The organism is Bacillus sp. FSL R5-0512 (genome assembly GCF_038593295.1).
GTDB classification, from domain to species: Bacteria; Bacillota; Bacilli; order Bacillales; family Bacillaceae; genus Bacillus; species Bacillus safensis.
This window is the reverse complement of sequence record NZ_CP151982.1, coordinates 803,700-860,502: the sequence shown is the minus strand read 5'-3', so window position 1 is coordinate 860,502 and position 56,803 is coordinate 803,700. Positions and strand designations below refer to the sequence as shown.

Genomic DNA, 56,803 nt, shown 5'->3' with positions numbered 1-56,803 from the left:
TTCTCGGGGCTTTAACACCCTAAGAAGCACCCCTTCTCCCGAAGTTACGGGGTCATTTTGCCGAGTTCCTTAACGAGAGTTCTCTCGATCACCTTAGGATTCTCTCCTCGCCTACCTGTGTCGGTTTGCGGTACGGGCACCTCTCACCTCGCTAGAGGCTTTTCTTGGCAGTGTGGAATCAGGAACTTCGCTACTAAATTTCGCTCGCCATCACAGCTCAGCCTTTACGGGAAACGGATTTGCCTATTTCCCAGCCTAACTGCTTGGACGCGGATATCCAATACCGCGCTTACCCTATCCTCCTGCGTCCCCCCATTGCTCAAATGGTGAGGAGGTGGTACAGGAATATCAACCTGTTGTCCATCGCCTACGCCTTTCGGCCTCGGCTTAGGTCCCGACTAACCCTGAGCGGACGAGCCTTCCTCAGGAAACCTTAGGCATTCGGTGGACGGGATTCTCACCCGTCTTTCGCTACTCATACCGGCATTCTCACTTCTAAGCGCTCCACCAGTCCTTCCGGTCTGGCTTCACAGCCCTTAGAACGCTCTCCTACCACTGTTCGTAAGAACAGTCCGCAGCTTCGGTGATACGTTTAGCCCCGGTACATTTTCGGCGCAGAGTCACTCGACCAGTGAGCTATTACGCACTCTTTAAATGGTGGCTGCTTCTAAGCCAACATCCTGGTTGTCTAAGCAACTCCACATCCTTTTCCACTTAACGTATACTTTGGGACCTTAGCTGGCGGTCTGGGCTGTTTCCCTTTCGACTACGGATCTTATCACTCGCAGTCTGACTCCCAAGGATAAGTCATCGGCATTCGGAGTTTGACTGAATTCGGTAACCCGGTAGGGGCCCCTAGTCCAATCAGTGCTCTACCTCCGAGACTCTTACCTTGAGGCTAGCCCTAAAGCTATTTCGGAGAGAACCAGCTATCTCCAGGTTCGATTGGCATTTCACCCCTACCCACACCTCATCCCCGCACTTTTCAACGTGCGTGGGTTCGGGCCTCCATTCAGTGTTACCTGAACTTCACCCTGGACATGGGTAGATCACCTGGTTTCGGGTCTACGACCACGTACTCATGCGCCCTATTCAGACTCGCTTTCGCTGCGGCTCCGCATCTTCTGCTTAACCTTGCACGGGATCGTAACTCGCCGGTTCATTCTACAAAAGGCACGCCATCACCCGTTAACGGGCTCTGACTACTTGTAGGCACACGGTTTCAGGATCTATTTCACTCCCCTTCCGGGGTGCTTTTCACCTTTCCCTCACGGTACTGGTTCACTATCGGTCACTAGGGAGTATTTAGCCTTGGGAGATGGTCCTCCCGGATTCCGACGGAATTTCACGTGTTCCGCCGTACTCAGGATCCACTCTGGAGAGAACAATATTTCAGTTACAGGGCTGTTACCTTCTTTGGCGGGCCTTTCCAGACCTCTTCGCTTATATCATTCCTTTGTAACTCCGTATAGAGTGTCCTACAACCCCAAGAGGCAAGCCTCTTGGTTTGGGCTGTTCCCGTTTCGCTCGCCGCTACTCAGGGAATCGCATTTGCTTTCTCTTCCTCCGGGTACTTAGATGTTTCAGTTCCCCGGGTATGCCTTCTCATACTCTATGTATTCAAGTATGGATACTACTCCATTACGAGCAGTGGGTTTCCCCATTCGGAAATCTCCGGATCAAAGCTTGCTTACAGCTCCCCGAAGCATATCGGTGTTCGTCCCGTCCTTCATCGGCTCCTAGTGCCAAGGCATCCACCGTGCGCCCTTTCTAACTTAACCATTTCTTACTTTAGAAAGAATCACTATGTGTGATGAACTTTGCATTGCATTCAATGTGAATGTATTACTTATTGTTATCTAGTTTTCAAAGAACAATCCTGTCTCGCTAGAGACATGTTTTGAAGGAATGATCCTTCAAAACTAAACAAGACGAAAACGTACGCTGCTCCATATATCCTTAGAAAGGAGGTGATCCAGCCGCACCTTCCGATACGGCTACCTTGTTACGACTTCACCCCAATCATCTGCCCCACCTTCGGCGGCTGGCTCCATAAAGGTTACCTCACCGACTTCGGGTGTTGCAAACTCTCGTGGTGTGACGGGCGGTGTGTACAAGGCCCGGGAACGTATTCACCGCGGCATGCTGATCCGCGATTACTAGCGATTCCAGCTTCACGCAGTCGAGTTGCAGACTGCGATCCGAACTGAGAACAGATTTATGGGATTGGCTAAACCTTGCGGTCTTGCAGCCCTTTGTTCTGTCCATTGTAGCACGTGTGTAGCCCAGGTCATAAGGGGCATGATGATTTGACGTCATCCCCACCTTCCTCCGGTTTGTCACCGGCAGTCACCTTAGAGTGCCCAACTGAATGCTGGCAACTAAGATCAAGGGTTGCGCTCGTTGCGGGACTTAACCCAACATCTCACGACACGAGCTGACGACAACCATGCACCACCTGTCACTCTGTCCCCGAAGGGAAAGCCCTATCTCTAGGGTTGTCAGAGGATGTCAAGACCTGGTAAGGTTCTTCGCGTTGCTTCGAATTAAACCACATGCTCCACCGCTTGTGCGGGCCCCCGTCAATTCCTTTGAGTTTCAGTCTTGCGACCGTACTCCCCAGGCGGAGTGCTTAATGCGTTAGCTGCAGCACTAAGGGGCGGAAACCCCCTAACACTTAGCACTCATCGTTTACGGCGTGGACTACCAGGGTATCTAATCCTGTTCGCTCCCCACGCTTTCGCTCCTCAGCGTCAGTTACAGACCAGAGAGTCGCCTTCGCCACTGGTGTTCCTCCACATCTCTACGCATTTCACCGCTACACGTGGAATTCCACTCTCCTCTTCTGCACTCAAGTTTCCCAGTTTCCAATGACCCTCCCCGGTTGAGCCGGGGGCTTTCACATCAGACTTAAGAAACCGCCTGCGAGCCCTTTACGCCCAATAATTCCGGACAACGCTTGCCACCTACGTATTACCGCGGCTGCTGGCACGTAGTTAGCCGTGGCTTTCTGGTTAGGTACCGTCAAGGTGCGAGCAGTTACTCTCGCACTTGTTCTTCCCTAACAACAGAGCTTTACGATCCGAAAACCTTCATCACTCACGCGGCGTTGCTCCGTCAGACTTTCGTCCATTGCGGAAGATTCCCTACTGCTGCCTCCCGTAGGAGTCTGGGCCGTGTCTCAGTCCCAGTGTGGCCGATCACCCTCTCAGGTCGGCTACGCATCGTCGCCTTGGTGAGCCATTACCCCACCAACTAGCTAATGCGCCGCGGGTCCATCTGTAAGTGACAGCCGAAACCGTCTTTCATCCTTGAACCATGCGGTTCAAGGAACTATCCGGTATTAGCTCCGGTTTCCCGGAGTTATCCCAGTCTTACAGGCAGGTTACCCACGTGTTACTCACCCGTCCGCCGCTAACATCCGGGAGCAAGCTCCCTTCTGTCCGCTCGACTTGCATGTATTAGGCACGCCGCCAGCGTTCGTCCTGAGCCAGGATCAAACTCTCCGAGGTATGCAGGATGCATATCACACATGCGTTGCTACACGATGTAGCGAACTTAGCATGTGATCATTTCCTGCCTCGCCAGTTTGACTGACTACCTATGAAGTATCATAGGATTTTTTTATAAAAACTCGAATTAACAGGTACGTTTTGTCTTGTTTAGTTTTCAAAGATCATCTTCGTTATCGCTCAGAGGCGACTTTCTTAATATAACATTTGAGCACCGTGTGCGTCAAGCGTTTTTTAGAATTTCTTTTTGTCAGCTTTTCTTTCAAAGCAACTCAGTTGCTCGTTAGCGACGTTTAATAATATACCATCATAATATTCATGCGTCAATATCTTTTTTCACAAAATATCCTCGATGATAGATTTTTTGTCCCTTTGTCTCAATCGGCTCCACTTGAACAATTCCTTTTTCCACAAAGAAATCAATCATGACGCTAAGGTCAGGCGTGAAATACTTTAGATCAGGGTGTGCAAGAAGCTCACCAAAAAGCCATATATCCTTCTGTTCCATGACATGACGCAAATGAGCGGCACCAATTTCTGCTTTTGAATGGATCAAAAAATCATTTGCTAAAAATAAAAGTTCCAAACGTTTATGCAGACTTTCATGGCTTTCAATCAGTTCTGAGTAAAGTTTGTATACTTCAGGTTCCATATGACGCACTTGGTTCCAAACGGTCACTTCTGGGTGGAAGCCTTTATCAATTACTTCAATACGTGCTAGGTGATGCAGGGCATGCACAATGGAATTATATGCATCAAGGAATTGATTTGACTCAAAAAATGCTTTTCCTTCTATATATCTGCGAATGAGCTTGCCATATTCTAAACCGATTTTGAGCTTGCGGTTTGAAAACGGGAATGTACTTAGTTCATCAATTAAGTTGAAGATATATTCATTTCGATCAAACAGGACTTTTCCATTCAAAATCCAATCGATGATTCGGCGGTTAGTGCCGAGGGTAATCCATTCCTTCAGTTGATCATCTGTGACAACATTTAAAGAAGCTGTTTGGTGATCGGATTCATAGTGCTTGATAAATAACGGCTCTTCCGCTTCTTTTACGATGACCAAAAGTGCTGCATCAAAGTTATCCGTCTCAGAAGATACTTTATGTCTTCTTTCTACTATAATCACAGCTAATGTGTCTGGATGGCTTGCTCTCTCTTGATAAATAGGACGGAGAAGATTTTCCATAGTGATTCCTCCAATACTCGGGTGTAAGGTTCTTCTCTAATGCTATGTATTTCTCCTCATAGAATCAAAATTCCTTCAATACATGAAAAAAGATCATTGAATCATTATAAGCAATTTATTCACAAAACTCTATAACTAATTCAAACGGAAAGGTAAAATGTGCTATATTGGAGATAAGGGGGACTAGGGATGGCGAAATACTCCAGTAAGATTAATAAAATCAGAACATTTGCACTTAGTTTGGTTTTTGTTGGCTTTCTGATCATGTATATCGGTGTATTCTTCAAGGAATCGATTTGGCTGTCGACTTTCTTTATGCTGCTTGGCGTCTTATCGATTGGATTAAGTACAGCCGTTTACTTTTGGATTGGTATGCTTTCTACGAAGGCAGTACGTGTCGTTTGTCCAGGCTGTGAGAAGGAAACAAAAGTGCTTGGGCGGGTGGACATGTGCATGCATTGCAGGGAGCCGCTTACACTTGATCCAGCATTAGAAGGTAAAGAGTTTGATGAATCCTACAATCGAAAAAAGTCATAAAAATAAGCTGACCATTTAAACGGTCAGCTTTTTCATTAATGATTTTCTTTTTTCGCACATTCTTGACAAGTACCATAGATCTCCAAGCGATGATGACTGACTTTAAAGCCCGTCACATGGGATGCAAGCTGTTCAACTTCATCAAGGCCAGGATAGTGAAAGTCCACAATTTTTCCGCAGTTTTCACAAATCGCATGGTAGTGGTCAGATGTCGCAAAATCAAATCGGCTTGAGGAATCACCATACGTTAATTCCTTTACTAATCCAGATTCCCGGAAGACTCGTAAATTGTTGTAAACCGTTGCGACACTCATATTTGGAAATTTTCCTTCAAGTGCTTTATATATATCGTCCGCGGTTGGGTGTGTCATAGAATTTACGAGAAACTCCAAGATGGCATGGCGCTGCGGGGTAATTCGAACACCGGTTTCTTTTAGAGCATCTAAAGCGTCTTTTAGTTCGTGAGCAGCCATTTCATCATGCACCTCTCTTCAAAAATATTCTTATATTATAATCTTTATAAATAGTGTACCCCCAGAGCCGAAACTTTGTCAATTACAATCCTCTTTTTTACCTATTCTTCTTTACAAAAAAGACCGGCATGACTGCCGATCTCATCCTGTGAGGATATTAAGCGTGAGCTTTCAATTCCTCAAGCGCTTCCTCTACGTGGTCTTTTACCTTTACTTTTCGCCATTCTTTCACAAGCGTGCCTTCTTTATTAATAAGAAACGTTGAACGCTCGATTCCCATATATTCTTTGCCAAAATTCTTTTTCAGCTTCCATACCCCAAAGGCTTCAGACAATTTCTGTTCATCGTCTACAAGAAGAAGAAACGGCAAATCATGTTTTTCTTTAAACTTTTGGTGCTTGTCCTGACTGTCTGGGCTTACGCCGATAATGACAGCATCTAATTCTGCAAAGCTTTGATGGCGGTCGCGGAAATCACATGCTTCTGTTGTACAGCCTGGTGTCATATCTTTTGGATAGAAATAAAGAACAATATGTTTTCCTTTAAAATCAGAAAGCTTTACTTTCTCCCCATTGTCACCGGTTAATTCAATGTCAGGTACTTGCTGCCCTACTTCGATTGTCATGACACAATCCCTCCAACCTATTTTTTAATTAGCCTATCCAATTTTGAGAGGATATTCAACTAAGGACGCTTGCATCGGCATGTTAAAATAATGATAGACGACGTGATACGTTGAGATAGGAGGCTATTTATGAAATTCACAGAATCAGAAAAATTACATCAAGAGGCGCTGGAGCACATTGTTGGGGGTGTCAACAGCCCGTCTCGTTCATATAAGGCAGTAGGCGGCGGTTCACCCGTTGCGATGGAAAGAGGAGAAGGCGCTTATTTTTGGGATGTTGACGGAAACCGCTATATCGATTATCTGGCAGCATACGGTCCAATTATTACAGGACATGCCCACCCGCATATTACAAAAGCCATCACGAAAGCGGCTGAAACAGGTGTCCTTTACGGAACACCAACGAAGCATGAAGTCACTTTTGCTAAAATGCTGAAGGAAGCCATGCCTGCTTTAGACAAAGTTCGTTTTGTCAATTCAGGTACAGAAGCGGTGATGACAACAATTCGAGTGGCTCGCGCATATACAGGCAGAACAAAAATCATTAAGTTTGCCGGATGCTATCACGGCCACTCTGATCTTGTGCTAGTGGCTGCAGGCTCTGGTCCTTCCACTTTAGGAACACCCGATTCCGCGGGCGTACCAAAGAGTATCGCCAATGAAGTCATTACCGTTCCATTTAATGATATTGACAGCTATAAAGAAGCATTAGATCGCTGGGGAGATGAAATAGCAGCTGTCCTTGTCGAGCCAATTGTCGGGAACTTTGGCATCGTAGAGCCTAAGGACGGTTTCCTGCAGCAGGTCAATGACCTCACACATGAAAAAGGCGCACTGGTGATTTATGATGAAGTCATTACCGCTTTCCGCTTTATGTATGGTGGTGCACAGGACTTGCTTCAAGTTAAACCTGACCTCACTGCATTAGGAAAAATCATTGGCGGTGGCCTTCCTATCGGCGCTTACGGCGGTAAAAAAGAAATTATGGAACAAGTTGCCCCGCTTGGACCAGCCTATCAAGCTGGCACAATGGCAGGAAACCCTGCATCCATTCTTTCAGGTATTGCCTGCTTGGAATTGTTAAAAGAAGACGGCGTTTACGAGCGTCTTGATCAGCTTGGCGCTATGTTAGAAGAAGGCATTTTAGCCCATGCCAAAAAGCATCAAGTAGATATTACAGTGAATCGCTTAAAAGGAGCGCTCACAATTTATTTCACAACAGAAACGATTGTGAACTACGAGCAGGCTGAAAATACGGATGGCGAAATGTTTGCCCGTTTCTTCAAATTAATGCTCGCGCAAGGCATTAACCTCGCTCCTTCTAAATATGAAGCTTGGTTCTTAACGATCGCACATACTGAAAAAGATATTTCTGAGACGTTGCAAGCAGTAGATCATGCATTTGCACAGCTGAAACAATCATAATGAAGTCCAAAACAGGCGTAAAAACATGCGTCTGTTTTTTTATTTACCAGCTCTTGTTTGTCAAAAGCGTGCGAATCTGTTACATTTCTTCTCAATACCTTCTTTTGATGTTTTCATGAACTTTCAAAAATCACTTGAATATTTCGGAAGACCGCTGTATATTACTTAGTTGTTTCATCAAAATATGAATGATAAATGACGAGTGATCATCTATTATCGAAAAGAAAGGAATGCAGGGACAAAACCAATGAAACTTGGAGCCCGTATTTTAAAAACTGGTATTGCCATTGTACTCGCGCTTTACCTGGCAACATGGCTTGGGTTGCCAACGCCCGTCTTCGCGGGAATTGCAGCTGTATTTGCTATCCAGCCATCTATTTATCGATCTTTTTTAACCATTGTTGATCAAGTGCAAGCCAATATTATTGGAGCAGCGCTTGCCATTACGTTCGGTCTGCTTTTTGGCACAGGACCAGTCATTATCGGTTTAACCGCCGTCATGGTCATCGCCATTAATTTAAAGCTGAAGATTGAACACACGATTCCGATTGCACTTGTAACCGTCATCGCGATTTTAGAAAGTGCAGGGGATCATTTCCTTTCCTTTGCCCTAATCCGAACAGCTACTGTGGTGTTAGGAGTTCTTTCTTCATTTTTAGTGAATTTAATCTTCCTGCCGCCAAAATATGAAACAAAACTTGTTCATCACATTATGGAAAATACGGAGGAGATTTTAAAATGGATCCGTCTGAGCTCCAGACAGTCTACTGATCATTCCACATTAAAGGATGACATCGATCAAATAAAAGAACGCATGATCAAATTAGATCATATTTACTTGCTATACAAAGAAGAACGAAGCTATTTAAAGAAAACCACGTATGTCAAATCAAGAAAGCTTGTTTTGTTCAGGCAGGCCATTATGACATCGAATCGCGCTCTGTATTTGCTGAAAAAGCTTCATAAATTAGAAAATGAAATTCATTTAATGCCAGAGCATTTCAGGGAAAGCTTAACGGATGAAATTGATTATTTACTGTATTGGCATGAGCGCACATTGATGAAATTCGTCGGAAAAATGAAGCCGCAGGATGATGAATTTCAAAATGAATGCTCTCTTCGCCTTGAGACGTTAACGAAATCATTTATTCAGCATCAGCAAAACCAAGAAAACGACTTACTCGATTACAACATGCTGAATGTCATGTCCAGCATCATCGAATACCGTGATGAATTAGAGCATTTAGATACATTGATTACAAGCTTCCAGACGTATCACCCAAAAGATAGTGAAATTGAGACAGAAGAAAAAGAAGCATAAACAGAAAAGACCGATTCCTAGAATCGGTCTTAAATTGTTGACAAAGAGCTAAAATGATCTTGATTTTAGCTCTTTGTCTTCTTTTCAGCGTAACCTGAAAACCTTTGCAGTCTAGGAAGAACGAGTACCGGAGCGGAGCGAATTGAGTATTCGTGAGCACCGGCACGCAGGACTGACACCGAATGCGAGGGTTTGCCTGCGCGCTGAGACCGATTCTGAGAATCGGTCTTATTTTATTTTCTTCATTTTCGGATCCAGCGTGTCTCTTAATCCATCCCCCATCAGATTAAAGCCTAGAACCGTCAGCATGATCGCTATTCCTGGGAAGAATAATGTCCAGGGGGCTTGAACGAGATAAGGTCTCGCATCGGCGAGCATTTTCCCCCATTCTGGACTTGGCGCCTGTGCACCTAATCCTAAAAAGCCTAAAGCCGCTGCCTCAATAATTGCCGTTCCGATCGCTAGCGTCGCCTGGACGATGACTGGCACCATACTATTTGGCAGAATGTGACGCAGTACGATGCGGCGGTGTGACATCCCAACCGCCTTTGCTGCCAGAACGTATTCTTCTTGTTTAATACTCAGCACTTTTGAACGAACGAGCCGTCCAAAGGTTGGGACATTAATAATCGCAATGGCAATAAGGGCATTTTGTAAGGAGGGGCCTAGGATGGAGACAATAGCAATCGCTAATAGAATGCTAGGAAAAGCGAGTAAAATATCAAACAGTCTGGAGATCACAGCATCTAGCACTCTTCCGCCATAGCCTGCTATCAATCCAAGCAGTGTGCCTAAAATGACAGACCCGAGAACCGAGAAGAAACCGACCCATAAGGAAATCCGTGCTCCATGCACAACTCTTGAAAATATATCTCTGCCGAAATCATCCGTACCAAACCAGTGCGTAGCTGAAGGGGCACTAAATCGCTCACCAAGTGATTGCTCATTGATTCCATAAGGAGCAATGAGCGGTGCAAAGATCGCTAGGATCAGAAATAAAAAGACAATCACACTGCCAATGACCGCCAGCTTGTGCTGAAAGAACTGCTTCATTGATTCAAGAATCAATGATTGAGAGCGTTCATCTTTTGGCTGAGGTGGTTCAAGCTCTTTTTGTGCTTCCATATTGTCACTCTCCCTCCCTAATATTTAATCCTTGGATCAATGACCGCATACAAGATGTCCACAATGAAATTGATCAGGACAAATATAAGCGCAACGACAAGAATACCTGTTTGAATGACTGGGTAATCACGATAACTGATGGCGTCATATATATACCGGCCAATTCCCGGCCAAGCAAAAATGGTTTCTGTTAAAATCGCTCCACCAAGCAAGAGCCCCGTCTGAAGACCAATAATCGTCAAGATCGGAATGAGCGCATTTTTCAGGCCATGCTGATAAATGATGAAAAATGAACGTACTCCTTTTGCTTTTGCTGTTCGAATAAAGTCTGAATGAAGCACTTCCAGCATACTTGCCCTTGTAATTCTCGCAATAATTGCTGCAGGGATTGTGGCGAGTGCTGTACTTGGTAAGATCAAATGCTTGATGCTGTCAGTGAATTGATCAAACCGGCCCTGCAAAAGCGTGTCCAGTGTATGAATATACGTGATCGACTCGACTGGATTCCTTACATCTTCTCGGCCTGTTGTCGGCAAAATACCTAATTCGATCGAGAACAGCCACTGCCCCATTAAGCCTAACCAGAAAATCGGCATGGACACTCCGATGAGTGCAATAAACATCGCGGCATAATCAAAGAAAGAATGCTTAAACCAAGCACTAATGATTCCGGCATTCACTCCCACAACAATCGCCAGCACCATGGCAAAAAAGGTCAATTCTAACGTCGCAAATAAGTAGGGCTTCATTTCCTGGGCAATAGCCGCTCCTGTTCGAATGGAAGTTCCTAAATCCCCTTTTAAAAGGCCAAGCATATAATGACCGTATTGAACGTACCATGGCTGATCTAAACCGAGCTGGATCGTTAATTGTTCTACTGCCTCTTTCGTAGCCCGCTGTCCTAAGATGACCTGCGCTGGATTTCCAGGTATAAAACGAATAATTGAAAACACGACCAATGTCATTCCGATGAGTACTGGGATGAGCATTCCTGCCCGCTTCATACAATAAGCAAACAAACAGCTTTCACCGCCTTTTTCTTTGTTTGAATAAGGGAGATACAAGATCTCCCTTATTTGCTTATTCGAAATACACGTCAGTTAAAGCTTCTGAACCAGTTGGATGCGGCTGGTAGCCTTTTAAATCATTAGATGCGGCAAGCATTGGAATTGAATGCACCAATGGAATCCAAGGCGCTTCGTCATGAATGATTTCCTGCGCTTTTTTATACAGCTCATTTCGTTTCTTTTGATCTGTGTCTGTTTGCGCTTCAATGAGGATGTCATGCATTTTATCGTTTTCGAAGAATGTATAGTTGTTACCGCCAATGCTGTCTTTGTCCAGCAGCGTGTAAATGAAATTATCAGGATCGCCATTGTCCCCTGTCCAGCCTAATAAGAACACATCTGCTTCCCCTTTACTTGCTTTATCTAAATAGGTGGCCCAGTCATATGTCACAATTTCTGCTTTGACGCCGACCTTTTCAAAATTTGACTGAATGACTTCTGCTACCTTCATTCCATCTGGCATATATGGACGCGGTACAGGCATTGCCCAAAGCTTGATGCGAAAGCCGTCAGGGAAGCCCGCTTCTTTTAATAGTTCTTTCGCTTTTTCTGGATCATACGGATATGGCTCAATGTCGTCATTGTAGCCTTCTAAAGCAGGCGGCAATGGATTTTTTGCTGGCTCAGCAAGTCCGCCATAAAATGACTCAATAATCGATTCTTTATCGACCGCATAATTGAGTGCCTGACGAACGAGCTTGTTATCAAGCGGCTTTCTTGTGACAGTCAGTCCGATATAGCCTACGTTCATCGATGGTCTTTCAATGAGCTGGAGTGCTTTGTCGGTTTTAATGCCATCTAAATCTGACGGATTCACGCCATCCATTAAGTCGATCTCGCCTGTTTTAAGGGCATTTAAACGAGCAGAGTTTTCTGGAATGGAGCGGAAGATGATTTGATTCAGCTTTGGCTTATCCTTCTGCCAATAATCCTCGTTTTTTTCTAACACGATACGGTCGTTTTGCTTCCACTCTTTAAACTTGAATGGTCCTGTCCCCACTGGATTTTCTCTAAATGAATCGCCGCTTTTTTCAACAGCCGCTGGACTTGCGATGCCAAATGGTGACATAGCAATGTTTTTGAGGAATGTCGCCTGCGGGCGCTTTAGCTGAAATTCAATTTCATGCTCGCCTTTGACGATGATGTCTTTAATGACATGCCCTTTATCTTTTTTATAGCCGCCAAACATCCCATAGTAAGGAAACTTTTCTGCGTCTCCATTCATCCAGCGCTCAAAATTGAATTTCACTGCTTCTGCGTTAAAGTCTGTACCATCGTGGAATTTCACACCTTTTCTTAAGTAGAACGTGTATGATTTTCCGTCCTTTGCAACATCCCATTCTGTTGCGAGGCCAGGATGGATGGTCGTGTCTTTCTCACCGTAATTCAAGAGCTTTTCAAATATATTCTCTGTGACCTTAAAGGTTTCGCCTTCTGTTGTTGTGATTGGATCTAGTGAAGTGGAATCTCCCCCTCTGCCAAATACGAGGGTATCTTTTGTTGCCTTTTCTTCTGATGTCGGTGAAGACGAGCATCCCCCTAAAAAGAGCGCCAGTGCCAGCACAAAAATGAAACTACTGAATAACCATGTCTTCTTCATTGTGTTCCTCCTTTTGATATAAATAACACGCGGCTGCGTGCCCTGGTGCCTCCTCATACAAAGCAGGAACTGCTTTCAGGCATTTCTCCCATCTTTTTGGACACCTTTTGTAGAAAGGACAGCCGCCGCGTTCCGTCATTGTGGTCTCTTCTGCTGCCACATCTTGCGCCTCTAGTACGTGATCCATATGTGGAATGGATTTCAGAAGCAGCGACGTATAGGGATGAAGCGGACTGTGAAACACATCTTCGGCAGGCCCCATCTCCACAATGCGCCCAGCATACATGACGGCGATCCGGTCGCTCATATATCTGACAACCCCAAGGTCGTGAGAAATAAACAGATACGTCAGAGAAAGCGTCTTTTGCAATTCAAGCATCAAATTCAAAATTTGCGCTTGAACGGATACATCCAAAGCCGAAACTGGTTCATCGGCAATGACAAGACTTGGGTGCGTAATAAGTGCTCTAGCAATACCGATACGCTGCCTTTGCCCGCCGCTGAATTGATGCGCATAACGTTCTCCGTAGGAAGGATCAAATCCAACAATATGCAGCATCTCTTTTACCCGTTTCCGTCTTTCTGCTTTCGTCCCATGCTGATGGACAATCAGGGGTTCCTCTAAAATATCTTTGATTTTCATTCTTGGATTTAAAGAAGCATATGGATCTTGAAAGATCATTTGAATGTCTTTTCTTAAGGAACGCATGTCTCGTTCTTTTAGAAGGGTGATCTCCTGCCCTTTTAATTGAATAGAGCCTGACGTCGGTTCAGTCAATCTCATTAGGCTTTTGCCAAGTGTTGATTTCCCGCAGCCTGATTCACCAACAATGCCAAGCGTTTCTCCTTCCTTCACGTGAAAGGACACTTGATTTAAAGCCAAAGTCGATTGTTTATGTTTAGAAAAAAAAGCGGCTGTGTCATACCGTTTTGTCAGCTGATTCACTTGCAAAAGTGGGTGACTCAGTGTCTTCTCCTCCTTCCATTAGAAAACATGCCACGCGGTGATTCTGTTCAATGGATTGTAAGGCTGGATCTTTTTCAAGACATTGCGCCATTTGATATGGGCAGCGTGGTGCAAATTGACAGCCGGACCGGATGGCCCCTGGCTTAGGCACATGACCTGCAATAGAGATGAGCTTTTCTTTTTTCTCTTTAAACGATGGAACTGAGGCGAAAAGACCTTTCGTGTAGGGATGCAGAGGTTTTTGAAAAATACGGTCAACGGTTCCTTCTTCTACAATTCGACCGGCATACATAATCATGACTCGCTGGCATATTTGCCGCACGACGCCTAGATCATGGGTAATAAATAAAATAGCAGTGTCCATCTCTTCGTTCAGCTTTTTGAGCAGACGAAGGATTTGCGCTTGAATGGTCACATCAAGTGCAGTTGTCGGTTCATCAGCGATCATAAGCTTTGGGTGACAAAGCATTGCCATTGCAATCATCACACGCTGGCGCATGCCGCCTGATAATTCGTGTGGATATTTTTTAAGTAACGATTCTGCTTGCTTCAACCCAACTGTTTGAAGAAGATCAATCGCCTTCGCTTTTGCTTCTTTCTGACCGATTGCTTGATGTGTAAAAAGGGCTTCCGTCATTTGTTTGCCGATGGTCATTAATGGGTTCAGAGAGGTCATAGGCTCTTGGAAAATCATTGAAATGTCATTTCCTCTTATCTCTCGCCACTGCTTCTCTGAAAGTGACAGCAGATTTTGCCCTTCGAAGTGAACCTCGCCCGTTGTATCGGTTTGCTGATTCAGTCCCATTAATGACATGCTTGTGATACTTTTCCCGCAGCCTGATTCACCCACAATCCCTAACGTTTCCCCTTTTTGAATCGAGAAAGATATGTGATGGACGATGGGCACTTTTTGCTTTTTCTGCTGAAACGCAATGGACAGCTGTTTGACATCTAGCAGCACGTCTTGTTCTTTCACATATTCACCACCCCGTCATACTTTTTAAAATTGTATTGAGACAAGCTGGGAAATATGTCATGTTTTTGACAAGCATAAAAAAGCCTATCCGCTAGAATCGGATAGGCTTCTACTAATTTAAAGTTTGAATGGTAAATAAATGACGATAGTGGCTGTCTTGGTTCATTAATTCTTCGTGTGTTCCTTTTTCCACAATTTCGCCTTGTTCCATGACCACAATTTGGTCAGCATGTGTAATGGTTGATAATCTGTGTGCGACAATAAAGGTTGTGCGATCCTTCGCCAGCTTTTGCATCGCTTCTTGAATGTAATGCTCACTTTCTAAATCAAGTGCGGACGTCGCTTCGTCTAAAATCAAAAGCGGTGGATTTTTAAGAAATACCCTTGCAATGGAAATCCGCTGTTTTTGTCCGCCTGACAGCTTCACGCCCCGTTCTCCTACTTTCGTGTCATATCCTTCAGGAAGAGACATAATAAAATCATGCGCATTTGCCGCTTTTGCAGCCGACACGATATTTTCAAAAGGTGCTTCAGGGTCTCCAACCGCAATATTTTCTTTAATCGTGCCACTGAATAGGAATGTATCCTGCAGCACCATTCCGACTTGATTTCGGAGACTTCTTGCTTTGTACTCTTTTATATCTATGCCGTCAATTTCAAGTGACCCGTTTGTGACATCATAAAACCTTGGAATTAAGCTGACGAGTGTCGACTTCCCTCCACCGCTCATTCCTACAAGCGCAACCGTTTGTCCTTTTTCTACTTTCAAGGAGATATTGTGCAGAATCTCTTCCTGCGTGTGTTCATAACGAAACGACACATTTTTAAACTCTACCTCTCCTTTTAAATGATTGGCTTCTTTTGCATTCGGCCGGTCTGTGACCTCATATGGCTCATCAATAAACTCAAAGATCCGATCCATTGATGCAACGGACTGGGTTAACGTCGTGGATGAGTTAATGAGACGGCGAATCGGATTGTACATCCGGTCAATATAGCCGACAAAGGCGATCATGGTCCCAATCGACAGCGATCCGTTAATTACTGTGTAGCCAGCAAATGCAATGATTAACAGCGGTGCAATGTCAGTGATGGTATTGACGACGGCAAATGTTTTGGCGTTCCAATTCGTATGGTTGATTGCTTTGTTTAAGAAATTTTTGTTTTCATCATGAAAATTCTCTTGTTCATATTCTTCAATCGCAAAGCTGCGAATGACCGGCATTCCTTGTACCCGCTCATGCAGGTGCCCTTGCACTTCAGCCAGCGCCTGTGACCGCTCTTTTGTCAGCTTACGAAGCCGTCCGTAAAAATACTTTACTGCAAACGCGTATAGCGGAAAAATAATGACAGACACGATGGTGAGCTTCAGATCAAGTGTACACATAATGGCGATCACGATCAGTACAGTCATCATATCCAGCCAAATGTTCATGAGACCTGTGATGACAAATTCCTTTGTCTGCTCCACATCGTTGATCACTCTTGAAATAATTTCTCCTGTTCTCGTGTTGGCATAGTAACGAAGACTTAGCTTTTGAATATGTGAGAACAATTTTTCCCGAATATCAAATAATACCTTACTGCCTGTCCACTGAGCGTAGTATTGTCTATAGTATTCAACAGGCGGCCTCAACACTAAAAATAATACGAGCATGATTCCCATTATGATCAGTAGAGTTGATGTCTTTTCTTCAGCTGACCCCGAGCCTTGAATGACATCATCAATGACATACTTTAAAAGCAGAGGCAAGGTTAAGGGAATCGAAAACTTAATCATTCCGATGACCATTGTCAATGCAATCTGTTTTTTATACGGTGTTACAAAAGCCATGTAGCGTTTAATGACCCCCATGTAAATCTCCTTCCCAATCTATCAGTGCCTCTTATCCGTACGCAGTCAAAAACCTGTTAGCCTAAAAAGCCAAACAGGTTTTTGATGCTCTTGCTTATTTTGTATAATGTAAAAAACGTTCATACCACATATCCACAAATTCAGGCGCAAACGGACCTTTCCGCTGGTGAATCCAATGCAGTAATGTATTCAGATGCTCTCTTAAGATACTATCGATTTCTTTTGGATAATTCATCTGCCTCTTATGATCTGCATATTCGTCCTCATCCAAAATATTGTACGTCATGTCTGGAAAGACTTTGACGTCTAAATCGTAATCAATATACTTAATTGCCTCATCATCTGTCGCAAAAGGAGAGCTGATGTTGCAGTAATAATATACCCCATCATCTCTAAGCATCCCAATTACATTAAACCATTGTTTTGCATGGAAATAGCAAATAGCCGGTTCTCTCGTCATCCAAGTACGGCCGTCGGATTCAGTCACCATTGTACGGTCGTTTGCACCAATGATACACAATTCCGTTGCTTTCAGAATGGTGGTTTCATTCCAAATCCTGTGGATCAAGCCATTATGTTTATAGCTTTGAATTTGGATGGTTTCTCCTTCCTTGGGATAGCCCATATTTTCTCCCCTACTTTCTATAACAAACAAACCTAACAGTCCAAAGACCTAATTTCCCAACTAAACATGTCTCTATTATATTATACCGTTACATCATTAAAAAATGAAATGAAAAAGCCATTCAACCCAATTGAACGGCACACTGACTTACATCACGCTAGAACTCTTTTCCATCTGTTTATATGAGTTGATGACCTCTTCTGTCTGTTTTGTAAATAAGGTTTGCACTTTTGCAGTTCCTCACGTTTCTGTTTGATCTGATCACAAAGCCTATGCCACTCTTCTTTTTTTTCATCCTGCTGCAATTGTTTTTCTGTTTCTAAGCATAGATCGAGTTCTCCCTGCACATCGAGCAGCTGATCCATGAGCTGCATTTGTTCTTTTACAAGCTGATCGAAATCAGACATCTAACTCCTCCCTTTTCATCGAATCCACTTTTTGTCTGTATACCATTTCTTGAAAGAAAGAAGAAATCCTTTGACTGTTTATGTAGAGGTTTTACAGGTTTTGTCGGATGGTGATGAGAGGCAAAAAAGAAAAGCACTTCATTCGTATATGAAGTGCTTTCCTTTGTTTCAGTGATTAGCTGTTTTGTTGTTTGTTTTGCTCAGCTTTTTGGTTGTATTTTTTTACTTGCTGTACGTCAGTCTCACTAGCAAATTCAGTACCAAATTGACCGCCTTGTGCAGAAGCTTGGTTTTGTTTCTTCACTTGTTGCGCGTTTGTTTTGTTTTGTTGTTGATCCATCATTATCACCTCCACGCACATTAATTTGTGCAGAAGGTGCAGATCCTATTCATGATTTTTTTAAACAAGCAAAGAACGTCCGCCATCCACAATAATCGTCTGGCCTCTAATCATGTCTGCTTTGCCTGATACAAGGAATTCCACGCTGTCGACCATGTCTTTAATTTCCACCATTCGGCCGGCAGGTGTGTTTTTCTTCGCATCTTCTAAAAGCTCTTCACGGTTCGGGAAGTGCTTGAGTGCATCGGTATCGATCGCGCCGCCTGATACGGCGTTGACGACGATATTTTTTTGTGACAGCTCAACAGAAAGGTAACGTGTCAAAGCTTCTAGTGCTGCTTTTGACACGCCGACTACTGTGTAATTTTCAAGATAGCGAATAGAGCCAAGAGAGCTAATGCTGACGATATGTCCGCCGCCGTTTTTCTCCATTAGTTTCGCGGCTTCTTGTCCGCAGAATAACAAGGCTTTCGCATTGATATTCATTGTCCAGTCCCAATGATTTTCTTCAAGGTCCATAATAGGACGCTGAACACCTGATGCCGCATTGTTCACAAATACATCTAAACGGCCAAAGGTTTCGTCGATTTGCTGAAACATGTCTTTGATTTTCTCAGGCTGGCCTACATTGGCTTTGACAACCAATGTTTTAACACCCATCGCTTCAATTTCTTCCGCTGTTTCAAGTGCGGCTTTTTTGCTTCTCGCATAGTTAATGACAATGTCATATCCTTTTTCAGCGAGGCGGAGAGCTACTTCTTTCCCTACTCCTCTGCTGCTTCCTGTAATTAATGCACATTTACGTTGACTCATTATGGTTCATCTCCTGATTTGAATAGTTTTCGTTCATTCGCTTCACACTAATAGGAAAGTTCCTATTAGGAGGTTACATTCATGTATGTCGGACGCGATTTAAGCCAGCTTGGCATGATGTCCAAGGATCAATGGAAAGATACTGAGCTTGCTTACTTTCATCATGCTTTCCAACAAATTTTACCTTATTTGAATGAAGAAGGGCAATCTAAGTATCGAGAAATCATTTCTGAAATCGAAGACCGCGGGGGTCTGCACCGAAATGAAGCTGATTATACCCACGGTACAACGGTTAAATACGACTAGGCTGCTCAAGTGCCAGCTTCCAAATTTTTTGGTGTGAGACTGGCAAAGCATATGCCTCAAATTCTTCTGTTGTGACTTTTTTCAGCTTCGTGTCATCGGATACAGAGGTAACTCGTCCAAAGAAAACAGAAATATTCCAGATGAGGTGGGTAAATACATGCTGAATGGTGCCTTCTAAATCACCAAGCTCAGCTTGTACACCTGCCTCCTCTTTTAAGAAATCAATGAGCTGCTTTTTTTCCGTTTTTCTTCCCTTCATGGTTTCCATGTTAGGGAATTCCCATAAATTCGCAAGGAGGCCTGTACTTGGCCGCTTATGAATATATAGGTTGCCTGCGTCATCAAATAACACCGCTGCTGCCATTGATTTTGCAGTCGGCTTTTTCTTTTTGCTTTTCACTGGGAGCTCATGCTGAACGCCTTCCTCGAGTGCCGAACAATGCATGTTCACAGGGCAAATGAGACAGGCAGGGGATGTTGGGGTACAAATGAGCGCACCAAGCTCCATCAGCCCTTGATTAAATTCTGACGGCTTTTCCCGGGAAATGAGCTGATCGACCGCAAATTCGAAAATGTTTCTCGTTTTTGGTTTTGCAATATCATCCCATATGGACAAAATACGAGAAATGACCCTCATCACGTTGCCGTCTACCGCAGGATACGGCTTGTTATAGGCGATACTCAGCACTGCGCCGCTCGTATATGGGCCTACACCTTTGAGCTTTGAAAATTGCTCTTTCGTATCAGGGACAATGCCACCGTAGGATTCATATACTTCTTTCACAGCTGCCTGTAAATTACGTACTCTTGAGTAGTAGCCAAGACCTTCCCATGCTTTCATGACCTTTTCTTCATCAGCTAAAGCGAGATCCTTCAACGTCGGAAACTGCTCCATAAACCGGTTGAAGTACGGAATGACCGTATCTACTCTCGTTTGCTGAAGCATGACTTCTGATACCCAGACGCGGTATGGATCTTGATTTTCACGCCATGGCAATGTTCGTTGTTCTTTTTCATACCAATCAATTAAATCATGCTGAAAGCCCGCAATATCTTTGCGGTCCAGCTTTTCTTGAATGTCTTTCATATCTATACTCCTTCTCATTGGACCGAGGGCTAACGTTCTGAATAGAACCTTATTTGTTGTATACTGTTTGTAGATACGTTAACATGTTACATTAAATCGGGATAAAGCAAAAGTGATTTTGCACATAGTCTTGATTGGAGACGTATACTTTGTATGATTGTTCCTAAGCATGACAACTAGGAGGTAATCAATTGGACACTGGTACTCATGTAGTAATGGGCATTTCTCTTGGGGGACTTGCACTTTTAGATCCAGCCGTCAGCGCAGATCCACACATGGCACACGCCGTGATGATCGCGACCATCGCCGGCTCCCAAGCACCAGACATTGATACTGTGCTAAAACTAAAAAATAATGCGGTTTATATAAGAAATCACCGAGGATTTACACATTCCATTCCGGCTGTACTGTTCTGGTCATTGCTGATTCCGGCTGTGATTTTCCCATTTGTGCCGGGGGCGAATTTACTTCACCTTTGGTTATGGACACTATTAGCCGTTGTACTCCATGTGTTTGTCGATATATTTAATGCATACGGCACACAGGCCATTCGTCCATTTTCAAAGAAATGGGTAGCACTTGGGATCATTAATACGTTTGATCCGTTTATCTTTTTTACACACCTTGTCGCCATTGTCGTTTGGGCGATTGGCGGACATCCCGGCTATACGTTCATAACACTGTACGCGGTGATTTTCTGTTACTATATCGTCAGGGTCATCATGCAGCTTCAGATTAAACGTCAGCTGCGTGCACGATTCGATGAAATTGAAGAGATTATCATTTCGCCTACAATGAAGTTCAGACAATGGCGCATTGCCGTGAAATGTAAATCCTCTTTCCATGTTGGGCGCAGTATGAATGGAGAGGTTGTCATTTTAGACACCTTTAACCGGGTGCCGGTCCCTGATACTGAAATTATGAAAATTGCCAAACAAGATGAAAACATTTCAGCCTTTCTCTCCTTCTCCCCTGTCTACCGGTGGGAAGTGGATAAATACAAGGATCATTATGAGGTGCGGTTCATTGATTTGCGCTACCGCAGCAAAGGTCATTATCCTTTTGTCGCGATCTGCCATATCGACATGGACCACCAAATCAAAAATTCTTATACCGGCTGGATTTTCAGTGAAGAAAAACTACAAAAAAAATTAAGACTCGGCTCTGTGTGAGCCAGTCTTTTTTTGTGCTTCACTCTTACATCTTCGTCATATATTCCACAATAAACTCCCAAAAGCCAGGTCCTTCTTGGTAAATCAGCCAGTCTACTTTTTCGATGAGTTTGATATAGAGTTCTTGTTCGAGGTCTTCTCTTTCTTGATATGCCGTGTTTTGTAGTTTCTTTTTGATCATGGGTGTGAAGGTTTCAATGAGTTCTTCCATTTCTCCATTGGTCATTTTGTCTTCGTGCACGGACATCTCCCCCTGTTTCTTCTTTTAGTTTGTTGAGCGCTTTTTTGTGAATGTTTGAGATGTTTTGTCTTGTTTCGCCTAACTGATCGGCTATTTCCTTCATTGTTTGTCCTTCGACATAAATTTGGGTTAAGACCATTTTTTGTTTGTCTGTGAGCTGCTGGTAGGCCTTGTACAATGTTTGGTCTTGCAGATGCTCCCCTAGGTCTTGCTGGTTGAAGAGCACGGCTTCATACGTATCTGTTTGAACAGGGTCTTTCACTTCTTGTGTATCAGGATGATCGAGTATGAGCGGAAAACGCTGCTGTTTCTTTTTTACTCGTTTGTCAAAGTCGACTGAAAAGATGCGTATCATTGTGGAGATATACTTGATGATGCGGATTTTCTGATAGAACTGTTTGAACTCGGAATCTAGTTTTTTGGCATTTTCCTCGTTTGGCTCTTCCATGACTTGCCGGAGCAGCTGCTCGTTTTTCGGGTTGCTTAAAAACTGCTGAATGAGCGGGTGATCAATGATTTCCTTCCATTTTGCTTTCAATAACAGCCGATAATCCATGTGCATCCTCCCCTTTGTTCCCTCTACTAGCATTAAGTGGACAAAAGTTAAAAAAAGTAAACTTCGTGAAACGGGTCTAATGATTCATTTTCTCCTCCTCTGCTTTCCTTTTTCTTCTTTCATACCACTTATATAGAAGACGAGCATCCGCTGGGAGGTGAGACAAATGGAGACCTTTTTTTCAGAGGAATGGCTGAAGCAGCTCGGTCAGGCTGGCTTCCCTGCCATTTTGACAGTGTACTTGCTGACACGCTTTGAACGAAAGTTTGATGAGTTAAGCAAGCTCATCCAACGATTAGTTGCTGCTCAAAAAAATGATGAATCAGATTGACATCCGCTTGATTCGTTTCACCTTATGTAAACGAGGGCGAAATGAAAGGCCTTTTGTCACCTCACACAATACGATGTTGAAAGGGGATTTTATCATGAGTGAAAAGCAAAATGGAATACCACAGCCGATTCGAGGAGAAAAAGGAGCAACGGTCAAAATTCCACGTAATCTCGAGCGGGACAGACAAAATCCAGATATGCTCACGCCGCCAGAAACCGATCATGGAACGGTCTCCAACCTGAAATATTCTTTTTCTGATACACACAATCGTTTAGAAAAAGGCGGCTATGCCCGAGAGGTAACAGTCCGCGAACTGCCGATATCTAAAAGTCTTGCATCTGTCAATATGCGGCTAAAGCCTGGTGCGATTCGTGAACTACACTGGCATAAGGAAGCGGAATGGGCGTACATGATTTATGGGGAAGCCCGGATTACATCGGTTGATGCAGAGGGGCGCAATTTTACAGAGGATGTGACAGAGGGTGATTTGTGGTACTTCCCTTCTGGCCTGCCGCACTCTATCCAAGCACTTGAACCGGGAGCTGAATTCTTGCTTGTGTTTGATGATGGGTCTTTCTCAGAAAATAGTACGTTCCAAGTAACCGATTGGCTTGCCCACACGCCAGAGGAAGTCGTGCTTAAGAACTTCGGTATGACAAAAGAGCAGTTTGACAAGCTGCCAGAGAAAGAAAAGTATATTTTCCAAAAAGGAATTCCTGGTTCCCTTGAATGTGACAAGGTAAAAACAGAGCAAGGAGAAGTCCCGAATTCCTTTAAATATGAGCTGTTAAAACAGGAGCCGATTACGTCAAGCGGCGGACAAGTGTGGATTGCGGACTCTACCAATTTCAAAGCATCTAAAACGATTGCATCTGCTCTTGTGAAAGTTGATCCAGGCGCCATTCGTGAGCTGCACTGGCATCCAAATACGGATGAATGGCAATATTTCATTTCCGGAAAAGCACGAATGACGGTCTTTGCTTCTGATGGACATGCGAGAACCTTCAACTATCAGGCGGGAGACGTTGGCTATGTGCCATTTGCGATGGGGCATTATGTAGAAAATACAGGCGACGAACCGCTTTATTTCTTAGAAATCTTTAAGAGCGATCATTATGCAGACATTTCACTGAATCAGTGGCTTGCGGTCACACCGAAACAGCTTGTTCTTGATCATTTAGATCAAGGCGAAGATTTCTTAAAACTGCTTGATACTGAAAAACATCCTGTGATCGCTGCGCCTAAAAAAGAGGATTAACGTATGACTTCCTGCAAAAAGGCTGTCCTTTTTGCAGGTATCTTCATGTAAAGGAGTGTTTGTTCACCTATGCAGCAATCTGTTCACGCTTTATGGCAAGGGCTGAAATGGCTCATGGCGGCGTCGGCTGTCTGTTACATATTTTTGTTGTTTTGTGTGCTGTTCTTTCATTTGACGGGTGCTTTTTATCAATCGATTTTATCGATGCTTTTATTTATGGGCATCTATGTGGTACTTGGGATATCCTTTGAGCATGTGGAGCATGTGCTCATGAGAGTTGTGAGAAAGTGCCGTTCCAAAAAATGCTCTATCGTTTTCTATGCCATTTCAATTCATCTTTTGTTTATTTGGAGTGCTGTCTATTTATCAGATGAATTGGTTGGCGGCATTTTACTGTCTACTTCTGAGGAAATTCTCTTTGCCCTAAGCATTTGGTTGTTTCACTTTTTGTTTGATTATGCGACGTTTTCGTTTGAAAAAGAAGCTTAATAACTCTCTACTCTCTTTCTGGCGAGAGTGCTTCTTTGATTTGTTTCATATGATGGATATCATGCTCCATCAGCCCTTGAAAGTAACTGAATAACGTCAGCTTGGTTCGACCAATAAAAAAGAGTTCATTCCAGCGAGATGGTTCGATTTTCTTCATTTCTTGAAGTAATTCTGTTCTGACAGCAATAAATCGAACGATAGTCTCGCTTTTCTTTTCCTTTCTCGCTCTTTCAGCTGACTGCTGATTCATTTTGCGCACATCAGGAGCTTGAGGTAACGGCTGATCGTTCCAAAATTCCTTTAGTCGAGCCTTTAAAATAAATTCATCCCATGGAACGAAATGGGCGATAATTTCAGCCGTACTCCATTTTCCATCAGCGATCGCTCTGCGCCATTCTTTGTCTGTTAATTCCATAAGCGATTTTGCCCATTCAATGGAGTGTTCATAGTGTTGTATCACGGTGTCTTTGTTCATGTTTTGTTATCCTCCTGAGGTTTATTTTAACTTTATTTAAAAGAAGCTGATCAGAAATTGGAAGGGTTCATCCTTGCGATATTATTTAAAACATATTATGATATACTTTAATTACCAAATGAAAAGGGGGAATTGTCATACGCTGTCCTACATGAAAAAGCCTATTTTTTTGCACTAAAATAAACCGACCGGTCTGTTTATGTGGGAGGAGGAAAAATGATGAAATCTCAAAATGTGATCATTATTGGCAGTGGTGTAGCAGGATTGGCTACTTCTTTATTTTTAAAAAAGGCTGGAATGGAAAGTACGATTTATGAAAGCAGGTCAGATGAAGAATTAGAAACAGGCGCAGGTTTTTTACTGTCTCCAAATGGGGTAAAGATTTTGGATGAAATCGGGTGTAAAAATGAAGTGATAGCAAATGCAGCAGTGATAAAGAGGATCCAGCAAATAAACAGTGAAAATGAAGTGGAAGCAATCTTTAACAATCATAGCGAAAAATATCATCATGCCCCTTTGATCAACGTCATGAGAGCACAAATCATAACCGTCCTTTTAAAGGAAGTTCAACGACAAGGAATCGAAGTGAAATACAACAAAAAGTTAACCTCGATCAAACAGCAGCCTCATTCCGTTCAGGTTCTTTTTGAAGATGAAACTGTGATAACAGGTGATATTGTAATAGGAGCAGATGGGACTTTTTCGAAAACAAGAGAAGCGGTTGCATTTAATGCTAAATTAGACTATAGCGGTTTTTGGGGACTTCAAGGGGTATCCTATGTGAAGGATTTTGTCTTAGAGGAGGCAACGAGTTATTTTTACAATGATGAACACTTTCAATTCATTTTTGGAAAAGCGCATCCGACAAATCAATTGAATATTTTATGGCAGGCTTTCTCGCAACGTCCTGAAAAATTACCTGCAAAACATTTTGAGAAAGCCAGCAAAGAAACCATTCGACAGTTATTATATCAACAAATGGAAGGCTGGAATATTCCGAAGCACCTTTTTGACATGATCGATCATACAGAGATGTTTTTCCCAAGAAGTATTTATGAAATCAAGGACCTCTCTGTGTGGTCAAAAGGACGTGTTGTTCTTGTAGGTGATGCTGTACATACGGCTAATCCTTTTGTTGGTCAAGGAGCATCATATAGTCTAGAAGATGCGATGGTCATAGCAAAGATGCTGAGGGATCATGATTATCGAGATGCGTTCTATTATTATGAACAGGATCGAAGAACGAGGACAGAAGAGTTAAATGCGTTATTTCAGCATATGAATATTCAACACGATATTGATCGAAAGATGAACGAATACCATATTAAATGGGAAGAAGAAACATATGTATGAGATGAAAGATAAAAAAACACCACTTATGATGAAAAGTGGTGTTTCTTGTGTTTTCTCCGTGCATATAAGATCGCACCAATCAAACTGACGAGTGAAATCAACGCGAGAATTCTGATATAAGGCGGATAGTAGGTTAACACAATCTCGTTTTTGCCTTTTTCTATTGGAAAACCGATAAAGGCGTAATTGGCTTGTTCAATATCGGTCTGCTGTCCGTTCACCGTGAGCTCCCAGCCTTTTTCATATGGTACTGGCAGAACCATATAATCATCGCCGCGTTTGTTATCATATGAAATCGTAAAGCGGTTGTTTTCGAGCTTTACTTGCTGGCTGCCATGATCCTGTTTTTCTTTTTCATATGCCTTCTCTAGGACGCGGTAAGGCTCTTGATATAGCTTTAATTGACTCAGCTCATACGTCCCTTTTGGTACTCGAATCGAGAGAATCTTTTCCGCAGGGACTCGAATCGTCACTTCATTGACGCCTGTTTTGTAGATGGATGTATTGCTTTTTCGTGAGGTGACGTAGTGATCAACAGATAACTGAAATCCTTCGTTTCGGTCTGTCCGCTTCACATAAAAGCTCACATACACATCCCCAGCGCGGGCCATATCATCTGGCAGCGTGATATTCAGACCGCCTGTTTCTCCGTATACATCAAGCACGCCATGTTCGTATATGGCTTGTATCGTATGAATATTTGTATCCTTGACTCGATCTGGCGCGTGCTCAATTTCAGCGTTTCCTTTTTTGTCTAAAATCACACCTTGCAGCATCGCATGCTCCCTATCAAGTGCTGAGGCATCCTTTAAGGATTCTTCTGAATAAACGGTGCTTGTTGTTCTTGCAAATGGCAGCGGCCGTGTATTTTCATACACTTTATAATGTTCGCTTTCCAATATTGACTTAAAATAAGCTGGCGGTGAGTAAGGCATCGCGCTCGTTCTCATATAATACTTTCCATAGGTCAGGCTGTATAAATTCGCTCTGTCCCCCATTGTTGCATAACGGCTGACACTTTCCCGTCCCATATCGATTTGCAGGTCATTCCAGTAGAAATTGAGTAAATGCTGATTCAATATACTTGAATACGCACTCATGCCTTGAAAGCCTTCAAATAACGGGGTGTTGTTGCGCACGCCGTTCATCCAGTCAATCCGGGCAAGCGGATCTTTTGAAGAGCGGCTTTGAATCTGCTGAATGAGCTTCATTTGCTCATGTCCAGCATAAGCCTCACTATTCAGATACGTATCTGATACGCTCTTAATATTGCTTCTTTCAGATAAGTAGCCCTGCTGATACACGCCTGCTGTCAGTAAGCTGACAACGATGAGCACAGCTGAAAAGAGACGAAGGTGCTGGCGTTTTTCCGTATGAATCACAAGGAAAAACAAGCTGATCACAAGCAGTCCTATGCCTGTAAATACAACAACATCCATATTTCCCTTTGCTCGTTCTGATAAGATGACTGCGAGAAGAAACACGATCCAAGCGCCTAAGACCGCACGCTTTTTCCACTTCCACTCGATTTGCGAGAAATGCTTGATGGTGATAGCTGCGACCGCTCCAACTGTAAAGGCAAGAATGTACTCAAATCTGTATTGCGGTGCTGAAAAACCATTAAACACGCTCGCCATCTTTGGACTGTAGTGAAAAACAATAAGCAGAACGCTGATCGATGTAAACATGAAAAACCACCTGTTCCGATAAAGCGGAACGAGGAACATACAAATGAGAAAAATCACAGGTAATAAATACACCCTGCTTGTAAACAGCAGATGATCATGCAGATCAAACCAAGGTATGGATTGATCATATGGCGGCCTTATATTATTCAGAAAGCCATAGACAGACGGGACAAAAAAGGCGGCACTGATTCCAAAGGATAACAGCGTAGAGACCGCCAGCGTCCAGAACACCTTCCACCCGTTCTCCTCACTTCGAAGCTTGATGATATATCTGAAGACAAGATAGATCGCTAAAAAGATAAAATGAATATAAGCAAAGTAAAAATTGTTGATAAGCATCAGGCTGCACGCCGCAATAAACCAAGCCGGCTTACCTGTTTTGAAAATCCGTTCAACCCCAAGTACAAGCAGCGGGAGCCACATCATACTGTCGGTGAAAAACTCCCAAAATGTTTGATGCCGAAAATACACAATAGACAATCCGTAAATTGCGGCTCCTGTTAATGCGCTCAGCCTATGCTGAACCATTGAAAGAAGCACACGGTAAGCGATGAAAAGAATAAGCGTCAGCTTGATCACACTCAGCCAAATGACGGCATTTGCCCAGAAATGAATGTCCGTTGACTGGATGAAATGAAGCGCATTCATCAGCCAGACGACAGCGACTGTGACCATAAAGACAGTCGACGTTGTGAAATAATAACCTAATTGCGTATATGTACCGCCGCCTAGACCGAATTGATAGGAATAAAAGAAGTTCCCTTTGACGTATTCATCGTAAAGCAGCTTTTTAAATGGGAGCATTTGTGAGATTCCGTCTCCATCTCCTGTCATATACCGGCCTTGCGTATATTCATATAAGAAAAAGGAGTGTCCTAATAAAGCGAGAATGAGGCACATTCCTATCATTATCCATCTACGTTTCATCATCTAAATCCTTTCCACAAAAGATCCACTTTTCTTTGAAACAAAACAACCCAGCAAGCGATTCGTGCTTGCCGGTTATTTGACTCCACGTTATTTAAATAACTGTGTTAACACTCGGTCTTGTTCCTTTGAGCTTGTCTCTTGTTCCATCACATTTGATTCCTGGATTAAATAATGCGGCCTCTTTTTCGTTTCATAATAGATACGGCCAATATATTCTCCAATCACACCTAGACTCAAAAGCTGGACACCTCCGAGGAACAGCACAGCCGATATTAAAGTAAAATAACCCGGCACCATAATGCCCGTTCTGACGATTTGAATAAAGGTGGCCACGATGTAAATCAATGAGAGAAATAAGATCAGTATGCCAGTATAAAAACAAATTCGCAGCGGGCGGTTGTTAAAAGAAATGACGCCATCTATGCCATAGTTAAATAATTTCTTCAGTGACCATTTTGTATCACCATGCTGTCTTTCTACATTTTCATAATAGATGACCTTTTCTTCAAACCCAATCCAGCAAAAAAGCCCTTTCGAAAAACGATTTCCCTCTTTCAGCTGAAGCAATGCATCGATGGCTTGGCGTGAAATTAAACGGAAATCCCCGACGCCATCACGCAAGTCCACTTCTACTGCCTTGTTCATCACCTTATAGTACATGGATGACAGGTAAGAGCGCAGCTTGCTGTCACCTTTACGATTTCGTTTGGCAATGACTTGATGATAGCCTTCTTCATATCCCCTGACAAAGTCCTGAATTAAATACGTCGGGTGCTGCAGATCGGCGTCCATAATAATCGCAGCTGCTCCTTTTGCATATTCAAGACCTGCCAAAATAGCGGCTTCCTTTCCAAAGTTACGCGAAAAGGAAATATATTTAACCTTTGCACTTTTTCGAGAGAGCTCTCTCATGTATTGAAGCGTGTTGTCTTTGCTTCCATCATTCACAAAGATGATTTCAAAGTCATAATGAAAATCGCGAAACTCTTCCTCGAGTGCCTCAAAGATTCGTCTGATGTTTTCACCTTCATTGTAAGAAGGAATTATAACAGAGAGCAGTTCCCGTTCCATATCGCACCTTCTCTTCACTTTTTTCACATAGTCTGATATGTTCATTATTCCTTTTTTGTCAGAAAACGAAACCCTTTTTTATTATCCATAAATTACATGTCTCTTTAATCGTTTCATTATATCAGAGTTTTATTTCCATTGATTTTCAGCAGGATGAATTTAATGTAATTTTAAGTTTAATCATTGTAAAAAGCCTGTAATTTTGATCACAGACTGGGTATTGTTTCATAAAATTGTTTGTTCATTTATATATTTTCCCATTTATTGAAAAAGATGAATGGAAGTGAAAGGGCAGCCTTTTTAGTGAAGCAGCCCTCGATTGTTTTGTTGCAGATGCTCGTTTGCCTTTGATTGTTTATTTTGAAATAAATGCAGCTGCGCTCCGTAGCTCTCGATCCACTCTTGGACAATTCGTTCTGTTGTTTCCTGTCCTTTATACTTACGGCCAGCCTTTGCATAGGTCGTTTCAAAATCACTCCAAAGCAGCTCTACCCATGTACGTGCTTCGTCATATGTCAGCATATTGTTTTTTTCCATAAGTTGTTCTGTTAGTCGCTCAAAGTATTGTTCCATGCCTGTTCCTCCTTCATCTAGCAGAAAGTGCCTTTTTAAAAAAACTTCTTTTTTCATATACTACCCTTACGTCTTCAAAAGACGCAAATGATTTGTATTGTTTGGAGGGAATCGATATGCGTAATAAAGCAAAAGGCTTTCCAAATCAGGTAAATCACAAGTTTGAAGGCGAACCAGGCGCTACAGATGCTTATGCGTCTAAACGGCCGAATGGTGAAACAAATACACGTCCACAGGAACGTATGAGGGCATCAGGGAAACGCTAATTTTTCCAAAGGGAGTGCTTGAGATATGAGTTCAAATGGGAAATCGTATATGGCAGACTTTGTTCAATTAAGGACAACCGCTTACCCTCAACCATGGGCAAATGCAAAGCATTCTGCCTCTCAGGTCAACGGAGAAACGCAGCAAACGCAGCACGACATCGTACTTCAGAACAACGTCCGTAAACAGCGTTCGAAGTAAAGAAAAGGACTGATCACTTGGATCAGTCCTTCAGATTGTTGACAAAGGGCTAAAATGATTTTTATTTTAGCCCTTTGTCTTCTTTTCAGCGTGATAGAAAACCTTTGCAGCCCTAGAAAGGATGAGCACCGGAACGGAGCGAATTTGACATTCGTGAGTACCGGCGCGCAGACCTGACAACGAATGCGAGGGTTTGTCTACACGATGAAGGACTGATCACTTGGATCAGTCCTTTTGCGTCAGCATTGAAATCGGCAGGGCATCTTCCTGATTTGGAGCCGATACTCTGTATCCCCACGCAAAAACGCCATTTAGATATTCTACATAAAACTCTTCGTCTGTGTCTTTGATTTGATAAGTCGTTTTCGTTTGAATCAAGGCTGGATCTAATAAATAGGCTTTCGCCATATCGATTTTCCGTTCTAAAACTGCGTATTCATTCACAATGCCAAGCTGCTCAGCCTTTCGTGCTTTTTCAGAAAGGGCGGCAATCTCCTGCTTCAATTCATATTCTGTCATCTCACTATAGCGTTTTTCCATCTGTCATTCCCCTTTGTCTAAAACGTGATCAATTGTATCGAGATCAAAGCCTTTTCTGAATAAAAATTGCTTCACTTTCATCTTCTTTTCAAATGATCCGTCATATCCTACCTTGCGTTTTGCCTTCTCCAGCATATAAAGGAGGGCTTCTTCTTCCTTTTCCTCTTCTTGTCCATCATAGGCTTCTTGAAGGGCTTTATCAATGATCTCAAACGAAAATCCCTTTCGCTGCAGCTGCAGCTTGATGCGCTGCTCGATCTCTTTTGCAGAACGATTTTTTTCTTTTTTGACAAGCTTGAGAACCTGCTTTACGGCTTCCTCCAGCTGTAAGTCATCAGGGTATTGCGATAGCGCCTGTTCAATCGTGTCATCGTCTATCCCCTTGAGCTTCAATTCTTTTTTTAGGACGGACGGTCCTTTGCTGTTCGTTTTCCGGTGAGTGCTGACATAGGCTTCTGCAAATTCAAGATCATTTACATACTTATAATGCTTTAATTTGTGTATAATTTCACTAATAGCAGGTGCAGGGATTTCTTTTTTCGTTAAATAATCGGTGACTTCTTTTACTGATCTCATTCGGTAGGATAAATAATCAACGGCCTGCTGAAATCCTTTTTTCACCGAATCGCCGAATTGAATCTCAATGATATCTGCTTCGTCCAGCTCTTTTCCTTTTTTCAAATCGTGCTGGACGAGCACATCTAAATCAACGCTAAAGGCGTACTTTTCATCAAGAAAGATGTTGACCCGCTCTGTATTGTTTTTCTGAGCAGAAATTTTTGTAATATAGGGCATCCTGTGATCACTCCTTTTCCAAAACAGTCAGGATGTTTCTTCTGATTCAAAATCGTGAAAGATATGGTATGTATATGAGAGGAGAGATGTCAATTGAATATCGCCATTACCGGAGGAACCGGTTTTATCGGCCAGCATGTCACAAAAGTGCTCGCTGCTGAGGGACATCATCTATATATTTTAACAAGAAATCCAAAGGAATCCGAACAAAATCATTTACATTATGTGCAGTGGCTGACTGAAGGTGCTGCGCCTGAGCATGAATTGCCTGCCATCGATGTATGGATTAACCTTGCTGGAAAATCCATTTTTACACGCTGGACAGACAAGGCAAAAGAAGGCATCCTCTCCAGCCGTCTCAAATCAACACAAGAGGTAAGACGCATTATAGAAGCGCAGGAATCGAAACCATCTGTTCTGATTCAAGCAAGTGCTGTCGGGATTTATGGCACATCTCAAACAGGAGATTTTACGGAGGAATCACCTCCTGCGGATTCTGATTTCTTAAGTCATACATCAAGGCTTTGGGAGGCTGAGGGGCAAAAGATTGAAGCCCTCGGCATTCGTACGGTCTACACCCGCTTTGGTGTCGTGTTAGGAGAAAAAGGCACACTGCCGCTGATGACACTTCCTTACAAGCTGTTTGCTGGCGGGACAATTGGGTCTGGCTCGCAATGGGTTTCATGGGTTCATGTTGAGGATGTGGCACATCTCATTGCTTATGCGATTCACAATGACGACCTGTCAGGTCCGCTCAATGCGACATCACCGAATCCTGTTCAAATGAAACAGCTTGGACAAACCATTGCTTCTGCCCTTCACCGCCCCCATTGGCTGAAGGTGCCATCTTTTGTGATCAAAACGGCGCTTGGTGAAATGTCATTACTTGTTTTAGAAGGCCAGCGTGCTCTGCCAAAAAAAGCACTGCTCTCTTCTTATGACTTTTTGCACCCTGAACTAAAAGAAGCGATTTTGCAATCTGGGGAATAAATGTTGTCAAAAACACCCATCCTATTAGAAATGAGATGAGGGAGCGATTTTGATGAAGAAAAAAGAACACCAGCCAACTTCGAAGCTGAAGAAAACCCAGGAAGTCCTGTATCAGCAGGAATTCAAAAAAGCGGAAAGAGCAGCAGAAAAAAGAAACAAATAAGGCGGATATTCCCCTCCAACAAGCACATAACTAAAGTGATCTTGTAAAGGAGGGAAAGGCTTTGAAAAAAGACCAACACAAAAAATCCAACCACGAGCTCGCGGCACAAGAGACGGATGGCGAATATGTTGAATTTTCCAAAGAACTTGCAGATCCGAATGACGTAAAAGCAATGGCACGTATGAAAGCAGCCGATCAGCGCGCCAAAAAACAATAAGTAAAAAAGCAGACGTTATTCAGCGGTCTGCTTTTCTTTTATTTGATTTCAGTAAGAAGACTTGATGCTTTCTGGCGTGATTTTTCCTCAGGCACCTCTTCTGGATAACCTATATGAAGGATCGCAGCAAACCGTTCGTTTTCCTTTAATCCCATGTCTTGTTGAAAGCCTTTGTCGTATAAAATACGTCCGCTCTTCCACACCATACCGATCCCTTGATCCCACGCAAGCAGCTGAAGATTTTGAATGAGCGCGCTGACAGCGGCAAAATCATCATTTCTCACTACAGGGTTCTCGTCTTCTTTTAGCACGACAAGTAAAAGCGCTGGGACCTTAGAAAAGTAATCTCTGTATTGATTGATTTTTTCTTCTTTTGCATCTGGGTTGTTGCGCTGAAAGAAAGCAATGAAGCGCTCTACAAAAGTCGCTTTGGCTTCATCCGTCACCGCATATAAAAAGCGCCACGGCTCCGTGATTTTATGATTAGGTGCATAGACTGCATCCTCTAATAGCGGCTGAAGCTGCTCAATCGTCACCGGTGTGTCTTTGAATTTTCGAATCGATCGTCTATATCTGACAGCGTCTCGAACCGTTAACGCTTCTGTTTGTTGTTTCATTTCTGGCATAAATGTCATCCTTTCAATCAACTTAATTGAAATTGATTCTCATTCACATTATAAACGTCATCGCGTGCAGTTGCAAATCAAGTATCTCTTCTCCCCGTCTGCTAAATAGTTGTTTGACTTTTTCAAGTAATGTTACAATCATATTACGTTTTAAACAAATTTTGAGAAAAAAGCCAAGATGATGAAATGATTTTCAAGTATTCCCATTTTGTCTGATCTTGTTTTTTTGTCAAAAGGCTTTCAACCATGATTGGAAGGGAGGCTTCTGGATGGAATGAAAATTAATATTGGACAAATCATTAAACTCTACCGTTATAAACAAAATATGACCCAATCTGAATTGGCAGAAGGAATTTGTTCTGTCTCTCATTTAAGTAAAATTGAAAATGGCTCAAAGGAGGCCAATCAAGATACGATCAATCTGCTGCTTGAACGGCTTGGCATCAGCCAAGAAAAGCTGTCACAAAAGGCGCGTCATCTCCTGTCACTTTTGGATGAGTTTCAAATGAATATGTATTTCTATGCTCTCGATCAGGCTGAACAAAATGCAGAAATGATCATTCAGCACGAGGAGCAGTTCTTTTCGCTCGATTTAGGCATTCAGTATCATTTGTCCTTATTTCAATTTTATTTACTAACGGATAAACAGCCGCTTGCCTTAAAAACACACCGCGTGCTCAAAAAATTCGAAAAAACCTTTATTGAAACGGAAAAAGAAATTTTTGAATATCTTGACGGCATTCATCAAATTAAAATTGGTCAGCTTGAAGATGGGCTGAAAAAGCTTGAAAGCTGCTTTTCCTACGCTTCAGTTGAACAAAGTGATTTGTATTATCACTATGCAAAAGCACTTGGAAACTTGGGACAGCTGGGTGATGCGCTTGAAGCGACACATCAAGCGATGGATTTATATAGACAAAAGAACAATTTCAAGCGGATTATTCACTGTACCCTTATTCACGGCGTGATCTCACTTGAACTAAAAGCCTATCAAACTGCGAAGAAATATATAAAGGAAGTGATTTTGCACACGTCCCTTCACCCTGATGCCTTTATTAAAATGTCCGCTTATTTTTATTACGGGGTGCTCTTAAAACGTGAAGGTGATTTCTCTTCAGCTGTGCCTTATTTACTAGATTCACTCAATTACTTTAATCAAGAACAGATAGAAGATCGTTACTGTGAAACGCTATATGAAATTGCGACACTATATGCTGAATATGACCGCAAAAAAGCACTTCCCTACATACACGAGCTGTTAAAACAGCCTCGTATTCAGCCAAACTGTTTATATATGATCAAAATCTATAAATTGATGATTGAGGAAAACCCTCTTGATTTGAAAACCTATTTGGTCGAAGCAGCCCTTCCTTACTTTGAACACAATGAGCTGCACAGTGAATATTTGTTTGCTCTTAGAACCTTACTTACCTATGCAGGTGCTGAGCTTGATGAGCAGACGTATCAGTCCTATACAAAGAAGCTTCTTGATCATTTAGCGGGATATCTTCCCTATTACAAAAAAGCATGACCTTCTGCCGATCGAAGGTCATGCTTTTTCTATTTATTAAATGGTCTCTTGTTGATCTGTGTCATGATGGTTCACCCGTTTGACAGAATGAATATACCGTCTTTTTGCAAAGAAATCGTACGCATGCTGTCCAAAGCCAAGCCAAATACTGAGCAAGATGAATGGGACCATTCCCCATAAAGCAGGGATATGGCAGGCCATACGCAGCCAAGTATAAATCCCTGAATTTTTTTGATTTTTGGCTAGGGAAATAGACACAATTCGTTTTTCCGCCTTCTCTTCACTGATTTTATTCAGCCTGAGCAGCTGCGAGTGTCTAAAGGATTCAAAGTGAATCCGATTTTTCCAATCGAGTGATCTTAATAAATCAATCATTTTTGCACATGCAGGACTTTGTCCGTCATAAAACACAAGCAGCCTCAGTGATTTAATGGAACGCTGTTCTCTTTTTTTCGATTCAGCGAGCTTCTTTTTTTCTTGATCGAGATAAATGATTTTTTTCATAAATTGATCGCCTGTCCTTTTCCGTCATTTTTTTAGTTCGTTCAAAGGAGATTACAACTAGATTACTATAGTTGCTGGGCCTCTTGTATTGGGAAAAAGCCAACCGTTGTGCGTTATATGAGCCTTTGGATAAGGGCAAAATCATTGATTTCATGGCATATATGAGGTTTTTCAACTAAAAGTGGTTGGGAAAATCGTGGTGCTTTGCGGTTTTCTGCGGTATTTGATAGAATTCTGCGGTTTTCTACATCTTTATGCGGTGGTTTTGTAGGTAAAACGCAAAAACAAGATAAAAAAAGACTACTTCCCATTGCGGCGAAGTAGTCTTTTGGTTTATATTTTTGCCAAAACTTCTACTATTTCTTTCTCAATATCTTTCCATAAGTAACGGTCGGTCGTATAGTGATGTGCGGCTTCTTTCGCAAATACTCGAAAAGCTTCTTCAAAATCAGGTGCATCTTTGTCCGGTTTTTTCTCATCGACAAAGCGCTGTGCTTCTGCTGAGCGAGGTCCCCATTTGCCCACTTCATTCCCGTCCTGATCAATGATGACGATAATCGGAATCGATCTTGCGGTCCCGTTCGTTAAATACTGATCCATCAGGTCTTGATTCTCATCCCGAATGAAATAGCGCACATCAATGAGTGCTTCATTTGCAATACGCATGAAAATCGGAACATTGACCATCGCATCTCCGCACCAATCCGCTGTGATGACAAGCGCTCGGAGCTTTTTCTTTTGCAGCTTTTGAAGCAGCTCTTTTTCTTTTTGATGAATTGCATACTGGTTGTACACCGTGAGCAGATTTTCCCGGTTTTTCTCCATGTTGTGTACATATGTACGTTCAGCTAATCCCTTTGTAAACCATTCATTTAATGTCATATGAACATCCCCCTTACCCTTCAACTTTACCACTTTTGCTATTCTTTTGTCTAAAAAAACCTTCACCTAGTGAAAGGTAAAGGTCTTTTGGTTTATGGACGCCGCTTTCGATTTGGGTCCATCCCGATCAGCTTGGTGACTAGCACCATTGTGACAGGCAGTGACGTATTCTTTTTATATGCTAAATATTTCCCGCGCCATTCAGGCTTATATTTCTGTTTAAATGACCGTAAACCGCTGAAGCTGTACATGTATCTGACATTGTTGAAAATAACACTCGCCAAACGCTCCGTGAGAAAGGACTGATGGAACGTCCCCACATTCGATAAAGGTGCCATTCCCATGTTAAACGATTTGTAGCCTCTTTCTTTCGCCCATTGAAACAGGTGGATAAACAGCGCATCCATCATCCCGTTCGGTGCATCATGCATATGACGCATTAAATCGATGGAAATCTCCCCTTCTTGATACATCGGCATCAATGATACAAAGGAAATGATCTGCCCTTGCTCATCCTTTAGAATCGCAATCGGTGCTTTTTGAAGATAGTCTTCTTGAAAATAACCGAGCGAAAATCCTTTTTCTTTTTTCTTTCCGAGCCAGCTGTCAGAGATCTGTTTTAAGGTGGAGATCAACTCATTTGAAAAGGGAGGTTCCAGCATTTCAAAGGTGTAGCCTTCTCGTTCAAATTTATTCGCCACAGCTCGTAAATTTGATTTTTTCTTACCTGACAGAGTAAACGTTTCTAAATCGACCATGGCTTCTTCCCCAAGCTTAAAGAAGTGAAAGCCTAAGTCATGATAAAGAGCCATCCCTTCTCGTTCTACTTGATAAAAAGCGACGCGGTAGCCGGCTTTTTCTGTCTCCTGTAAAAACTCTTCAAGTACAAGCGGATAAGACGCCTCACGTCCAGATGGATCTCCGAGCACAATGACGCAGCGGCCAATTCGCCCAAACTGAAGCATTGCTTCTCCATCACTTGAGAAAAATAGTTTTTTGTCGCCTAAAAAGCCAAGATGACTGAGGGCATTTCCGCCCTTTTCTTCTAAAAACGTTTTTAATTTTTCATCATCTGCTTTTTCTCCAATCGGAAAGGCTTTCTTATTAAAAATCAATTTACTAATGAAGAAGAAAAGCGGTACACCGATGAGAGCGATCATACTTGTCATCGTGATATGCCGTTCATTATGCACCAAGTAATCCTTACTCAAGAAATGCCCGATTTTTGTCCAAATAAAGTTGCCAATCACATTATAGTTAAAGAGCACGAATAAATAACCAGCGGCAGCCGTCACAAACTGATTTAAGGAGTAAGGTGCCTGCTGCTTCACAAATTGATTTCGAAGAGAGAAAAACACAGCCATGATGACTGGCAAAATAAAGATCAGACTGAGGTTAAACCCCTTTAACAAAGTAAACACAAAACCTCCTGCTAAGGAGATCATTGTCAGCACGTACGATCTTTTCGTTCTTTTATACACTTCAATGGACAAAATCATCAGAATGATTCCGAACATTAAAGAAAGACCATTAAATCCTGATAACAGAAAGCGCGGAATGCTGGTAATCACACCTAATCGATCGACTGGAAGCACAACAGATGCCATGATAAGCAAGCCGCTTCCAAAGGTTAAAATCGATAAAGATCCGTACAATAAACGGATTAATAAAGCACGGTGCAAAACAATTAAAACGTTCGTTGTTTCAATGGCAGGTGCCATTTTCGGATTGCCTTCAAGACGTCTAAGCGTCGTTCCCGTTAAATCGTAAGCAGCTAGACAAAGCCCTAAAATAAACGGGAAAATCGAGTACACGAAGCGGTACAAGACGAGCGCCGTCAGCACCATCTCTTTATCAAAACCAATGTATTGCATGCTCAGTAAAAAGATAAGGTCAAACGAACCAAAGCCGCCCGGAACCATACTGATTAAACCGCCGATTGACGCAATCGCAAATACACCTAAGACAATTCGGACATCGACATTCATCCCCATAGAGACGACAGCCATGTACATGACAAGTCCAGCTGCCAGCCATTCTAAAAACGATGCCCCGATATAAGCGTAAATTGGATGCTTCAGTCCATTTTCACCGCTCTCAATCGAGCTTTTTCGAATGGATGCCATGACGATATATATCGGTACAATACAGGCAAAGATAATGACAAATGCCCATAGCCACGGCTCCTGGCTGATAATACTTTCAACTGGAAGCACCCTGACCAAGATCAAATCACTGAAAATAGATAAGCCCAAAAGGACAGAGGAAGTCAAAAGGGCAATGCCTTTCAGCAATTTTTTCGTATCTGTTATGTACTCTTTATAGAGAAGCGTTCTAAGCCCTGCTCCTGATAGACCGCCAAATCCAAGAACACTGTTAAAGGAGTTTGCAATCCATGAAATGCGTATCGTTTTCCAGCCGCTGATCGGCATATTCAGGCTTTTTCGTAAAATAAAATCATATAAGGACATCGATAAAACCGCGACAAGTCCAAGAAAGACAAGAATAAACAAGTCCATTCGGTTCAAGCTGTCAATAATATAAAACGTCTTTTTAATGGAAAGTCCGCTCAGCTCCTGCTTCGCAACGAAGATTAAGACAAGGATAATGACGATCGGAAAAAGCATTTTTAAGATCGTCATACCCGTTTTTTTGTTCCACATGTTTTTCCCAACTTTCTAGGTTGCTTCATTATTTCAACTGAACATTATTATACAACAAATACCACTTAATTCATGCAGTTTAACATTTAAAAGCTTGACGAACCTTTCAATTAGAAGTAAAAATCAGTAATATAAAGAAAAAGAGCCGCTTAAAGGAAGTGAACAAGCGTGGAATATAATATTCATGACACCACCGTATTAAAAGAAGAGATTCTATCTCCAGAAGAAAAAAAGACATGGGTTCTTTATATGAAAGTGCTCACAGCTGCAGGTCTTGGAGATGTTTCTGAATGGATGAAGCTTGATATGAGTATGCCTCAAATGAAGGTGCTCATGCTGCTCAATAACCATGGCTCTCTCAAAGTATCCGAAATCGCTGAAAAAATGGGCGCTTCTTTGTCCAATATGACAGGCCTGCTTGACCGGTTAGAACAATCTAACTTTGTCGTGCGAAAGCACTCTGAGCGTGACCGGAGAATCATTGTCGTAGAGCTGACAGAGGAAGCGAAAAATATTTTCAGAAGTATTTATCAAAAAGGACACGAAAAAATCAAAAATTCCCTGCAGCGGCTCAATGACGAGGAAAAAGAAAAAGTCAATGAAGGCCTTGCTATCTTAGAAAAAGCACTGCGTCCTGAACGCGGCTAAATATGAAAAGGAAAAAAGACGGTCACTTGAGGTCCGTCTTTTTTATTTCTTCTACTTGTTTATCTGAGAGGACGAAATTTTTTTGAAGAACTTCCCTGTCATCCCATAAAAGATAGGCTAAGCCAATGATGAGAAAAAAGATGCTGATCCACGTACCGCCAGGAAGCAGCTGTTCAAGTTCCTCAATCGTTCTTTCTGAGCCTAAGCTGTTACTATAACGTATCTCAAAAAGAACATATTTCGCTATATAAAACAATCCCGCCATACAGATAAACATGGCGCCGACAATTCTTCTACCAGACATGCGTTTACTCCTTTAATTCCACTGATTTCTTTTGATTAATTCCGTGATATGGGCAAGGTGATGCTTTGAATGCCAGACATACATTCCTGCTGCATTATATAAGGACACCGTTTGTTGATCGACAGGGTGATAATAAGAAGCGTTGAAGTCATCCTCTGACATTCCCCGCAGTAAAGTGACCCACCTGCGATGCAGACTGCTGATCAAAGGCAGGGATAAACTAATGGGCGCCTTGCTGTCAGGAAGTGAGGCAAATCCCTCCTGATCATATGGACGTATGTCCGGTGTATCTTCTGTCAAAGCAAGTTTGAATCGTAAGTATGCATTCAGATGGCTGTCTGCTACGTGGTGAATGAGCTGACGAACAGTCCATCCTCCCGGCCGATAAGGTGTATCAAGCTGCGCATCTGTAAGCGGTGCAGTCACCGCTTCATACTCTTCGGGGATTGCAGCCAGCTGATCAATCCATGCTTCAAGCTGTGCTTTCGTTTTTGTTTCAACCGGTTCATATAAGCCAATCGGATATTGTAATGACGTCATACGTTCTCCCCTTTCTCAAATCCTTCAAGTACAAATTTGCCAATCATCTTTCCATGCTCAAGTGTTTGATGTGCCTGCTTCAAGTTAGCAGCATTGATCGGACTGAGAACCTTTGTTAAAGTATGCGTTATTTTTCCCTGCTCAAATAACTCACCCGCCTCTGTCAAAAGCTCATGCTGTTTGATCATGTCCGCTGTTTCAAACATAGGGCGTGTGAACATGAATTCCCATACAAATGCCGCACTTTTATTTTTGAGTAATTGAATGTCTAGGTTGTGCTGGTTTTCGACAATGGTACAGATCGTTCCTTGCGGTTTGATGGCTTCTGCCATGCCTTTGAAATGTCCATCTGTATCATTTAAGCATAAAATAAAATCCACTTCGCCGATTCCTTTTTCCTCTAGCTGCGCTAAAAGCGGCTGATGATGATCAATGATATGATCGGCACCTAAGGACAGACACCACTCTTTTGTTTCTGGTCTTGATGCGGTAGCGATCACAGTTGCCTTCGTTAATTTAGCTAGTTGAATGGCGATAGAACCAACACCGCCTGCACCACCAATGATCAGCAAGGTTGAGCCTTCAGCATTCCGCTTCATATGCATCCGGTCAAATAAAGCCTCATAAGCCGTAATTGTTGTAAGGGGCATTGCGGCTGCTTCTGCAAAGGATAGATTGGCAGGCTTTTTCGCCACAATACGTTCATCCACAAGCTGGTATTCACTATTCGAGCCTTGACGCGTAATATCTCCCGCATAGTATACGTGATCACCTGGCTGAAACAATGTACACGATTTACCCACTTCAACAACCGTGCCGCTTGCATCATAGCCTAGTATTTTCAGTTTTTCTTCCTTCTGATCCTTCGGTGATCTCACCTTTGTATCAACTGGATTCACGGACACAGCTTCTACCTTCACCAGTACATCTCTGCCAGACGCTTTAGGCTTTTCGACCTCCTGATCCATCAGGCTTTGCTCATGCTCAATCGGCAAATACTCCAATAGTCCAACTGCTTTCACTCGTTCGCACTCCCCTTCTCCATTCTTTCTTTCCACATTTTATCATAATTTTCTGATGTTTATGGCTGGATCAAACGAATGACAGCACATTTATGACCTTTTCAGGGCGTTTCGCTCCCTCGCCATGTATGAAGGACGTGCCTTTTGCAAAGAAGGAACATAAGTGAACCAGCTGCTCGTTTTAAAAAATAGCTGAACGTAATAAAACTGGACGTGCTGGAGAAAAACAACGGTCAATAGAAAAAGAGTGAATGAGAGTGTAGATAGATCCGCCCTTCCTTGTATCCATTCATTGATCAAAAGAATCACAAAACCGAGGATGATGAGCTGTTCAACTCTTTGCACGAGCTGGCTAAGGAGCTGCCCGCGTTTTAATAAATCAGCAGATTGGTGCTTTCTAATTTTTCTCGATTTGTAGAACCAAATGATACTTTCTGCTAAGTTATGAGTTATAAATAGTGCAATAAGCGCTATCGATAAAGGAGATGGGTGATAAAAAATGGGGACTGCAAATGGGATCACAAGAAAATAAATGGCAATCAATGCGTGTCTGACTGATAAGAGAAATAGGTCTTTTTCTATAGATGTTTTCATGTGTTTCACCTCCGTATGTACTACGTTTCAATTGCCAAAATGTTCCCCTTCGCTATCAAAAAAGGATGCCCCAAGAAGGCATCCTTTTCATGAATCAAACTTAAAAAGCAGCGCTGAGTACGACAGGGCCTTGCGGGAGCTTGTTATCCTTTTTTGGTTCAAGTGTAACAGCCACGGTATCCCATGATTCGCCTGCTTCTTTTTCAGATAACGCATAGGTGACGGTTCCTTCCCCCTTGTTATCTGTTTTAAAGGCACCGGCTGGAACCGGCTGATCTCCTTTAATAAGCCACACTTGATAAACAGCAGATGAATCAAGCTGACCCTTTAAGCCGTCTGCACTCACCACAAGTTCTTTTTTGCCGTTATGCTCTATTACTGAAAAAGCACCTGTCGTTTTTGGTGATGCGGCCGATGCCAATGATTTTGTGGCAACAACCCTGACAGGTTCTTCCGCCTGTTCTTTTCCATTCGATAAGAAATACACATTTCCAGCTGCTGATATGAGAAGCAGTGCCGCAACGAGCGGTAAGAGCCACTGGTTTCGTTTCTTTTGCAGCGGTTTGATTTCGTTTGGCTCAGGCTTGAGCTCTTTTTTATGGCTGTTCTTTTCTTCGACTGTCTCTTCTTCGAACACCTGGGATAAAATACGGTCTTTCATCCCTGCCGGAGGTGTTTGGTCACCTGCTAGAAATGGAATGTCAGACATGAGCGATGTTAATTCTTCAAGCTCTTCTTTGCAAGCTGAGCAGTGCTTGATGTGCTCTTCAAATTGCGTTTTTTCTTCTCCTTGTAAATGCCCGTTGAAATAATCAATCACTTGATGTTTACACTGAGTCATGCCTCTTCCTCCTTTCCTCCGCGAGACAGTTTCGATCGCAAATGCTTCAATGACAATCGAACCCTTCCTTTTACCGTACCAATAGGGATGCCCAGCTTGTCCGCGATGCTCTTTTGTGTCATCCCTTTAAAATAGACATCTTCTATGATGGTTTGCTGTTCTTTTGACAATGTAGATACTGCTTCACGTATGATTTGTTTTTCCTCGTTCCATTCTACTTCTTTTGATATATCTTCTTGATGATCAGCTAAATATTCAATCTGCTCATCTTCCAAAGCCGTTTCATTCCGGTTCTTTCTTATGAGATCAATGGCCGTGTTGCGTGACATCATAAATAACCACGAGGAGAATTTCCCTTTATCCGTATGATATTCTCCTATGCCGCGCCAGAGCTTGATGAAGACCTCTTGAAGCACTTCCTCCGCGAGCTCACGGTTGCCAGTCATTTTATAAATAAACGAATATAACACACGTTCATAGCGATCGTACAGCACTTCAAGCGAGGGCTTGTGACGATCATATTTGATCTTTTGATACAGCTCAAAATCTTGCAATGTGTCCATGGTCATCTCCTTCCTTTTTCATGAGAAAGAGCATGCGTATTCATCATGAAATCCTTCACGTATTGCTTATCACTCGATTTACTGAAATAAGCCTACCTTGTACTTTACTCTTTTTTCAAGGAGAAAAAAAGAGCGCTGAAAAGGGAAGTGTGCTCCTCATGAGAATGTACTTACTTTACGACATAACAGACCATTTGGATCACTCGTGGTACAAAAGTCAAGAATCCATGTGTGACCACTCTCTGATCAGCTGATTTTAGCAAACTCTCGTCTCCCTCTCAATTCAATTGAGGTAGAACGCATTCTTTCCTCATGTCATAATAGGTTTTAAATAGGAGAAATTGGAGTGTCCGTATATGATGGTGACGATTGTTCTTTTTTTATTAGCAGGTTTAGCAGAAATTGGCGGCGGCTATTTGGTATGGCTTTGGCTGCGTGAAGCAAAGCCTGTCAGCTTCGGGATCGCCGGCAGCCTCATCTTGGTTGCATATGGCATCATTCCGACCTTCCAGCAGTTCCCGACTTTCGGACGGGTTTATGCTGCCTATGGCGGTGTTTTTGTCATTCTTGCTGTATTCTGGGGCTGGTGGGTCGATCGAAAAACACCTGATCTATATGACTGGATGGGTGCTTTGATTTGTTTGGCTGGAGTCAGTGTGATGTTATTTGCGCCTCGCAGTTAATGGACCCATATAAAAAGTGCTGCCACATGCGATGCGGGCAGCACTTTTGCTATGTTATTTGAATGATTTAACGAGCTCCAGCCGTTTGTAATTCTTTGTTTTTCTCTTTAAAGCGTTCGTTATGAGAGGAAACGTACGCCACTTTTTCAGCTTCTGGTTCGATGTACAGCTTTGCGCTATTCAGTGCATTGACTCCATCAACAAACGTGCCGGCAATTAAGCGGACCTTGCTTTTATGTGTACACAAGTCGCCTACCGCATAGACGCCCGGTAAATTGGTTTCCATTTTTTCATTAACCTCGATCAGTCCCCATTCACCTTGCTTGAGGCCCCATTCTGATAGCACGCTTAAATCGCCTTTCATCCCGTGATTGACGATCACAGCATCTGTTTCGATTCGTTCTTTTTCACCTGTCTCTATGTTTTGAATGGTGACCGCAGCAATTTTGTCGCCTTGACCATGCAGCTCTGTTAGTTCATGCGGGGTTAAAATTCGTTTGCAAGTTGCCTTCATGTTGGCGACGTTTTTCTCATGTCCGCCAAACATGTCTCGGCGATGCACGACGGTGACACTTTCAGCAATCGGTGCAAGAGCATTGGCCCAGTCAACCGCTGAGTCGCCGCCTCCAGAAATCACAACCCGCTTCCCTGCAAATGTCTTAAGCTCCTGGACAGTGTAATAAAGGTTTGTCACTTCATAGCGGTCTGCATCCTCGATTTCAAGTTTCCGCTGAACTGGAATGCCGTGACCCATCGCTAATATGAGGGTCTTTGTCAAATGACGATCACCATTTTCAGCCGTCAGCAGGATATGATTATGTTCATCTCGCTCAAATGACGTGATTTTTTGATTCAGTGCAATCTCTGGTTCAAATGTTTTCGCCTGTGTTTCCAGCTGCTGTATCAGCTGTTCTCCTCTTGTTGGCGGCAAACCGCCGACATCCCAAATGACCTTTTCAGGATAAAGAAGGATTTTCCCGCCAAGGCTTTCGTTGTACTCAAGTACCTTCGTCTTTAAGTCCCGCATCCCACTATAAAAGGCGGTGTACATGCCTGCTGGACCGCCGCCAATAATGGTGACGTCAAACAATTCAAGCTGATCTGTCATTTGAGTCCCTCCAGTTTTCCATCGAATGATCTATTTTTCAGTGATATTGATTCTCATTATCATATGTGTCTATTGTAGTCTACTCTAGTGAAGGGAATCAATAGCTTTCTTCAAAAAAAGAACAGGACGAGCGCTCACTCGTCCTGTCATCCATCATACAATGGTTAAACCAAGGTCTTTTAATTCAAGAGAAACAAGTCTTGCAATCGCATCTGCGCCTTCTTTTGTAAAGTGTGTGCGATCCTCAATTCCTGTTGACAGCATAAAGTAAGAGGTCGTTTTCTCTATACCAGAAATTTGATAAAACTGAAGGCTTGCCGTATTTAAATCAACAAGAAGGACTTCTTCTTCATCAGCTAATTCTTTCATAGCGGCACAATAATCAGGAAAATCATTGATAAATTCTCCGCCTTTTTCATGAAAACGGCCGACTGGCGTGAGTAAAAGTGGTGTTGCCCCCTTTGCTCTTGCTCCATGAATATATTGAGACAGGTAGCTTTTATACGTCGTGAAAGGATCTGTATGCCGCTCAGGCTTTTCCTTGGAAGCATCATTGTGCCCCATTTGTGTGAAAAGCCAGTCTCCTGGCTGAATGTCAGCCAATATGTCATCAAGGCGTCCTTCTTCAATGAATGTTTTTGAGCTTCTTCCCCCAATGGCACGGTTCTCGACGTTCACCCCTTGCGCTGTATAGCGGTGTAAAAACTCTCCCCATCCTCCTTGAACAGGACGATCTGGATATGATGAAACGGTCGAATCACCAGCTAAATAGATGGTTGTCATGTTCATACGCCTCCCTTTTTCATTGAGCCACTTCACCCGAGCGATACGGGCATCCTAGTGGCTGCTGAAAAGATATGAAACAATCAGCATCGCTATTTCAATTATTCTCTTTTTAAAGATCAAAACCCTGCTTACCGGTAGATGTGAATGTGTTAAATATGCGGCGGAAGTTCTACTTTTGATTCCACTGCTTGATGTAATGCCTGAAGCATGTAGCCAATTCCTTTATATGGAGCCAGCGGATAATTTGCTTTTTGATGAGGCTGTAATAAAGGGTCGATCACTTTTCGATATTTCTTCCCACCTAGTACTACCAGTTCATCATATGCGAAAAGATTTTTTTGATGAAATTGCTGGCTCAGTTCTTCTCGTGTGATCTGCTTAGCATGCGGTGTACCAAAAGCAACATCATAATTTTCATGTATGATATCATCTGCCTTTAAGAACCCGTGCTTCGCTGATAAGATCATCCAGTCTGAAAAAAACGTTTGGGCATAGCTTTTCGTACGCTGATGCAGCGGACTTAAATAAACGAGGTTCGCCGGCTGGCTCCCTGCTTCTGGATCGACGTCCCAAATTTTCTTCGCGCCACATGGAATGATACAAACTCGCTTCACTCAGGTTTTCTCCTTCCTTTTTCGATAGATCTGATACACGATACAGCCTAGCGCTGTGCCAAGTGTATTTAAAAGAATATCATCAATATCGCTGCTTCTTGTAATGATACCAGATTGTGAGAACATCCATTGGAGCAATTCGATCATGGTTGACAGGAGAAAGCCACCAAGAACCGCCTTTTGCCAGCGCATGGTTCGAAAGGCTTGATATAGAAAAAAACCGAGTGGTACAAATAACAATATGTTGCCTGCTAAATTTAAAAAGACAAGATTTGGATAGCCGTGATGGTAGGCGTGAAGATTTTGATAAATGGACTGCAAAGGCAAGAGATTAACACTCACCTGATCTCTTGGGGCGGAAAAACGATTTGGAAAGACCGTCAAATATAATAAAACATTCGTATAAATAAACAGACTGGCAAGAACCAATTCTGTCCGCAAATAAATAAAACGATTGTGCTTTTTTGCCTGTCTGTATCTCATATGTAAATAGAGCGGGACGAGCAGGAGAAAATAAGCAATGGAAAACATAGCACTGGATGTCATACAGAAAGCTGCCCCTTTCTCACATGATGATGCTTGACCATATTTACAGCTTATTCAGGCTTGCCCGCATCTATTCATCACTTATTCTCACATTCAATGAAGAGAAAACCATATTGACAAATCGTCATTTTCCCGCTAAACTGAATGACATTCAGTCAGTTAAGGCCGGTGATGATATGTCGAAACGAGAAAAAATTATGCTTGCTGCGATTGATGCGTTTAAAGAAAAAGGAATCGAAAAGACGACCATTTCGGATATTGTGAAAGCAGCAGGAGTAGCGCAAGGAACGTTTTATTTATATTTTCCTTCAAAGCTTTCCGTCATGCCTGCTATCGCTGAACATTTGATCGCACAGATGGTGCCTGCGATCGAAAAGGAATTAACTCAGCATGCAGATGTCCTCGATCAAGCAGATGCGCTTGTTGAATTTATTTTCGCTTTTACAAGGCAATACCGTGATGTCCTTGCCCTGACCTACTCAGGCTTAGCCGCCACCGAGCATTTAAAGGAATGGGAAGATATTTATGAGCCAATTTACAAATGGGTCGCTGCTTTTTTAGAAAAAGCAAAGCAGGACAAAAGGGTCCGTGCGAATTTGAACTGTCAATATGCAGCCAAATTCATTATCGGTTTACTTGAATCTTCTGCTGAGCAAATGTATTTATTTACGGAAACAGATACAGAAGAGGTTCTGATTCAAAAGCGAGAGGTGAAGCAATTTCTTCTTTACGCACTTGGCTTAGAGACACCTTAACTTAGTACAGCACTTGCTGTACGCTCTTTTTTGGTTTCAAAATGACGAATCGTCATTTTTAAAGTTTTAGGGGGAAATACGATGAAAAAAAGCTGGATGTATGTTGCACTCACTTGTTTATTCGAATTACTTTGGGTGTTTGGTTTAAATAGAGCTGATGCTGTGTGGGAATGGGCGGTCATTATCTGCCTGATCCCAGTTGATTTTTATTTTTTAATGAAGGCCTGCGAGAAGCTGCCGACAGGGACCGTGTACGCCGTGTTTGCCGGAGTTGGAACAATTGGTACATCTTTGATGGATTATGCGCTGTTCGGCGGTTCGTTTTCATTAGAGAAGCTCTTATTTATGGGCATTTTAATTCTCGGAATTATCGGACTGAAAGTGTCTGATGGAGATGCCCATGAGCAGAAAGGAGAAGCGGTATAAATGGGCTGGTTTTTTGTACTGTTGGCCTCTGCCTGCGAAATCGGCGGAACCATTGGCCTCAATATGTTTAGTAAGAAAAAGCAAATCACGACAGGCATTTTATTTGTCGGCGGGTTTGCCTTATCCTTTTTGTTTTTGTACGCCTCGTTCTCATCCGTTCAAGTATCCGTCGCCTATACGGTCTGGATTGGACTTGGAACGGCGGGCTCTGTCTTGTTTAATATGATTCTATTTAAAGAGCCGAAAAACATGATTCGTATACTCAGCTTGCTGCTGATTGTGATTGGTGTGGTTGGGCTGAAGTTGTTTGCGTAATTGAGTCACAAGAAAGAAAAAGTTTATGATGGTATTAGCCATTACATTAGCAATAGAAAAAGCAATGGAGTTGATGTTCCATTGCTTTTTAAGTTAATTTATATACTTTTCTTGGTACGCTTTAAATTGTTCTTCGTATTTTTGCAGCTTTTCCCCATCAACTTTTGAATTTAATTTCGGTTTTCGCTTTCCAATCACCATCACATCTTTATCTACAATAGGACTTGATAAAAAGATGTATGGCGCAAAACGATCACACTTCGTATTTGGGAGGGTTACGGATAACCTGGCATATTCTTCTGTCGGGAATTGGTTCGAAATTTCAAGTTCCTTGAGTCCCACTAATTCCGATATCGGCTCTAAAGACTCGTCCTTCACTTTTATATTTGATAAACACAGATATGTTAAATTCTTGAGGTATCTTAAAGGTTGAAGAGTATTTAAGTTTAATGAATTAAAAAGACCGCCTGACAATTCTAACCATTCTAAATCAGTTTTTTTCTGCAAAGGGGCTATGTCATTCAACTTTGAAAAATCTGTTATGGATAAAGATTTTAAAAAAGTGTTTTTTGATAAATCCCATAAACTTTGTGCCTTTGTATTCCATTCAAGTGCCAATACCTCAACATCTTTAAGAGAACTGATGATTGATAAATCTTCTACTCTCAGTTCACGCATATAGAGCATTTTGGGATTAACTAAGCTCAAGATCGTATTGAATTCCTTTTGGTTCACTTTGTAAATCCACAATTTCGTCAGATTAGAAAAAGATTTCAACCTTTCAATATTTTTTGTTTTTCCTGTGATTAACAACTCAGTGGAATTTTCATCTACATCGGCTAAATCATGAGCAACTTCTGGTCGTTTATCATGATGAAAAATATATTGGGGGTCTTCTTTTAGCAATCTTCTACCTCCACACCTATAATTAGGGCATATCTAAATAAATTTTATCAGTATTTTGGAGTCAACACATTATTATCTTTAGCACTTTCTGATATTTCTTCTGAAGAAACAGGGGAAGGGATAAAAACTAGATGATCTTCTTTGGTCGTCAATCGTGATTATGACCTCTGTTTTCAATCCATTTTATAAAATCTTTATCATCTAAACGTTGGAGACTATCTGCTAGGCAGCGGACTTCTACCAATTGATATGCTAATTTTAGTAGATAAAAGTTAGTAAAATGCCTATATATAAATAAAAGAACTCTAATTCTTATCCGAATTAGAGTCCTCATGATATGACTGATTTTATTTTTCTACCTTAAAATCGAACCCGTTCATCAAAGCCTCTTTTTTTATTTCTCGTTTAATGGGTATCTTGCTGCTCAAGCAAGAAATCCATTGCGTAAATCGATTCGCCTTTCTCATCCAATAAAAAGTACACAATCAAAGGCTCTCCAAAAGCTGCTGTCTGCTGCGCGAACAAAACACAGGTGAATTTTTCAATACCAACTGGCAGCTTTCTTTTTAATAAAGGGTGGAGAATAGGCGAAGCCCGAATTGTATCTACATCAACATCCCAACGTTCGTTTTTTAAAGTTGGATAATGCTCTGATAACAATTGGTGTAACATGCTGGTCGTGAGCGCTGCTTTTCCATCGTATCCATCATTTATTATGTTGGTGTTATACATCCGATGGCTGCTCACCCTTTGAAGCGTTGATTCGTATTCCTTTTAAGACAAATCGTTTCTGACCATCAAGTGTACAAGTGATCAATGTCAGTTCATTTTTCCCGCGATCCTTTAGTACATCCACATCCGTCGGTTCAATCGTAGCTGAGCTGACAATTTTATATTCGTATGTTTCCGCTTGATGATGTAAGACGACCTTTTCTCCTTTCGGCACCTCTGGCAGCTGCCTGAAAAGCCGGTCGCCTCTATACCCTCTATGCCCTGCAATCGTGAAATTCCCTTCACCTGGCATTTGATGAGATTTAATTTGAGTCAGTGCAATACCTAAATTTTCTTTTGTTGTAACAGGAAGCACTTTTTCGTTTAAATCAATTGACGGGATCTCTAGCTCCATCACATCTCGCAGGTCTTCTTCTGACACAGTTAGATGTGGAATAGTAGAAAGAGCATCACTGTCATTTTCTTCAATCATCTTTAATGCCTGTTCCATTGCCGCTGTCTCTTGAGAAGTTCGCCACTCATATAGAAAAGGAACGGAGATGAGCATTAGCCCCGCGACCACCAAAAAGCTGCCTAATAAGGTTCTTTTTTTCATCAATACACTCCTTCCTTTTACTGAATGGTTCTTCTTCTAAGAACAAGGAGAACAGTTCCAGACACTACTAGTAAAATCCCTGCATACATCATATAACGCAGCCATTCTTCTCCAGTCTTTGGCAGCTCACCGTTTGAGTCATGAGGCGGATGCTGATCCCCTTTATCTGAAGCTGGAGGATTCGTGTGATCCTCTTCATTCTTCACTGGTGCATTTTTCACAATCATTGTCTTGATCTCCACTTCGCCCATTTGAATTGTAAAAGCGAGCGGCTTCTTTAAAGCTACATAACCATCTGGTGCTTTCGTCTCTGTGAGTATATATTCTCCAGGTGTAAGCCCTTTGACAATCGCTTCTCCGTCTTTTCCTGTTGTCACAGATTTTATGGTTTTCCCGGCTTTTGTACGAATGTCAAAGGCTGCCCCTTTTAAGGTTCTATCTGTCTGCTGGTCTACCTTTATGATACGCAGACTTCCTAAGATCAAGTGATTCTTCGCTGTTAATTGAAGCGGCTTCTGCTGATTTTTCTCAATTGTGAATAGGATCGGCTGATGATCCAATTGATAGCCATGAGGTGCTTTCGTTTCAACGAATTGATATTGTCCCGGTTTTAAATCGTTGATGTGAAGCTTGCCTTTTTGGTCCGTTACAAGTGATTTCTTCAACGTTTTTCCTTCTTTACTCAGAAGAGCAAACTCTGCATTTTCCAGCGTATGTCCCTCATCATCCACTTTGGTCAGTTCCACTGCTCCCGGCGTCAGCTTGTTAATCATTTCTACTTTTGCTGGTTTGTCTTGACCTAATCGAATTGTAAAGGTGACAGGTGTCTGATCCAATTCATAGCCGGCAATGCTTGCTGTTTCGACAAATCGATAGGTGCCTGGCTTCAGTTGATCGACTGTTAGTTGACCGTTTTTATCTGTCTTTAAGTCTTTCTTTATACGTTGATCGTGCTCATCAAGCAGATCGAAGGTCACTCCATTGAGCAACTGACCATCTTCTCCTTTTTTCTGAAGCTGCACAGCACTTGTCGTCCGAATATTTTCTTTTGTCACTTTCACCAGTTGTTTAGGATTGAAATCAATCTTAAAGTCTACTGGTTCTGCATCAAGTTTATGTCCAAAAGGAGCCTTCGTTTCAACCAATTGGTAAGCGCCTGGTTTCAAATCGTTGACACTGATAATGCCTTTCTCATTGGTTGTTAAACCTGACATCAATTCTTTACCATCGTCATTGAAAAGGGTAAATTCTGCGCCTTTCAATCTCTCTTTTTCTTCCCCTATTTTGGTGAGTTCTACAGAACCTTTCTTGAGCTGATTGATGGCCTCCACTTGAATCAATTCTTTTTGACCTAATTCAACTTGAAAGGCAAGTGGTTTCGTACTCAATTCATAGCCTTCAAGACTCTTTCTTTCAACAAATTGATAGGTTCCAGGTTTTAAACCTGTGAAGGTGATCTTTCCATCCTGATTGGTTGTAATCCCTTCTCCTCCTGCCACTATCTTTCCTTTGGCATCAGATAGGTCAAAGACAACTCCTTCTAATGATTTCCCATCTTCTCCTTTTTTGTGTAACAGCACTCCGCCTGTAGTGCGGCTATTTTCTTTTGTCACACTGACCAGCTTCTCAGGGTTAAATGGAATAGCAAAAGTGACAGGTGTTTCGTCAAGCTCATGACCGAATGGAGCCTTCGTTTCAACAAACTGATAGGTTCCAGGTTTCAGATCGTTGACGATGATCTTCCCGTTCTGATCAGTGACGAGACCTGTTTTTATCTCTTTTCCATTTGCATCTACAAGCTTAAATTCGGCTCCTTCAAGCACATCATCCTTTTCACCGAGCTTTGTGAGCTGGACAGCTCCAGTTTTAAGATCATTGATCACTTTGATCTCTGCTGGTGTTTTTTGTGCGACTTCGATGGTAAACGGATAAGGTTTATTTTTCTTTTCGTAACCATCAATACTCTCTGTCTCTACGAGCTGATATTTGCCCGGTTTGAGGTTATCGACAAAAAGCTTCCCATCTTCATCTGTTGTCAAATCTTTACGCACAACTTCGTCATTTTGATCCCTGACTTCAAATCGAACACCTTGAAGTTTCTCGCCATCTTCCCCTTCTTTCATCACTTCTAATGCACTTGTTTCATATAGGTTCTTTTGCGAAATGACGACTGGTTCCTTTGGATCAAGTGGTACTTCAAATTTGATTGGTGTTTCATCTAACACATAACCATCTGGTGCTTTTGTTTCAATGAGCTGATACGTACCCGGTCTTAGTTCGTTTATCGTGATCTTGCCATTTTCTCCTGTGACAAGCGAACCTTTTAACTCATGCCCGTCTTGATCTAATAGCTTGAACTGTGCACCTTCTAGTCTCTCTCCGCCTTCACCTATTTTGCTCAATTCTGCAGAGCCTTTGATGATGTCATTTACGGCGGTTACAGTTGTTGTTTCTGTTTGATTTTCTTTAATGGTGAACGGCCATTTTTGCTGATTTAATTGATAGCCTTTCGGTGCGTTTGTCTCCACAAAATAATAGGAACCTGGCTCAAGATGTTTGAAAAGAATTTCTCCTTTTTCGTCCGTTTTCAAATGGGTTTGGACGGTCTCTCCAGATTCATTTTTCAGTTCAAATTCTGCATTCTCTAATGCAGCACCTGTCTCTTTGTCTTTTTTCATTAATTTGACATGCTGGCGTATTTCTTGGTTCTGCACCGTCATGCTATTTCCTGTTTTCGCTTGATCTCCTGATTCGTAAGGCTGATCAATCGTTACATGGATCGGTTCCTTCGTCTTAATATAACCATCAGGTGCTTTCTCTTCTGTCACGATATAGTCACCATACAGAAGACGATCAAATCGAAGAGCTCCTTCTTCATCTGTTGCCTTTGTTCCAATGACGATACCACTCGCAGCATCTGTCAGAGAAAAGCTTGCTCCTTTTAGCGCTTTTCCAGTACTTGCATCTACCTTTTTAATGGTTAAAGCACCAATCGCTCCTGTGCCATCTCCCATGCCAGCTGTGCGTTTGACCACAATTGAGGCTTCGGATTCCTTTTTGATTTCTTTTACATTTTCACCTCTAAACGTTACTTCGTTTTGAAGTGTACTTCCCACTTTATCTAAAATGAGAGATTGGTATTCTAAAATATATGGTCTCGTGATTTCTTCTTTAAATTTAATTTGAAAAGAATCTGGATCGAATTCAAGGTCTAGCTCATAATCCTTCCCTTTTTCCAGCTCTTCTCCTTTTGCCACTTGCCCCTTTTCATCTATTGTCGTCGAATAGAGATGAAATGAGTTTTCTATTATGGCTTGGTTACTGCTTGGATGATCTATAATCGTCGCATCTTGGACGGTTGATTGACCAAAGTTGATATTCAGTTTCCAATCAATGACTTTCCCTTGTTGATTTCCTGATTTGCTCGTGTATTTCCCTCCATTTGGAATGGACACTACAGCATTCACGTCTGATTCTTTTGTCTGTCCATCATAAAGGGTCGCCTTATTATCGTAGGTTTTCTGTACTAAATCCATTCCTTCAACACTTGTTTGATACGTGATTTTGTATGGGGAATCAATGGCTTTTTTGAAAATGACTTCGAAGCCTGTTTCTCCCTTTTCATTTTCAAGGAATTTGATGTCATAATGTTCTTTCGCTAATACCTCTTTTTCTTCTGCTCCATTTTCCCCGCCTTGTAAATCAAGCGAGTAAACGGTGATTGAATCTTTAAGCAAACGCTGATTTCCTTGAATGAAATCCTCGATTTTCGCCTCTTCTAAATGTTTCAAGTTATAGTTCACACCGATATTCCATGTGATCTCTTTTTTCTTTGCATTATAAGTTCCGTTTTTGAAGCCATTTGACTGCGTGTATGTGTCAGGCGTGAAGACAGACTGATTTTCCTTCGTCAAATCCTTGCCATCTTCATTTACCCATTCGAGCTTTACATGATTACGCAGGTTCTTTTGGTCTTTATCTGCTCTTTTTTCATAATCAAAAGACGTTGTATATGTGACGGTATGTTCTGTCTTTATTTCTTTCGTAAATTGAATATCAAATCCATTTGCATGTTCAACGATTTGATAATCTGTGCCTTCTTCAAGCACTGTATTACCTGTCGTCACTTTTAAACTATCTTTTTGCAGCGTCAATCCTTCGTTTGTAAACGTATCTTTTAATATCACATTGTTCATCGTTTGTTGATCTTTGTTGAAGGTGATACGCCATGGAATGGTCTTGGTCTTGTAATTCGGTGTTCCATGATTTTTCGTTAGGATTTGCTGGTCAATTCTTTGCTTCCCTTGTTTGCTCTCTTTGCCAGCTGTTACCGTATTGATAATCTCTTCAGATTCAAAAATTCGCTCGGTTGCTTTTGTTTGATAGGTGATGAGATAAGCTGATTGAATATCTTGATTGAATTGCAAGGTAAACCCGTTTTGTTCATCCTTTTTTTGAGGTTGAACCACATAATTTTCAAACGCTTTTGTTCCAGCTTCGTTGCCATTCTGATCAATTGTGACTTCTTTGACTTGAATGGAATCAGATATCAGCGCCTGTGTGCCGTTAAAGAAGTCTTCTAACAAAGCATCCTTTTCAGCAATCTTTTTTTCGTTATAGTTATAACGAATTTCCCATGTAATTGTTTGTGTGACTGGGTCGTAGTGCGCGGCTTTTTTATTTAAAGGACTGCCTCTTGTCACATTCACTGTTCCTTCTGCTGAACTGATCACTTTATCACCAGAAACAAGGGACGCTTTATTACGAAATGCAGATTGATCCTGATTCGTAATATCCGTTTCATACATTAAACGGTAAGCTAGATGAACGTCATCTTTAAATTCAATCGTGAAATCTTGACCATCTGCTGTTTGGCCAATTGTGTAGTGGTTTTCGTCAAGCAGCTGACCAATCGATGTTTCTCCATTTAGCTTTGTATCAATACGATAAAGCTTAATTGAATCTTTTTTCAACGCCTGACCTTCTTGAATCGGATCTAACAGTTTCGCTTGTTTCACATCTTCTAAATCCATATTAAAATCTACTGTCCATTGAA

The 56,803-nt window shown here is 42.2% G+C and carries 58 protein-coding genes, 2 rRNA genes and 2 pseudogenes (2 of these 62 only partly in view); 20 read left to right on the top strand and 42 right to left on the bottom strand.

Features of this window, described 5'->3' with window-relative positions:
- The 3 genes from NSQ25_RS04250 to NSQ25_RS04240 form a co-directional block, all read right to left on the bottom strand.
- Positions 1-1,781, bottom strand: a 23S ribosomal RNA gene (locus tag NSQ25_RS04250); it reaches 1,150 nt to the left of the window's first position.
- 182 nt (positions 1,782-1,963) lie between these two features.
- A 16S ribosomal RNA gene (locus NSQ25_RS04245) occupies positions 1,964-3,512 on the bottom strand.
- Together the 16S and 23S rRNA genes form the textbook arrangement of a ribosomal RNA operon.
- 316 nt (positions 3,513-3,828) lie before the next feature.
- The gene (locus NSQ25_RS04240; RefSeq protein WP_024425790.1) at positions 3,829-4,707 is read right to left on the bottom strand and encodes a nucleotidyltransferase-like protein; all 879 of its coding nucleotides are present in this window, start codon (positions 4,705-4,707) and stop codon (positions 3,829-3,831) included.
- A gap of 189 nt (positions 4,708-4,896) precedes the next feature.
- Here NSQ25_RS04240 and NSQ25_RS04235 point away from each other — a divergent pair, with 189 nt between their 5' ends.
- Positions 4,897-5,244 (top strand): YgzB family protein, encoded by a 348-nt coding sequence (locus NSQ25_RS04235; protein ID WP_024425201.1) that lies wholly within the window; start codon positions 4,897-4,899, stop codon positions 5,242-5,244.
- A 35-nt stretch (positions 5,245-5,279) separates the two neighbouring features.
- On the opposite strand, the gene perR is transcribed toward NSQ25_RS04235, so the two are convergent.
- Positions 5,280-5,717, bottom strand: a complete 438-nt coding sequence (perR, locus tag NSQ25_RS04230; RefSeq protein WP_012009347.1) for a peroxide-responsive transcriptional repressor PerR — start codon at positions 5,715-5,717, stop codon at positions 5,280-5,282.
- A gap of 157 nt (positions 5,718-5,874) precedes the next feature.
- Positions 5,875-6,342 carry a thioredoxin-dependent thiol peroxidase gene (gene bcp, locus NSQ25_RS04225; protein ID WP_024425791.1) on the bottom strand — a complete coding sequence of 156 codons (468 nt, stop codon included), beginning with the start codon at positions 6,340-6,342 and terminating at the stop codon, positions 5,875-5,877.
- Between the two features lie 129 nt (positions 6,343-6,471).
- Between bcp and NSQ25_RS04220 the strand changes: the two genes are divergently transcribed.
- Positions 6,472-7,767 carry a glutamate-1-semialdehyde 2,1-aminomutase gene (locus tag NSQ25_RS04220; protein WP_034284215.1) on the top strand — a complete coding sequence of 432 codons (1,296 nt, stop codon included), beginning with the start codon at positions 6,472-6,474 and terminating at the stop codon, positions 7,765-7,767.
- 247 nt (positions 7,768-8,014) lie between these two features.
- Positions 8,015-9,088: an aromatic acid exporter family protein gene (locus NSQ25_RS04215; RefSeq protein WP_034284217.1), complete on the top strand. Its 1,074-nt coding sequence runs from the start codon at positions 8,015-8,017 to the stop codon at positions 9,086-9,088.
- A gap of 228 nt (positions 9,089-9,316) precedes the next feature.
- On the opposite strand, the gene NSQ25_RS04210 is transcribed toward NSQ25_RS04215, so the two are convergent.
- From NSQ25_RS04210 to fabL, 10 genes and pseudogenes are all read right to left on the bottom strand, one after another.
- Entirely contained in the window at positions 9,317-10,213 is an 897-nt protein-coding gene (locus NSQ25_RS04210) for an ABC transporter permease (protein ID WP_070326744.1), read from the bottom strand.
- Between the two features lie 17 nt (positions 10,214-10,230).
- Positions 10,231-11,232, bottom strand: a complete 1,002-nt coding sequence (locus NSQ25_RS04205; RefSeq protein ID WP_070326863.1) for an ABC transporter permease — start codon at positions 11,230-11,232, stop codon at positions 10,231-10,233.
- 61 nt (positions 11,233-11,293) lie between these two features.
- Complete coding sequence (locus NSQ25_RS04200; RefSeq protein WP_070326745.1) at positions 11,294-12,880, bottom strand: ABC transporter substrate-binding protein; 1,587 nt, start codon at positions 12,878-12,880, stop codon at positions 11,294-11,296.
- Positions 12,855-13,832, bottom strand: coding sequence for an ABC transporter ATP-binding protein (locus NSQ25_RS04195; protein ID WP_080708071.1), 978 nt, complete (start codon positions 13,830-13,832; stop codon positions 12,855-12,857). Before NSQ25_RS04195 ends, NSQ25_RS04200 begins: the two co-directional genes overlap by 26 nt.
- Positions 13,801-14,823 (bottom strand): ABC transporter ATP-binding protein, encoded by a 1,023-nt coding sequence (locus NSQ25_RS04190; RefSeq protein ID WP_326136672.1) that lies wholly within the window; start codon positions 14,821-14,823, stop codon positions 13,801-13,803. The genes NSQ25_RS04195 and NSQ25_RS04190 overlap by 32 nt, the downstream gene beginning before the upstream one ends.
- A gap of 112 nt (positions 14,824-14,935) precedes the next feature.
- On the bottom strand, positions 14,936-16,678 hold the full coding sequence (locus NSQ25_RS04185) for an ABC transporter ATP-binding protein (protein WP_120208561.1): 1,743 nt from the start codon (positions 16,676-16,678) through the stop codon (positions 14,936-14,938).
- A 94-nt stretch (positions 16,679-16,772) separates the two neighbouring features.
- The gene (locus NSQ25_RS04180; RefSeq protein ID WP_024425209.1) at positions 16,773-17,303 is read right to left on the bottom strand and encodes a DUF402 domain-containing protein; all 531 of its coding nucleotides are present in this window, start codon (positions 17,301-17,303) and stop codon (positions 16,773-16,775) included.
- 147 nt (positions 17,304-17,450) lie between these two features.
- Positions 17,451-17,668, bottom strand: a pseudogene (locus tag NSQ25_RS04175) (YgaB family protein).
- A gap of 217 nt (positions 17,669-17,885) precedes the next feature.
- Positions 17,886-18,035, bottom strand: a pseudogene (locus NSQ25_RS04170) (gamma-type small acid-soluble spore protein); the annotation flags it as partial.
- A gap of 75 nt (positions 18,036-18,110) precedes the next feature.
- Entirely contained in the window at positions 18,111-18,863 is a 753-nt protein-coding gene (gene fabL, locus NSQ25_RS04165; protein ID WP_024425211.1) for an enoyl-[acyl-carrier-protein] reductase FabL, read from the bottom strand.
- Between the two features lie 81 nt (positions 18,864-18,944).
- Between fabL and NSQ25_RS04160 the strand changes: the two genes are divergently transcribed.
- The gene (locus NSQ25_RS04160) at positions 18,945-19,169 is read left to right on the top strand and encodes a hypothetical protein (protein WP_003217808.1); all 225 of its coding nucleotides are present in this window, start codon (positions 18,945-18,947) and stop codon (positions 19,167-19,169) included.
- Here NSQ25_RS04160 and mutY read toward each other — a convergent pair.
- Positions 19,156-20,256: an A/G-specific adenine glycosylase gene (gene mutY / locus NSQ25_RS04155; RefSeq protein ID WP_326136674.1), complete on the bottom strand. Its 1,101-nt coding sequence runs from the start codon at positions 20,254-20,256 to the stop codon at positions 19,156-19,158. The two genes, NSQ25_RS04160 and mutY, sit on opposite strands and share 14 nt — an antisense overlap.
- 191 nt (positions 20,257-20,447) lie before the next feature.
- Here mutY and NSQ25_RS04150 point away from each other — a divergent pair, with 191 nt between their 5' ends.
- On the top strand, positions 20,448-21,428 hold the full coding sequence (locus tag NSQ25_RS04150; protein ID WP_034623275.1) for a metal-dependent hydrolase: 981 nt from the start codon (positions 20,448-20,450) through the stop codon (positions 21,426-21,428).
- Between the two features lie 25 nt (positions 21,429-21,453).
- On the opposite strand, the gene rsoA is transcribed toward NSQ25_RS04150, so the two are convergent.
- Positions 21,454-21,675 carry a sigma-O factor regulator RsoA gene (gene rsoA / locus NSQ25_RS04145; protein ID WP_035391262.1) on the bottom strand — a complete coding sequence of 74 codons (222 nt, stop codon included), beginning with the start codon at positions 21,673-21,675 and terminating at the stop codon, positions 21,454-21,456.
- A complete protein-coding gene (locus NSQ25_RS04140; RefSeq protein ID WP_024425214.1) occupies positions 21,623-22,225 on the bottom strand; it encodes a sigma-70 family RNA polymerase sigma factor in 603 nt (200 codons plus the stop codon). Before NSQ25_RS04140 ends, rsoA begins: the two co-directional genes overlap by 53 nt.
- 166 nt (positions 22,226-22,391) lie before the next feature.
- Between NSQ25_RS04140 and NSQ25_RS04135 the strand changes: the two genes are divergently transcribed.
- From NSQ25_RS04135 to NSQ25_RS04125, 3 genes are all read left to right on the top strand, one after another.
- Entirely contained in the window at positions 22,392-22,556 is a 165-nt protein-coding gene (locus NSQ25_RS04135) for a YvrJ family protein (protein WP_073204399.1), read from the top strand.
- Positions 22,557-22,650: 94 nt separating this feature from the next.
- A complete protein-coding gene (locus tag NSQ25_RS04130; protein WP_024425215.1) occupies positions 22,651-23,814 on the top strand; it encodes an oxalate decarboxylase family bicupin in 1,164 nt (387 codons plus the stop codon).
- A gap of 69 nt (positions 23,815-23,883) precedes the next feature.
- A complete protein-coding gene (locus NSQ25_RS04125; protein ID WP_326136676.1) occupies positions 23,884-24,303 on the top strand; it encodes a regulatory YrvL family protein in 420 nt (139 codons plus the stop codon).
- A gap of 7 nt (positions 24,304-24,310) precedes the next feature.
- Here NSQ25_RS04125 and NSQ25_RS04120 read toward each other — a convergent pair whose 3' ends face one another.
- A complete protein-coding gene (locus NSQ25_RS04120) occupies positions 24,311-24,778 on the bottom strand; it encodes a DinB family protein (protein ID WP_326136677.1) in 468 nt (155 codons plus the stop codon).
- 219 nt (positions 24,779-24,997) lie between these two features.
- Here NSQ25_RS04120 and NSQ25_RS04115 point away from each other — a divergent pair, with 219 nt between their 5' ends.
- Complete coding sequence (locus NSQ25_RS04115; RefSeq protein WP_251232599.1) at positions 24,998-26,131, top strand: NAD(P)/FAD-dependent oxidoreductase; 1,134 nt, start codon at positions 24,998-25,000, stop codon at positions 26,129-26,131.
- 23 nt (positions 26,132-26,154) lie between these two features.
- On the opposite strand, the gene NSQ25_RS04110 is transcribed toward NSQ25_RS04115, so the two are convergent.
- From NSQ25_RS04110 to NSQ25_RS04100, 3 genes are all read right to left on the bottom strand, one after another.
- A complete protein-coding gene (locus NSQ25_RS04110; RefSeq protein ID WP_326136678.1) occupies positions 26,155-28,749 on the bottom strand; it encodes a YfhO family protein in 2,595 nt (864 codons plus the stop codon).
- A gap of 87 nt (positions 28,750-28,836) precedes the next feature.
- Entirely contained in the window at positions 28,837-29,820 is a 984-nt protein-coding gene (locus tag NSQ25_RS04105; protein ID WP_326136679.1) for a glycosyltransferase family 2 protein, read from the bottom strand.
- Positions 29,821-30,120: 300 nt separating this feature from the next.
- A complete protein-coding gene (locus NSQ25_RS04100; RefSeq protein ID WP_024425219.1) occupies positions 30,121-30,393 on the bottom strand; it encodes a YfhJ family protein in 273 nt (90 codons plus the stop codon).
- Between the two features lie 116 nt (positions 30,394-30,509).
- Here NSQ25_RS04100 and NSQ25_RS04095 point away from each other — a divergent pair, with 116 nt between their 5' ends.
- The gene (locus NSQ25_RS04095) at positions 30,510-30,659 is read left to right on the top strand and encodes a small, acid-soluble spore protein K (protein WP_003217849.1); all 150 of its coding nucleotides are present in this window, start codon (positions 30,510-30,512) and stop codon (positions 30,657-30,659) included.
- A gap of 25 nt (positions 30,660-30,684) precedes the next feature.
- Entirely contained in the window at positions 30,685-30,858 is a 174-nt protein-coding gene (locus tag NSQ25_RS04090) for a YpzG family protein (protein ID WP_008360604.1), read from the top strand.
- 225 nt (positions 30,859-31,083) lie between these two features.
- Here the strand turns inward: NSQ25_RS04090 and NSQ25_RS04085 are convergent, their stop codons facing one another.
- A complete protein-coding gene (locus NSQ25_RS04085) occupies positions 31,084-31,398 on the bottom strand; it encodes a YfhH family protein (RefSeq protein WP_251232603.1) in 315 nt (104 codons plus the stop codon).
- Between the two features lie 3 nt (positions 31,399-31,401).
- Entirely contained in the window at positions 31,402-32,193 is a 792-nt protein-coding gene (recX, locus tag NSQ25_RS04080) for a recombination regulator RecX (protein ID WP_024425808.1), read from the bottom strand.
- Between the two features lie 93 nt (positions 32,194-32,286).
- On the opposite strand from recX, the gene NSQ25_RS04075 reads away from it, so the two are divergent.
- The 3 genes from NSQ25_RS04075 to NSQ25_RS04065 all read left to right on the top strand — a co-directional run bounded on the left by NSQ25_RS04075 (position 32,287) and on the right by NSQ25_RS04065 (position 33,563).
- Positions 32,287-33,183 carry a TIGR01777 family oxidoreductase gene (locus NSQ25_RS04075; RefSeq protein ID WP_326136680.1) on the top strand — a complete coding sequence of 299 codons (897 nt, stop codon included), beginning with the start codon at positions 32,287-32,289 and terminating at the stop codon, positions 33,181-33,183.
- 52 nt (positions 33,184-33,235) lie between these two features.
- Positions 33,236-33,346, top strand: a complete 111-nt coding sequence (locus tag NSQ25_RS04070) for a YfhE family protein (protein WP_017358836.1) — start codon at positions 33,236-33,238, stop codon at positions 33,344-33,346.
- A 61-nt stretch (positions 33,347-33,407) separates the two neighbouring features.
- Positions 33,408-33,563, top strand: coding sequence for a YfhD family protein (locus tag NSQ25_RS04065; protein ID WP_024425223.1), 156 nt, complete (start codon positions 33,408-33,410; stop codon positions 33,561-33,563).
- Between the two features lie 38 nt (positions 33,564-33,601).
- On the opposite strand, the gene NSQ25_RS04060 is transcribed toward NSQ25_RS04065, so the two are convergent.
- The gene (locus tag NSQ25_RS04060; protein WP_061110587.1) at positions 33,602-34,189 is read right to left on the bottom strand and encodes a nitroreductase; all 588 of its coding nucleotides are present in this window, start codon (positions 34,187-34,189) and stop codon (positions 33,602-33,604) included.
- Positions 34,190-34,463: 274 nt separating this feature from the next.
- Between NSQ25_RS04060 and NSQ25_RS04055 the strand changes: the two genes are divergently transcribed.
- Entirely contained in the window at positions 34,464-35,720 is a 1,257-nt protein-coding gene (locus tag NSQ25_RS04055) for a transcriptional regulator (RefSeq protein WP_034283753.1), read from the top strand.
- Positions 35,721-35,756: 36 nt separating this feature from the next.
- On the opposite strand, the gene NSQ25_RS04050 is transcribed toward NSQ25_RS04055, so the two are convergent.
- The 3 genes from NSQ25_RS04050 to mprF form a co-directional block, all read right to left on the bottom strand.
- On the bottom strand, positions 35,757-36,224 hold the full coding sequence (locus tag NSQ25_RS04050; RefSeq protein ID WP_252050266.1) for a DUF393 domain-containing protein: 468 nt from the start codon (positions 36,222-36,224) through the stop codon (positions 35,757-35,759).
- 333 nt (positions 36,225-36,557) lie between these two features.
- Positions 36,558-37,106: a thioredoxin family protein gene (locus NSQ25_RS04045; protein WP_070326757.1), complete on the bottom strand. Its 549-nt coding sequence runs from the start codon at positions 37,104-37,106 to the stop codon at positions 36,558-36,560.
- A gap of 92 nt (positions 37,107-37,198) precedes the next feature.
- On the bottom strand, positions 37,199-39,769 hold the full coding sequence (mprF, locus tag NSQ25_RS04040) for a bifunctional lysylphosphatidylglycerol flippase/synthetase MprF (RefSeq protein ID WP_034283750.1): 2,571 nt from the start codon (positions 39,767-39,769) through the stop codon (positions 37,199-37,201).
- 168 nt (positions 39,770-39,937) lie between these two features.
- On the opposite strand from mprF, the gene NSQ25_RS04035 reads away from it, so the two are divergent.
- Positions 39,938-40,417, top strand: a complete 480-nt coding sequence (locus NSQ25_RS04035; protein WP_024425228.1) for a MarR family transcriptional regulator — start codon at positions 39,938-39,940, stop codon at positions 40,415-40,417.
- A 22-nt stretch (positions 40,418-40,439) separates the two neighbouring features.
- Here NSQ25_RS04035 and NSQ25_RS04030 read toward each other — a convergent pair whose 3' ends face one another.
- From NSQ25_RS04030 to NSQ25_RS04005, 6 genes are all read right to left on the bottom strand, one after another.
- On the bottom strand, positions 40,440-40,721 hold the full coding sequence (locus NSQ25_RS04030) for a hypothetical protein (protein WP_034283749.1): 282 nt from the start codon (positions 40,719-40,721) through the stop codon (positions 40,440-40,442).
- 12 nt (positions 40,722-40,733) lie between these two features.
- Positions 40,734-41,261, bottom strand: coding sequence for a YfiT family bacillithiol transferase (locus tag NSQ25_RS04025; RefSeq protein ID WP_070326758.1), 528 nt, complete (start codon positions 41,259-41,261; stop codon positions 40,734-40,736).
- Entirely contained in the window at positions 41,258-42,283 is a 1,026-nt protein-coding gene (locus NSQ25_RS04020; protein WP_070326759.1) for a zinc-binding alcohol dehydrogenase family protein, read from the bottom strand. The genes NSQ25_RS04025 and NSQ25_RS04020 overlap by 4 nt, the downstream gene beginning before the upstream one ends.
- 90 nt (positions 42,284-42,373) lie before the next feature.
- Positions 42,374-42,877 (bottom strand): hypothetical protein, encoded by a 504-nt coding sequence (locus NSQ25_RS04015; RefSeq protein ID WP_065215145.1) that lies wholly within the window; start codon positions 42,875-42,877, stop codon positions 42,374-42,376.
- Positions 42,878-42,977: 100 nt separating this feature from the next.
- Positions 42,978-43,718 carry an anti-sigma factor gene (locus tag NSQ25_RS04010; RefSeq protein WP_326136683.1) on the bottom strand — a complete coding sequence of 247 codons (741 nt, stop codon included), beginning with the start codon at positions 43,716-43,718 and terminating at the stop codon, positions 42,978-42,980.
- On the bottom strand, positions 43,715-44,281 hold the full coding sequence (locus NSQ25_RS04005) for a sigma-70 family RNA polymerase sigma factor (RefSeq protein ID WP_034283744.1): 567 nt from the start codon (positions 44,279-44,281) through the stop codon (positions 43,715-43,717). The genes NSQ25_RS04010 and NSQ25_RS04005 overlap by 4 nt, the downstream gene beginning before the upstream one ends.
- Before the next feature lie 356 nt (positions 44,282-44,637).
- Between NSQ25_RS04005 and NSQ25_RS04000 the strand changes: the two genes are divergently transcribed.
- Positions 44,638-44,964 carry a YnfA family protein gene (locus NSQ25_RS04000; protein WP_034283743.1) on the top strand — a complete coding sequence of 109 codons (327 nt, stop codon included), beginning with the start codon at positions 44,638-44,640 and terminating at the stop codon, positions 44,962-44,964.
- Positions 44,965-45,031: 67 nt separating this feature from the next.
- On the opposite strand, the gene NSQ25_RS03995 is transcribed toward NSQ25_RS04000, so the two are convergent.
- The 4 genes from NSQ25_RS03995 to NSQ25_RS03980 all read right to left on the bottom strand — a co-directional run bounded on the left by NSQ25_RS03995 (position 45,032) and on the right by NSQ25_RS03980 (position 48,018).
- On the bottom strand, positions 45,032-46,072 hold the full coding sequence (locus NSQ25_RS03995; protein ID WP_034283741.1) for an NAD(P)/FAD-dependent oxidoreductase: 1,041 nt from the start codon (positions 46,070-46,072) through the stop codon (positions 45,032-45,034).
- A gap of 153 nt (positions 46,073-46,225) precedes the next feature.
- Positions 46,226-46,855 (bottom strand): rhamnogalacturonan acetylesterase, encoded by a 630-nt coding sequence (locus NSQ25_RS03990; RefSeq protein WP_070326760.1) that lies wholly within the window; start codon positions 46,853-46,855, stop codon positions 46,226-46,228.
- A gap of 152 nt (positions 46,856-47,007) precedes the next feature.
- Positions 47,008-47,472 carry a DUF6884 domain-containing protein gene (locus NSQ25_RS03985; RefSeq protein ID WP_251232610.1) on the bottom strand — a complete coding sequence of 155 codons (465 nt, stop codon included), beginning with the start codon at positions 47,470-47,472 and terminating at the stop codon, positions 47,008-47,010.
- A complete protein-coding gene (locus tag NSQ25_RS03980) occupies positions 47,473-48,018 on the bottom strand; it encodes a VanZ family protein (RefSeq protein WP_034283737.1) in 546 nt (181 codons plus the stop codon).
- A gap of 176 nt (positions 48,019-48,194) precedes the next feature.
- Between NSQ25_RS03980 and NSQ25_RS03975 the strand changes: the two genes are divergently transcribed.
- From NSQ25_RS03975 to NSQ25_RS03965, 3 genes are all read left to right on the top strand, one after another.
- Positions 48,195-48,773, top strand: coding sequence for a TetR family transcriptional regulator (locus tag NSQ25_RS03975; RefSeq protein ID WP_046314349.1), 579 nt, complete (start codon positions 48,195-48,197; stop codon positions 48,771-48,773).
- 81 nt (positions 48,774-48,854) lie between these two features.
- The gene (locus NSQ25_RS03970) at positions 48,855-49,199 is read left to right on the top strand and encodes an SMR family transporter (RefSeq protein WP_034283735.1); all 345 of its coding nucleotides are present in this window, start codon (positions 48,855-48,857) and stop codon (positions 49,197-49,199) included.
- Positions 49,200-49,514 carry a multidrug efflux SMR transporter gene (locus NSQ25_RS03965; RefSeq protein ID WP_003217878.1) on the top strand — a complete coding sequence of 105 codons (315 nt, stop codon included), beginning with the start codon at positions 49,200-49,202 and terminating at the stop codon, positions 49,512-49,514.
- Positions 49,515-49,607: 93 nt separating this feature from the next.
- Here the strand turns inward: NSQ25_RS03965 and NSQ25_RS03960 are convergent, their stop codons facing one another.
- The 4 genes from NSQ25_RS03960 to NSQ25_RS03945 form a co-directional block, all read right to left on the bottom strand.
- Positions 49,608-50,420: a leucine-rich repeat domain-containing protein gene (locus NSQ25_RS03960; protein WP_280806467.1), complete on the bottom strand. Its 813-nt coding sequence runs from the start codon at positions 50,418-50,420 to the stop codon at positions 49,608-49,610.
- Between the two features lie 405 nt (positions 50,421-50,825).
- Positions 50,826-51,152 (bottom strand): hypothetical protein, encoded by a 327-nt coding sequence (locus NSQ25_RS03955; RefSeq protein ID WP_034283728.1) that lies wholly within the window; start codon positions 51,150-51,152, stop codon positions 50,826-50,828.
- Positions 51,145-51,747 carry a class D sortase gene (locus tag NSQ25_RS03950; protein ID WP_326136686.1) on the bottom strand — a complete coding sequence of 201 codons (603 nt, stop codon included), beginning with the start codon at positions 51,745-51,747 and terminating at the stop codon, positions 51,145-51,147. Before NSQ25_RS03950 ends, NSQ25_RS03955 begins: the two co-directional genes overlap by 8 nt.
- 17 nt (positions 51,748-51,764) lie before the next feature.
- On the bottom strand, positions 51,765-56,803 hold the 3' portion of the coding sequence (locus NSQ25_RS03945) for a SpaA isopeptide-forming pilin-related protein (protein ID WP_342497915.1). 1,114 nt of this gene lie beyond the right edge of the window; only the last 5,039 of its 6,153 coding nucleotides appear in the window; its start codon lies off the right edge, out of view; the stop codon is at positions 51,765-51,767.

What these genes read in the sequence shown, in the direction of transcription:
- NSQ25_RS04215 (WP_034284217.1), top strand. Translation starts at nt 8,015, where the DNA reads ATGAAACTTGGAGCCCGTATTTTAAAAACTGGTATTGCCATTGTACTC.
- NSQ25_RS04025 (WP_070326758.1), bottom strand. Translation starts at nt 41,261, where the DNA reads ATGACGTCATTACAATATCCGATTGGCTTATATGAACCGGTTGAAACA.
- mprF (WP_034283750.1), bottom strand. Translation starts at nt 39,769, where the DNA reads ATGTGGAACAAAAAAACGGGTATGACGATCTTAAAAATGCTTTTTCCG.
- NSQ25_RS04100 (WP_024425219.1), bottom strand. Translation starts at nt 30,393, where the DNA reads ATGGAACAATACTTTGAGCGACTAACAGAACAACTTATGGAAAAAAAC.
- NSQ25_RS04070 (WP_017358836.1), top strand. Translation starts at nt 33,236, where the DNA reads ATGAAGAAAAAAGAACACCAGCCAACTTCGAAGCTGAAGAAAACCCAG.
- NSQ25_RS04110 (WP_326136678.1), bottom strand. Translation starts at nt 28,749, where the DNA reads ATGATGAAACGTAGATGGATAATGATAGGAATGTGCCTCATTCTCGCT.
- NSQ25_RS04005 (WP_034283744.1), bottom strand. Translation starts at nt 44,281, where the DNA reads ATGGACACATTGCAAGATTTTGAGCTGTATCAAAAGATCAAATATGAT.
- NSQ25_RS04220 (WP_034284215.1), top strand. Translation starts at nt 6,472, where the DNA reads ATGAAATTCACAGAATCAGAAAAATTACATCAAGAGGCGCTGGAGCAC.
- NSQ25_RS03995 (WP_034283741.1), bottom strand. Translation starts at nt 46,072, where the DNA reads ATGACAGATCAGCTTGAATTGTTTGACGTCACCATTATTGGCGGCGGT.
- NSQ25_RS04115 (WP_251232599.1), top strand. Translation starts at nt 24,998, where the DNA reads ATGAAATCTCAAAATGTGATCATTATTGGCAGTGGTGTAGCAGGATTG.
- NSQ25_RS04235 (WP_024425201.1), top strand. Translation starts at nt 4,897, where the DNA reads ATGGCGAAATACTCCAGTAAGATTAATAAAATCAGAACATTTGCACTT.
- NSQ25_RS04045 (WP_070326757.1), bottom strand. Translation starts at nt 37,106, where the DNA reads ATGACATTAAATGAATGGTTTACAAAGGGATTAGCTGAACGTACATAT.
- perR (WP_012009347.1), bottom strand. Translation starts at nt 5,717, where the DNA reads ATGGCTGCTCACGAACTAAAAGACGCTTTAGATGCTCTAAAAGAAACC.
- fabL (WP_024425211.1), bottom strand. Translation starts at nt 18,863, where the DNA reads ATGAGTCAACGTAAATGTGCATTAATTACAGGAAGCAGCAGAGGAGTA.
- NSQ25_RS03955 (WP_034283728.1), bottom strand. Translation starts at nt 51,152, where the DNA reads ATGTATAACACCAACATAATAAATGATGGATACGATGGAAAAGCAGCG.
- bcp (WP_024425791.1), bottom strand. Translation starts at nt 6,342, where the DNA reads ATGACAATCGAAGTAGGGCAGCAAGTACCTGACATTGAATTAACCGGT.
- NSQ25_RS03980 (WP_034283737.1), bottom strand. Translation starts at nt 48,018, where the DNA reads ATGACATCCAGTGCTATGTTTTCCATTGCTTATTTTCTCCTGCTCGTC.
- NSQ25_RS04130 (WP_024425215.1), top strand. Translation starts at nt 22,651, where the DNA reads ATGAGTGAAAAGCAAAATGGAATACCACAGCCGATTCGAGGAGAAAAA.
- NSQ25_RS04090 (WP_008360604.1), top strand. Translation starts at nt 30,685, where the DNA reads ATGAGTTCAAATGGGAAATCGTATATGGCAGACTTTGTTCAATTAAGG.
- NSQ25_RS04120 (WP_326136677.1), bottom strand. Translation starts at nt 24,778, where the DNA reads ATGAACAAAGACACCGTGATACAACACTATGAACACTCCATTGAATGG.
- NSQ25_RS04125 (WP_326136676.1), top strand. Translation starts at nt 23,884, where the DNA reads ATGCAGCAATCTGTTCACGCTTTATGGCAAGGGCTGAAATGGCTCATG.
- NSQ25_RS04000 (WP_034283743.1), top strand. Translation starts at nt 44,638, where the DNA reads ATGATGGTGACGATTGTTCTTTTTTTATTAGCAGGTTTAGCAGAAATT.
- mutY (WP_326136674.1), bottom strand. Translation starts at nt 20,256, where the DNA reads ATGAAAGACATTCAAGAAAAGCTGGACCGCAAAGATATTGCGGGCTTT.
- NSQ25_RS04010 (WP_326136683.1), bottom strand. Translation starts at nt 43,718, where the DNA reads ATGACTCAGTGTAAACATCAAGTGATTGATTATTTCAACGGGCATTTA.
- NSQ25_RS04105 (WP_326136679.1), bottom strand. Translation starts at nt 29,820, where the DNA reads ATGGAACGGGAACTGCTCTCTGTTATAATTCCTTCTTACAATGAAGGT.
- rsoA (WP_035391262.1), bottom strand. Translation starts at nt 21,675, where the DNA reads ATGTCCGTGCACGAAGACAAAATGACCAATGGAGAAATGGAAGAACTC.
- NSQ25_RS04140 (WP_024425214.1), bottom strand. Translation starts at nt 22,225, where the DNA reads ATGGATTATCGGCTGTTATTGAAAGCAAAATGGAAGGAAATCATTGAT.
- NSQ25_RS03975 (WP_046314349.1), top strand. Translation starts at nt 48,195, where the DNA reads ATGTCGAAACGAGAAAAAATTATGCTTGCTGCGATTGATGCGTTTAAA.
- NSQ25_RS04180 (WP_024425209.1), bottom strand. Translation starts at nt 17,303, where the DNA reads ATGGGCTATCCCAAGGAAGGAGAAACCATCCAAATTCAAAGCTATAAA.
- NSQ25_RS04030 (WP_034283749.1), bottom strand. Translation starts at nt 40,721, where the DNA reads ATGTCTGGTAGAAGAATTGTCGGCGCCATGTTTATCTGTATGGCGGGA.
- NSQ25_RS03950 (WP_326136686.1), bottom strand. Translation starts at nt 51,747, where the DNA reads ATGAAAAAAAGAACCTTATTAGGCAGCTTTTTGGTGGTCGCGGGGCTA.
- NSQ25_RS03970 (WP_034283735.1), top strand. Translation starts at nt 48,855, where the DNA reads ATGAAAAAAAGCTGGATGTATGTTGCACTCACTTGTTTATTCGAATTA.
- NSQ25_RS04085 (WP_251232603.1), bottom strand. Translation starts at nt 31,398, where the DNA reads ATGGAAAAACGCTATAGTGAGATGACAGAATATGAATTGAAGCAGGAG.
- NSQ25_RS04135 (WP_073204399.1), top strand. Translation starts at nt 22,392, where the DNA reads ATGGAGACCTTTTTTTCAGAGGAATGGCTGAAGCAGCTCGGTCAGGCT.
- NSQ25_RS04055 (WP_034283753.1), top strand. Translation starts at nt 34,464, where the DNA reads ATGAAAATTAATATTGGACAAATCATTAAACTCTACCGTTATAAACAA.
- NSQ25_RS04210 (WP_070326744.1), bottom strand. Translation starts at nt 10,213, where the DNA reads ATGGAAGCACAAAAAGAGCTTGAACCACCTCAGCCAAAAGATGAACGC.
- NSQ25_RS04060 (WP_061110587.1), bottom strand. Translation starts at nt 34,189, where the DNA reads ATGCCAGAAATGAAACAACAAACAGAAGCGTTAACGGTTCGAGACGCT.
- NSQ25_RS04200 (WP_070326745.1), bottom strand. Translation starts at nt 12,880, where the DNA reads ATGAAGAAGACATGGTTATTCAGTAGTTTCATTTTTGTGCTGGCACTG.
- NSQ25_RS04160 (WP_003217808.1), top strand. Translation starts at nt 18,945, where the DNA reads ATGTATGTCGGACGCGATTTAAGCCAGCTTGGCATGATGTCCAAGGAT.
- NSQ25_RS04240 (WP_024425790.1), bottom strand. Translation starts at nt 4,707, where the DNA reads ATGGAAAATCTTCTCCGTCCTATTTATCAAGAGAGAGCAAGCCATCCA.
- NSQ25_RS03965 (WP_003217878.1), top strand. Translation starts at nt 49,200, where the DNA reads ATGGGCTGGTTTTTTGTACTGTTGGCCTCTGCCTGCGAAATCGGCGGA.
- NSQ25_RS04095 (WP_003217849.1), top strand. Translation starts at nt 30,510, where the DNA reads ATGCGTAATAAAGCAAAAGGCTTTCCAAATCAGGTAAATCACAAGTTT.
- NSQ25_RS04050 (WP_252050266.1), bottom strand. Translation starts at nt 36,224, where the DNA reads ATGAAAAAAATCATTTATCTCGATCAAGAAAAAAAGAAGCTCGCTGAA.
- NSQ25_RS04015 (WP_065215145.1), bottom strand. Translation starts at nt 42,877, where the DNA reads ATGAAAACATCTATAGAAAAAGACCTATTTCTCTTATCAGTCAGACAC.
- NSQ25_RS04185 (WP_120208561.1), bottom strand. Translation starts at nt 16,678, where the DNA reads ATGGGGGTCATTAAACGCTACATGGCTTTTGTAACACCGTATAAAAAA.
- recX (WP_024425808.1), bottom strand. Translation starts at nt 32,193, where the DNA reads ATGCCCTATATTACAAAAATTTCTGCTCAGAAAAACAATACAGAGCGG.
- NSQ25_RS03990 (WP_070326760.1), bottom strand. Translation starts at nt 46,855, where the DNA reads ATGACAACCATCTATTTAGCTGGTGATTCGACCGTTTCATCATATCCA.